Here is a 56,854-nt window from a genome sequence, read left to right as displayed (position 1 = left end):
CGTTCTCGGGCTTCATGTCCCGGTGCACGAACCCCGCCCGGTGCGCGGCGCCGAGCGCGGCGAGCACCGGCTCCAGGATGTCCAGCGCGGCCCGCGGCTGCACGGCGCCCCGCTCCCGCAGCACGTCCCGCAGGGTGCAGCCGGCGATGTACTCCATCGCCAGGTAGACGTACGACCCGTCGGTCCCCTGGTCGAAGACCTGGACCACATTGGGGTGGTCGAGCCGGGCGACGGACTTCGCCTCGCGGATGAACCGCTCGACGAAGGCCCCGTCGGCCGCGAGCGTCGGGTGCATCACCTTCAGCGCGAGCACGCGGTCCAGGCGGGTGTCCAGGGCCCGGTAGACCGTGGCCATCCCGCCGGCCGCGATCCGCGCGTCGACGCGATACCGGCCGTCGAGCAGCTGCCCGACGAGGGGGTCCTGAAGGGTCGTATCCACGAGAGGGGAGTCTACGAGGGCCCACCGACACCACGACCGCGTCCACCGGCATCGGAGCAGTACTGAAGCCGACCTGTAACGCGCCACACCCCGGCCCCCGGCCGCCCGCGGTCGCCCGCACGGTTCCGCGGTCGCCCGCACAACCCGCGGTCGCCCGCACGGCCCCGCGGTCGCCGACGGCGAGACGCCCCACGGGAGAGTCCCGCCCTCCAGTCGGCGGTAACGGGCGGTGCGCGGGTGGGAGAGCGACCCGTCAGAACGCCGGGCGCTCGGGATCGAGTCTGGCCAGACCCTCCGTAGGAGAGGACGCCTCCGCGAGATACCGCCGGGGAATCCGCCCCGCCAACCGAGCCAGCCGACCCGCCTCCACGGCATGCCTCATCGCCGCGGCCATCAGCTCCGGTTCCTGCGCCCGCGTCACCGCGGAGGCGAGCATCACCCCCGCGCACCCCAGCTCCATCGCCAGCGCCACGTCGGACGCCGTACCGGCCCCCGCGTCGAGGATCACCGGTACGCGCGCCTGCTCCACGATCAGCTGGAAGTTGTGCGGATTGCGGATGCCGAGCCCGGAGCCGATCGGCGAGCCGAGCGGCATGACCGCCGCACAGCCGACGTCCTCCAGCTTCCGCGCGAGCACCGGGTCGTCGTTCGTGTACGGCAGCACCGTGAACCCGTCGTCGACGAGCGTCTCCGCCGCCTCCAGCAGCTCCACCGGATCCGGCAGCAGCGTCCGCTCGTCGGCGATGACCTCCAGCTTGATCAGGTCCGTGCCGAGCGCCTCCCGGGCCAGCCGGGCGGTCAGCACGGCCTCGCCGGCGGTGAAACAGCCCGCCGTGTTCGGCAGCACCCGGATGCCGAGCTTCTCCAGCACCGACAGCACCGAGCCGTGCACGGACGGGTCCACCCGGCGCATCGCGACCGTCGTCAGTTCCGTACCGGAGGCGACCAGTGCCCGCTGAAGCACCTCCAGGCTGGGCGCCCCGCCCGTGCCCATGATCAGCCGCGACGAGAACGTCAGCCCGCCGAGGACCAGGGGATCGTCTGCCATGGCTCAGCCTCCCTGCACGGCGGTGAGGACTTCGACCCGGTCGCCCTCGGCGAGGGCGGTCGTCGCCCACTGCGCGCGCGGGACGACGGTCTCGTTGAGGGCGGCGGCCACCCCGCGCGGCGCCGCGGTGAGGGTCTCCACCAGCGCGTCCAGCGCGGTACCCGGCGCGACCTCGCGGGGCTCGCCGTTGACGGAGATGGTCAGGGAGAGGTTCATGCGGGCTGCTCCAGCTTTTCCAGCCCCGCGCCGCCGAACCGCCGCGGGGTGAACGGACGTGCCTCCTCCGGGAGTTCCCCGGTGGCCAGGGCATGCCCCAGCACGTCCCCGGTGACCGGCGTGAGCAGCACCCCGTTGCGGTAGTGCCCGGTGGCCAGCAGCAGCCCGGCCAGGCCGGACGGGCCGAGCAGCGGCGCGTTGTCGGGGGAGCCGGGGCGCAGCCCGGCCCGGGTCTCGGTGAGCGGCAGCTCGGTGATGCCGGGCACCAGCTCGTGGGCGTCGCGCAGCAGTTCGTACACGCCCCCGGCGGTGACCGTCGTGTCCCAGCCCAGCTCCTCGCTGGTGGCGCCGACGACCAGTTCGCCGTTCTCGCGGGGCACCAGGTAGACGTGGCTGCCGCGCACCACGGCCCGCACGGTCCGGCTCAGGAACGGCGCGTACCGGCGCGGCACGGTCAGCCGCAGCACCTGCCCCTTGACCGGCCGCACCGGCGGCAGCAGCTCCAGCGGCACCCCCGCGAGCCGCCCGCTCAGGCTGCCGGCGGCGAGCACCACCTGCTCCGCGCGCAGCCCGGTGCCGTCGGCCGTGGTGACCCCGGCGGCCCGCTCCCGTACCACGTCCAGCCGCTCCGCCCAGGCGCGGTGGAACACCACGCCGGCCCGCTCGCAGGCGCTCAGCAGGGCCGCCGCCAGCCGGCGCGGGTCGATCTGGTGGTCGCCGTCCACCCGCAGCCCGCCGCGCACCCCCGGCGCGAGCATCGGCTCCAGGCGCCGGCACTCCCGCCCGGACATCCATTCCGACCGGAGGCCCGAGCGCTGCTGGAGCGCGTGCAGATCGCGCAGATGGGCACGGTCGTCGGCGTCCAGCGCGACGGCGAGGGTGCCGCAGCGGCGGTAGCCGAGGTCGTGGCCGGTCAGCTCGGTCAGCTCGGCCGTGAAGTCCGGATAACGGCGGGCCGATTCCAGGTTCAGGGCGAGCAGGGTCTCCTCGCCGTAGTGCAGTTCGGTGACCGCGGCCAGCATCCCGGCCGCGACCCGCGCGGCCCCGCCCCCGGGCTCGGGGTCCACCACGGCCGTGGCGAGCCCGCGCTGCGCCGCGCGCCAGGCCGTGACCAAGCCGATGATTCCGCCCCCGATGACGAGGACGTCGGACGTACGTGACGACATGGGCGTCCAGCCCCTCCCTTCGCCGGCATGACCCGGATCAGGTTCGTACGGTCGGAGGCCGCCAGCCTCCCTCTCAGCCCGGTGCGTCCGGGCTCCCGCGAGTGCTTGTACGGTGGCCACCCTAGCCCGCCGACCTCCTCACTCGTAAGGGAGCCCCGTCTCATGGCCCGCTCGCTCGACGGACTGATCCTCGCCCCCGTGGCGGACCAAGCCCCAGGTCAGGTGGGCACCCGCACCCGGTTCGCCTATCACGAGAAGGACGGCGAGATCTGGGCCGAGTACGCGGGCGGCGACGTCGTACGCGGCCATCTGATCGGCACCCGCGAGGGCGACCGGCTGGACTTCCGGTACGTGCAGCTGAAGACCGACGGGACGACCGCCTCGGGGCACTGTGTCTCCACGGTCGTGGAGCTGCCGGACGGCCGGGTGCGGCTGGAGGAGACCTGGGAGTGGGAGTCCCGCGCGGGCTCCGGCACGAGTGTTGTGGAGCAGGTCACCGAGCACGCCCCCTGACTGACGGATCGTCAATTGTCTATGGTGATCGGGTGAGCGAGCAGACAGCGGAAGAGGGCACGTCGCAGGGGCGGCGCGTGGTCGTCGTCGGCGCGGGCATGGCCGGGGTGCAGACCGCGGTCGCCCTGCGCGAACAGGGCTTCCGGGGACGGGTGACCGTCATCGGCGCCGAGCCGCACCAGCCGTACGACCGGCCGCCGCTGTCGAAGGCCGTGCTGCTCGGCAAGGCGGAGGACTCCGCCTTCGACGTGGACTTCGAGTCCCTCGGCGTCGAGCTCAGGCTCGGCTGCGAGGTGCTGGGCCTGCGCCCTGCCGACCACGAGCTGGACACCGAGGCGGGGCCCGTCCCGTACGACGTCCTGGTGCTGGCCACCGGCGCCGTACCGGTCACGCTGCCCGGCACCGAGGGCGTGCCCGGGGTGCATCTGCTGCGCACTCTGGACGACGCCGCCCGGCTGCGCCCGGTGCTCGCCCGGCAGCACGACATCGTGGTCGTGGGCGCCGGCTGGATCGGCGCCGAGTTCGCCACGGCCGCCCGCGAGGCCGGCTGCGCGGTGACCGTCGTGGAGGCCGCCGACCGGCCGCTCGCCGGCGCCCTGCCCGCCGAGGTGGCCGCGCCGATGACCGCCTGGTACGCCGACAGCGGTACGGAACTGCGCACCCGCGCGCGCGTGGAGCGCGTCGAGTCCGGCGCGGTGGTGCTCGCCGACGGCACGCGGCTGCCCGCGGGCGCCGTCGTCGTCGGCATCGGTGCCCGCCCCGCCACCGCCTGGCTGGCGGGCTCCGGCATCGAGCTGGGCGCGCACGGCGACGTCCTCGCCGACGACCACCTGCGCACCTCCCTGCCGGACGTGTACGCCGTCGGCGACTGCGCTTCCTTCCCCTCGGCCCGCTACGGCGAGCGGCTCCTCGTCCACCACTGGGACAACGCCCTCCAGGGCCCGCGTACGGTCGCCGCGAACATCCTCGGCGAGACCACCGCGGTCTACGACCCGGTGCCGTACTTCTGGTCGGAGCAGTTCGGCCGGTTCGTGCAGTACGCCGGTCACCACGCCGCGGCCGACCGCCTGGTGTGGCGCGGCGACCCGGCGGGCCCGTCCTGGACGGTGTGCTGGCTGCGCGAGAACCGCCTGGCGGCCCTTCTGGCGGTGGGGCGCCCCCGCGATCTGGCCCAGGGCCGCCGGCTGATCGAGGCGGGCCGCACCATGGATCCGGACGCCCTGCCCGACCCCGCCCGACCGCTGAAGGACACCACCGCGGACTAGGACATTCTCCCAGGTGGGGGTGCCTGACTTCCGACTGTCGGTGGGGGATGGCAGGCTAGATGCCGTGACCGAGATTGACGCAAAGATCGATGCTCTCGTCCCCGCCTGGCTCACCCTCCCCGACATCGCCGAACAGTTCGGTGTCGAGGTGACGCGTGTCCGGCAGCTGGTCAAGGACGGCCAGCTCATCGCCGTACGCCGAGGTGAGAACCGGGCGCTGCACGTCCCCGCCGCCTTCATCGACGGGGACAAGGTCGTCAAGGGCCTGTCCGGGACCCTGACGCTCCTGAGGGACGACGGCTTCACGGTCGAAGAGATGATCGAGTGGCTCTTCACCCCCGACCCGACCCTGCCCGGGACCCCCGCGCAGGCCCTGAGTGAGAATCGCGGCACGGAGGTGAAGCGCCGCGCCCAGGCGCTCGCCGTCTGAGCCGACCCACACCCAGGAGGTGGCGTGCGGGCCGGACGCCCGCACGCCACCGTCCAGAACCACAGGGACACCGACCCCGGGGGGACCCACGCATGTCCGACACCGCCCGCGCCGCGCTCGCCGACGCCCGCCTGTACCTCTGCACGGACGCCCGCAAGCGCCAGGGCGACCTGCCCGAGTTCCTGGACGCGGTCCTGGCCGGCGGTGTCGACATCGTGCAGTTGCGCGACAAGGGCATGGAGGCCGCCGAGGAGCTGGAGCACCTGGAGGTCTTCGCCGACGCCTGTGCCCGGCACGGCAAGCTGCTGGCGGTCAACGACCGGGCGGACGTCGCCCACGCCGCCCGCGCCGGCGTGCTGCATCTCGGCCAGGGTGACCTGCCGGTCCCCGCGGCCCGCGCGATCCTCGGCGACGGGGTGCTGATCGGCCGCTCCACGCACGCCGAGGGCGAGGCAGCCGCTGCCGCCGTCCAGGAGGGCGTGGACTACTTCTGCACCGGCCCCTGCTGGCCCACCCCCACCAAGCCCGGCCGCCACGCACCCGGCCTCGACCTGGTCCGGTACACGGCGGGCCTCGGCACCGACCGCCCCTGGTTCGCCATCGGCGGCATCGACCTCGGCACGCTGGACCAGGTGCTGGACGCGGGCGCCCGCCGGGTGGTCGTGGTCCGCGCGATCACCGAGGCGGACGACCCGGGCGCGGCGGCGAGGGAGTTCGCGAAGCGCCTCCACCAGGGCTGAGTTGTCCAAGGGGTGGACAGGAAGTCGACAATTCGGGCAAATTTCCGAGGTTTGGTTGGGGGACCGCCCACCCCTGGCTAACCTGCCCATATGGCCCTTGGAACCGCATCGACCAGGACTGATCGCGCACGCACCGTGCGTGACATCCTCGCCGCCGGCAAGACGACATACTCGTTCGAGTTCTCTGCGCCGAAGACGCCCAAGGGCGAGCGGAACCTGTGGAGCGCGCTCCGGAGGGTCGAGGCGGTCGCTCCCGACTTCGTCTCCGTGACCTACGGCGCCGGCGGCTCCACGCGTGCGGGCACGGTCAAGGAGACCCAGCAGATCGTCGCCGACACCACGCTCACCCCGGTCGCCCACCTCACGGCGGTCGACCACTCCATCGCGGAACTGCGCAACATCATCGGCCAGTACGCGGACGCCGGCATCCGCAACATGCTCGCCGTGCGCGGCGACCCGCCCGGCGACCCCATGGGCGAGTGGGTGCCACACCCCCGGGGCGTGACCTACGCGGCCGAACTCGTCCGGCTCATCAAGGAGTCGGGCGACTTCTGCGTGGGCGTCGCCGCGTTCCCGGAGATGCACCCGCGCTCCACGGACTGGGACACCGACGTCCGGCACTTCGTCGACAAGTGCCGCGCCGGCGCCGACTACGCCATCACACAGATGTTCTTCCAGCCGGAGTCGTATCTCCGGCTGCGCGACCGCGTGGTGGCCGCGGGCTGTGACACCCCGGTGATCCCGGAGGTCATGCCGGTCACCAGCGTGAAGATGCTGGAACGGTTGCCCAAGCTCAGCAACGCCCACTTCCCGGACGCCCTGAAAGAGCGGATCCTCACAGCGAAGGACGATCCGGCGGCGGTACGCTCCATCGGTATCGACTTCGCCACGGAGTTCTGCGCACGGCTGCTGGCCGAGGGAGTGCCCGGACTGCACTTCATCACGCTCAACAACTCCACGGCGACCCTGGAAATCTACGAGAACCTGGGCCTGCATCACCCCCCGCAGGCCTAGACCGGCCGCACCGCGATACGACACACTGCGTAGCGGTCATTGGGAGAGGGGCGTACATGGGCTGGACGGTCCTCTACATCGCGTTCGGCGTCGTCGCGCTGTGGTTGCTCGGCGAAGTGCTGCTTCAGTACAAGGCACGGCTGCGCTGGCGGCTCCTCGCCTTCACCGGCTTCCTCGGCGTCGTACTGGGTGTGCTGATGCCGTCCGTCATCGTGATCGGGCTGGGCGCGATCGCCTTCGCGGTCGGCCAGACCTACGTCACGCTGTCGTTCCGCCGCGGCTTCGCCGCCGGCTGGGCGGTCAAGCGGCCCGGCCCCGAGGCCGGCGCCACCAAGCGCCGCCGCGGCAAGGCGGACCGGCACGACGCGCACACCGAGGACGCAGCCCCCGAGTCCGCCGGGACCGCCGATAACAGGGACACCGGCCATGGCGGCTACGGCCAGGAACACGCCGGCCACGGCGACCCCGGCGACCCCGGCGACTACGGCGACTACGGCGACTACGACCGCGACGACGTCTTCACCCCGGCTCCCTCCCGCGCGGCCGAGCCCACCGCCGCCGTGTACGAGCCGCAGCCCCTCCCCGAGGACACCGGCAACTACGGCGTCTACGGCGACACCGCCTACGCGAACACCGCCCAGCCCCCCAACGCCGCCCAGCAGAGCTACGCCTACGACTACTCCGGCTACCCCCAGCAGGGCTACGGCTACGACAGCGCGGGCCAGCAGGGCTACGCCAACTACTCCGACCCGTACATCGGCAGCCAGCCCTACGGCTCCTACGACCAGGGATACGGCCAGCAGTACCCGCAGGGGTACGGCCAGGAGACGTACGGCGGCGGCTACGGCGAGACCCCGGCCGGCGGGGTGTGGGTGCCGCAGCAGCGCACCGACGAGTCCTACGGCGGCGAACTCCCGCAGGAGCAGCCGTACCCGCACCAGGCCGGTGGGCAGCAGCCGCGGCCCGGCGCCGGGTACGACGAGCAGTACCGCTTCTGAGCCCCCGGGCTGCGGCCCGGCCGCCCCCGGGGAACCCGCTCACCGCGAGCCGCGGAACTCCGGCCCCTCCACGATCAGTCCGGCCACCAGCGCGCCCGACATGCCGGCGTGCGGGAGCCCGCCGCCGGGGTGGGACCAGCCGCCGACGCAGAACAGACCCGGCATCGCCGTGGTGTTGGCCGGGTGCAGCACGCCCTCCGGCGCGGCCAGCGCGGGCGGCGGAACGGCGCCGCCCGCGGCGCCCGTCTCCCGCTCGGTGTGCACAGGTGTCCGCACCTCGCGCCACAGCACCCGCTCGCGCAGCCCCGGCACGGCACGCTCGGCGGCGGCGACCATGCGGTCCGCGAAGGCGTCGGCGGCCCCCGGCGCGGCCCAGTCGTACTCCGTCGCCGACGGCACCGTCGCCGTCACCACCACGGACTCGTGCCCCTCGTCGGGACGCAGGGCCGGGTCGTCCGGCCGGTCCACCACCACCTGCGGCAGGTCGGGCACCACCCCGTGCCGGAGCGTGTCCAGATCGCCCTCGGGGTCGGCTGCGTGCACCACCGTGCGGTGCACGGCACCCGGCTCCCGCGCGCCGCGCAGCGCCAGGCACATCACCACCCGGCCCGGGTGGCGGTCCTCGGGCTTCGCCGGTACCCCCTGCGCGCCGTACAGCTCGCGGCCCGCCACCAGGCCGCCCAGCCGCCACGGCCCGGTGCCGACGACGAAGTCCGCCTCGGCCACCGTACGGTCGGCCAACTCCACCCCCGCCGCCCGGCCGTCCTTCTCCAGAACCCGGGTGACCTCGGCGCCGAAGACGAACTCGACCCGCCGCTGCAGACAGCGCTCGTACACCGCGCGCGCCAACTCGCGGACTCCGCCGCGCACATACCAGGTGCCGAAGGCGTGCTCCATGTACGGCAGCACGGCCGCGCTCGCCGGGGCGGTCCCGGGATCGACGCCGTAGGCGAGCGCGTAGCCGTCCAGCAGCTCTGCCAGCCGGGGGTCGCGCAGCTCCCAGCGGCCGATCTCGCCGAGCCTGACCGCGCGCCGCGTGCGCAGCAGCCGCTTCTGCGGGACCGCCGGATACGGCTCCTGCTCGGCCAGCACCTGCCAGTTGGGCCACAACGGCTCTTCCAGCAGCGGCCGGCGAGTGCGGTCCCAGGCTTCCCGGGCCCGCACCAGGAACTCGCCCCAGCGCTCGCCCGCCCCCGCGCCCAGCGCCTCGTCCAGGGCCGCGACGACGCCCGCGCGCGAGGCGTTCGGCAGGCAGACCTCGCTGCCGTCCGCGAAGACGTGCCGCGCCGACGGGTCGACCTGGACCAGCTCGACGCAGTCCTCCAGCGGTTCCTTGCCGGTCTTGACGAACAGATCGCGGTACACGGCCGGCAGCGTCAGCAGGCCCGGGCCCGTGTCGAAGCGGAACCCGTCCCGCTCGAACCGGCGCACCGCACCGCCGTACGTCTCCGTGCGCTCGTACACCACCACCCGGTGGCCCGCGACGGCCAGCCGGGCGGCAGCCGCCATCGCGCCCATCCCGGCGCCGATCACCACAATCCGTGCCATGCCCGCGACTTTATCGAGCGCCACCGACAGTCCGGCCGCCGGGCGGCCGCGGCGCAGCTCAGGGGGCGCGAGGCGGAACGCCTGGGCACGCGTGCGGAGGGCTGAGTACGCGTACTCAGAGCGCCAGATGAGTACCTGCGCGGATGGGATGCGGGCCGCCGGAACGAGAGAGTGGAGGCACGGCAGGGGGCGTGGCGCAGCACCGCCGACACGGGGCGGCGGAACGGCGCCCGCCCACCGGCCGCTCCTTCCGCCGATCCGTCGGCGGAAGCGAGACACGGGGGCCTCGGGGAAACGACCGGCCACGGGGGTCCGCACGGGGGAACCCGTACGGGGGAGTACGGGACGGAAGTACGGGGGAACGGGGGAACGGGGGGAGGAAGGCGCCGGTCCAGGACGGACCGGCGCCTTCCTCGTGCGCGCTCAGGCCTTGCCGCTGACCCGCCCCTGGAGCAGCCGGGACAGGGCCGCGTGCACGTCGTCCAGGGAGCGCTCCGGCTGGAACGCCTTCCAGTCCAGCGCCGCCACCAGGACCATGCCGACCAGCGCGGCCGCCGTCAGCTGGATGTCGATCTCGTCGCTGAACTCGCCGGCCGCCACACCCTCGCGCAGCACCCCCTCGACCACCGCGACCGCCTCCTGCCGCACCACCATCAGCGTGGACTGCCAGGCCCGGTTGGTGCGCCACAGCTCGGCGACGTACAGCTGGGTGAAGGCCGGGTAGCGGTCGATGAAGACCAGGCCCGCCCGGATCATCGCGTCGAGCGCGTCCACCCTGCCGCCGCCCTCGTGCGCCGTCCGGTCGGCCGCCTCCTTCAGGGAGGCGGTGAGCAGGCCGACACCGTGCCGGAGCAGCTCCTCGAAGAGAACGGACTTGCTCGCGAAGTTGTAGTAGACCGTGCCCTTCGCGACCCCGGCCCGCTCGGCGATCTCGTCCACCGTGGTCGCGGAGAAGCCCTGCTCGGCGATGAGCGTGACGGCCGCCTCGTAGAGCTTCTGCCGGGTGGCCTCGCGGCGCGTGCTGCCCCCGGACCTGGCGCTGCTGCTTTCCATGGACCTGATTCTCACAGGTACGCGCGCGTGCGGGCGCTGCCCGGGGATCACAGGGTCAGCTCCGGGTGCAGCCGGTCCAGCGTCCACACCTGGCGGCGCCGGGCCGCGAGCGCGGTCAGCGCGAGAGCGCCGGCGGTGAACGCGGCGAGCACCCCGCACGCCTGCCACACCGGGCCGAGCCCGCCGCCCGTGATCAGCCGGCGCAGCGCCTCCACGATGTAGCTCATCGGCAGGAACGGGTGGATCGCGTTGAAGAAGCCCGGACTGGTCTGCACGGGATAGGTGCCGCCCGCCGACGTCAGCTGGAGCATCAGCAGCGCGAGCACCAGGATCCGGCCCGCCGCGCCGAAACGTGCGTTCAGCCACTGCACCAACGCGGCGAAACAGGCCGTGACCAGGCACAGGAAGCCGACGGTGCCGGCCGCCCGGACCATCTGAAGGCCGACCGCCCAGTGCAGCACGGCCATCAGCGCGGCCACCTGGAGCACGCCCACGGCCACCACCGGCAGCCATCCGGCGAGCGCGATCCGCCAGGCGGAGGAGCCGGCCGCCAGGGCGCGCCGGTTGAGCGGCGGGATCAGCATGTAGGCCACCATCGCGCCGACCCACAGGGACAGCGGGATGAAATAGGGCGCGAAACCGGTGCCGTAGTTCGGCGCCTTGTGCAGGTCGTGGGAGGCGAGCTGGACCGGGTCGGCCATCACGTCGGTGCGCCGGTCGCGGTCGTGCTTGTCGTAGTCCGGGATCTTCCTGGCACCGGAGTGCAGCCCGCCGGCGAGCTTGCCGGAGCCGTCGGACAGCTTGTAGAGGCCGCCGTGCAGGGTTTCGGCGCCCGTCTTGGCCGTGCCGATGCCCTTGTCCAGCGCGACCGCGCCGGTCCGGGCGGTGCCGAGGCCGGTGTGCAGCTTCTCGGCACCGGTGGCGACCTTGTGCGCGCCGGTGTTCAGCTTGTTGATCTTCTTGACGGCGTCCTCGACGTCCTCCGAGAGGTGCGGTGCGCGCGCGGCGAGGGCCGTGGCCTGCTTCCGCAGCGTGCCCAGGTTGTCCCGCATCGTCTTCAGGTCGCCGTCCTGGTCCGCGATCAGCGTGTTGAGGTCGTCGGCGACGGTGGCCACCTCGGCGGCGGCGGTCTTGGCCTTCTTCAGCTGCGGACAGGCCGGGTCGGGGACGACCGGGGTCTCGCAGCGCGCCTTGTACACCTCGTCCAGGACGGCGGAGGACGCGTGGGCGGTCTTGGCGGCGCCCGGCGCCAGCTTCACCAGCACGTCGAGGTTGTCCTTGACCGCCTTGGCCGAGTCGGCGACCAGCTTGGCGGTGTCCCCGATGGTCTTCTCGTTGCTCTTCAGGAACGGGCCCGCGTCGGCGTAGACGCCGTTGACCTTGTCGGCGAGGGCCTGGGTGCCGTCGGCGACCTGGCGCGACCCCTTCTTGAGGTCGGCGGAGCCGGTGTCGAGCTTCTTCAGGCCCTTGGCCAGCTTGCCGCTGCCGCCCTTGGCCTCCTTCAGCCCGTCGGCGAGGTCCTTGGAGCCCTTCTCCGCCTTCCCGATGCCGCTGTTCAGCTTGTCGGCGCCCCGGGCCGCCGTGACGGTCTTGTCGTGGATGTCGGAGAAGGACACGAAGATCTTGTCCAGGAAGGTCCGGGAGGTCTTCGTGGACGCGGCCGAGCGCACCTCGTTGAAGACGGTGCGGGAGATCTGGCCGACGATGTAGTTGTTCGCGTCGTTGGTACGCACCCGGAGGGCGCCGGTCTCGGGGGAGTCGCCCGAGCTGGAGGCGATCCGGCGGCTGAAGTCGGCCGGCATGGTCAGCGACAGGTAGAAGGTGCCGTCCTCGACGCCCCGGCGGGCCTCGTCGTCGCTCACCTCGTGCCACTCGAAGGTCCGGCTGTCGCGCAGCCCGTCGACGATGTCGTCACCGGCGGTGATCTTCTTCCCGCCCGCCGTGGCGCCCTTGTCGTCGTTCACGAGGGCCACCGGGATACGGTCCAGACGGCCGTACGGGTCCCAGAAGGACCACAGGTACAGGGCGCCGTAGAGCAGGGGCAGCACGAGCAGCGCGACCAGGGCGGCGCGCGGCAGCTTCCCGCGCCCGAAGCGCCTCAGCTCAAGCGCGGCCAGCCTCGGCGAGCGCATCGGCCTCCTCCTTCCGGTCGCTCTCGTCGTCCTTGTGGTCGCTCTCGTCGTCGCTTCGCCGGGTGGACACCGGTACGCAGTCCTCGGGAGCGGTGCGGCACACCGCCACGACCGTCGTTCCCGCGCGCGTGAGGGACCGCAACAGGTTCCAGACCTCGGCGCGCTCGGAGTCCGAGAGCTTCACGTCGATGTCGTCGACACCGAGCAGCCGGGGCCGGCCGAGCAGCGCCAGCGCGAGGGAGAGGCGCAGCTCCTCGGGCCGTTCCAGGTCGCGCACCGCCGTTCGGGAGCCCTTCGGGAGGGTCTCCGGATCGAGTCCGGCGGCGGCCAGCGCCGCGTCGACGCGCAGCCGGGCCTGGTGGACGCGGTCCGCGCGGGGCCGCAGCAGCTCGTGCAGCGGATTGCCGAACCTGCCCGCCAGCAGGGCCGCCTCGCGCAGGTGCTCGCCCACGGTCAGGGCCGGCTCCAGGTCGGTCACGCCGGCCACGTTGGCCACCGCGCTGACGCGGCGTAGGGCCGCCATGTGCCGGGGAAGTTTGAATCCGCCGACAGCGGCCACCCCTTCGGTGGGTTTCATCCGTCCCGTGAGCGACAGCAGCAGGCACGTACGGCCGGAGCCGGACGGTCCTTCGATCGCGATCAGCGAGCCGGGCTCCGCGTCGAGGGTGATGCCACGGAAGGCCCACCCCCGTGGCCCCTGGAGCCCGAGGCCTTCGGCCGTGACGTCCGCTCCGTCCACTGGCCCCCCTGGGCAGTAATTGAACTGACTGGTCAGTGCAAAAATACGCCCGAACCCACGATCGAGGCAAAGGCCCAGGTCAGGACGGATTGTCAGTGCCATACCTCACGATGGGCACATACGGCATTCGTGCCGTCACCCAGACGACAGGAGGTTCGTCATGGCCCACTCGTCCGCAGCCGCCGCCCGCCGGCGCCGCGCCACCGGCCCTGCCCCCTCACTGACCGGCCCGGCGAGCGATGTGCACCCCGTGCTCCGCCGGGCCACGGCCCCGCCCGCAGCCCTCGACCTGCTCGCCCAGGCCCGTGCCGGGCTGGAGGAGGCCACCGTCCTGGACGCGCCGAACGAGCGCTATGCGACGGCCCACCTCGCCGCCCTGCGCACCGCCGCCGCCGTGCTCGCCGCCCGGGGCCGGCCCGAGACCTCGCCGCGCCGCCGGGCCCGGATCCGCAGCGCCTGGGAGGTGCTGCCCGAGATCGCGCCCGAGCTGACCGAGTGGAGCGCGCTGTTCGCCTCCGGCGCCGCGCGCCGCGCCCGCGCCGAGGCGGGCATCCAGGGAGCGGCCCGGCAGCGGGACGCCGACGACCTGATACGCGACGTGGCCATGTTCCTGCGCATCGTGGAGCGGATGCTGGTCCTCCAGCCGGTCCTGCCCCAGCCCCGCCAGGACCCCGGTGCCGGCGACGGCGACGCGGGACGGGGAGGCGGCCTCCCGGACGCGGGCTGACCGGACCGCCCGTCGGCCGTGCCCCGGCGGGTTCGGTGGGCGAGACGCACACGGTCGGACACGGCCGCGGTGACCAGGCACGGTGTGAAGGCAATAGGGTGGAGGTCGCCTGAAAGCGTTCCGCCCTGCCGAGGAGTCAACTGCCGTGTCGGACCCGACTCGACCCCGCGCCTCTCTCCGTACCGCCGTGGTCTGGGAGGTCCTCCAGGACGCCCTCGACCGCCGGGTCAAGGCCACGGGCCGGGACTCGCTGGACGTCCTCGACACCGGAGGCGGCAGCGGCAACTTCGCCGTGCCCGTCGCCCGCCTCGGCCACCGCGTCACCGTGGTCGACCCCAGCCCCAACGCACTGTTCGCGCTGGAGCGCCGCGCCGCCGAGGCCGGAGTCGCCGACCGGGTCAAGGGCGTCCAGGGCGACGCCCACGGCCTGTTCGACGTGGTCGAGCGCGGTGGCTACGACGCCGTCCTGTGCCACGGCGTCCTGGAGTACGTGGACGACCCGGCCGAGGGCCTGCGCAACGCGGTCGCCGCGCTGCGCCCCGAAGGCGTCCTCAGCGTGCTCGCCGCCGGCCTCGGCGGAGCCGTGCTGGCCCGTGCCCTCGCCGGCCACTTCAGCGAGGCCCGGCAGGCGCTCCAGGACCCCGAGGGCCGCTGGGGCACCGGCGACCCGATGCCCCGCCGCTTCACCGCCGAGCAGCTCACCGCGCTGGTCGAGGGCGCCGGGCTGCGGGTGGGCGCGGTGCACGGCGTGCGCGTCTTCGCCGACCTCGTGCCCGGCGTCCTGGTGGACACCGAGCCCGGCGCTCTCGACGCGCTGCTGAAGCTGGAGGCCGCAGCGGCCGAGCTGCCCGCGTTCCACTCCGTCGCCACCCAGCTCCATGTGCTCGGTGAGACGGCGGGTGCGGCGGAGGTCTGAGCGCACAGGGTGCACCGAGCGCATCGAGTGCACTGTGCGCATTGCCGGGACGAGCCGCTGATCAGCGGCTCGGCAGCAGATGGAGTACGCCACAAGCCGCCCGGACGAGGGGTTTGCGCCGTATGATCGAGGTACACCACCCGGCATGACGGGTCGGCCGCCGGGGAATGGAAGCCTCAGCGAGCCGGACGTCCATGACGGACTCCGGTTGGCCAATTGGCGTAGAGGGGCGGGTTTCACGGGGGCGATTCCCTGCCTATCCTGAAGGGACCCCCCGGGTCGCCCCGGCGACTGCACGATGAGGAGGACTCCGTGCCGCTCTCGGAGCACGAGCAGCGCATGCTCGAGCAGATGGAGCGAGCGCTGTACGCCGAAGATCCCAAGTTCGCGTCAGCGCTTGAGGGAAACGGGCTGCGGACGTACACCCGGCGGCGGGTCTACCAGGCGGTTGCCGGTTTCCTCGTGGGTATCGCGCTCCTCATGGCCGGAATGGTCGCCCAGCTGATCTGGGTCAGCGTGGTGGGTTTCCTCGTCATGCTGGGCTGTGCCGTGCTCGCCGTCACCGGCTGGCGCAAGGCCCCCAAACCGGGCGAGCAGCCCCCGGGCGCCGTCCGCCGCCAGGTCCGGCCGAAGCGCTCCATGATGGACCGGATCGAACAGCGCTGGCAGCGCCGCCGGGACGAACAGGGTCACTGATGCTCCGCGCCTCAGGCGCCGACCACAGCAGACATCCGTGAGGGGCGGCCACCATCCGGTGGCCGCCCCTCACGCGTGTGCTCAGCCCCGCTGCCCGGACGGCCGGCGCAGGGCCGGCCGGGCCGCCGCGACCCGGTTCCTGAGCGCAGCCCAGCGGGCCGCCACGGCCCACAGCACCCGGACCGACGAGCGGGGCAGGAACAGCGCCCGCAGCCGCGCCCCGGCACTCACCGCGGCCCGCAGCCCCTCGATCACCCGGCGCACGTCCTGCGCCGCGCCCGCCGCCGGGCGGGGCCGGGGCGCGTACAGCACCTGCTCGACCGCGTCCGCCACCCGGTGCACCGCGGCCCCGGCGGCCGGATCCAGCTGCCCGAGCCGGACGATCCGGGCGGCGGCCTTGCGCGGGGTCAGCGAATCGTCCGGCGGAACCCCGTGGTCCCAGGCGCTGTCCGTCAGCTCCTGCCAGGCGGCCAGGGTGTGGGCGGCCGCGGCTTCCGGCGTCCGGGCGTGCCCGCCCAGCCGGACCGCGCGCACCCGCCTCCGCCACAGCAGCGGCGCCAGCGGAACCAGCAGGACCAGCAGCACGCCCAGCCCGACCGGTAGCCACCACCACGGGGCCGTGCCGTCACCGCCGGAATGCGGGGCCGCCGCCGCGGACGGGCTGCCGCAGGCGTCGAGCTTGCGCAGCTCGCCGGCGCAGCTCTCGCTCGGCGAGGCCGCCGCCGACGGCGCCGAGGACGCGCCCTTGGACGGCAGCGCCTGCTCCGGCAGCGAGGTGCCGGGCGTGTCCGGCTGGGTGTACGACGGTGTGGTGCCGCGGGTGGGAGTCGGCTCGAAGCGGGTCCAGCCCACGCCCTCGAAGTACAGCTCGGGCCAGGCGTGCGCGTCCCTCTGGTTCACCGCGACCGTGCCGTCGGCCTGCGGGGTGCCGGGCGCGAAGCCCACCGCGACCCGGGCCGGAATGCCGAGGGTGCGGGCCATCGCCGCCATCGCGAAGGAGAAGTGGACGCAGAAGCCCTCCTTCTTCTTCAGGAAGTTCGCTATCGCTCCCGGACCGCGGCCGACCTCGACCTGCGTGTCGTACTGGAAGCCCCCGGTGACCGCGAACCAGTCCTGGAGCTTGACGGCCTCCTCGTAGTGGCTCCGCGCGCCCGCGGTGATCTCCTTGGCGGTGCCGGCCACCACCTTCGGCAGCGAGGACGGCACCCTGGTGTACTCGCGCTTCAGGGCGGCCGGCGGCTGTGGCGCGGAGGCCAGCTGCGCCGCGGTCGGCCGCACGTCCAGGCTGGTCACCTGGTAGGTCTCGCCCCGCGTGGTCTGGCCGCGGTCGCCGACGAGGGTCATCCCGACCGGCTCGTACCGCCACCGGCCGCTGACCTTCACATCGCTCGGCGGATAGGGCATCGGCAGCCAGTCCTGGGCGTAGGAGTCCGCGGCGGAGACCAACGTCCGCACCTTGCTGCGCTTGACGTCCCCGGCCAGGCCGATCGGTGTGGGGAGGGCGTCCGGCACGCCCACGACGTGCCGCTGCGTCGGCTTCCAGGTGGTGCCGTCGAAGTCGTCCAGCGAGACGATCCGCAGATACAGGTCGGAAATGTCGTTCGTGCTGGTGCGCAGGGACAGCACCTGGCGGTCGTCGTTCGTGTTCAGGTTGTCCCGCAGCGAGACCAGCAGATTGACCGCGGAGCCCCCGCCTCCGCGGCCGGTGCCCACCCCCGCACCCGTGCCGGCGCGGCCCAGCAGCCCGCCCTGCATCGCGGGCAGGGCGAGCGGTACCAGCAGGGCCACGCCGAGCGCGACCGCGCCGATCCGGCGTCCGGTGCGGACCGGCGCCACGGCGTTGCCGTCCGCGGCGCCCGGAGCGCGGGGCGCGCCACCGAAGACCCGGCCCCACTGGGCGAGCCGGTCCCGGCCCTCGGCGAGCAGCAGCATCAGATAGCCGGCCGCCGCCACCAGGAACCACAGCCAGTCGGCGCCGCCGTCGGACAGGCCCGCGGCCACCGAGTACAGCGCGAGCAGCGGCAGCCCGGCCGGGGCCGCGCTGCGGAAGGTCACCGCCAGCGTGTCCACCAGCAGCCCGATCAGCAGCACGCCGCCGATCAGCATCAGCTTGATGCCGTCGGTGAGCGGCGCCGGTATCGCGTACTGGTTGACGTCGTCGGAGCCCTGCCGGAGCAAGGCGGCGAGGTACCGGAAGGTGTCCGGGCCCGGGATCAGCCCGGCGATCGCGTGCTGCCGGGCGAAGACCAGGGTCAGCAGCACCAGGGTGACCAGGGCCTGTGCCGCCACGGTCAGCGTCCGGCCCAGCGGCACCCGCCGGGCCGCCGCGCCCACCCCGGTCTGCACGGCCACCAGCGGGACCAGCTGGAGCAGCCAGGTCGGTTCGGCGACCAGCGGCAGCAGTGCGCAGGAGGCCATCAGCGTGGCCGCCGCCGCGGACAGCGCCAGTCGTGCCCGCCCGCTCATCCCCGTGCCTCCCCGCTCAACGAGGCCAGGCCGGAGCGCTCCCGGTCCGCCTGCCGCCACAGTTCGTCCAGTGAGGTGCCGCGCGGCACGCTCAGCGCCGTCCAGCCCGCCTCGCGCAGCAGCCGCAGCCGCTCCGCGTGCCGGTCGCCCGGGCCGGGCACGTCGGTCGCCTCCCGCCCCCAGGTGCCGGGGTCCAGTACGAAGGCGACGGCGCCGCCGCTGCGCCGGCTCATCTTCGCGACCGTCGTGGCCTGCTCCTCGTCCAGGTCACCGAGGAAGGCGAGCAGCAGGCCCTCGTTGCCGCCGCGCAGCACGTCGTAGGCCCGGGACAGTCCCGTGCCGTCGGAGTGGTCGATCACCGCGAGGGTGTCCAGCATCAGCCCGGCCGCCTCCGCCGTCTCCTGCCCGCTGCCCGCGAAGCCGTCGGCGGTCTCGCCGGGCACCGCGCTGCCGCTGTCGGTCAGCAGCCGTACCGAGAAGCCGCGTTCCAGCATGTGCACCAGCACCGAGGCGGCACCGGAGACGGCCCACTCGAAGGCCGAGTCCGGGCCCGCGCCCTCGTAGGCGCCGCCCCGGGTGTCCAGGAGCACCGTGCACCGGGAGCGCCGGGGCTGCTCCTCACGGCGCACCATCAGCTCGCCGTAGCGCGCGGTGGACCGCCAGTGCACCCGCCGCAGGTCGTCGCCGTAGCGGTACCCGCGCGGGATCACGTCGTCCTCGCCCGCGAGGGCCAGCGAGCGCTGCCGCCCGTCGCCGTACCCCTGGGCCTCGCCGCCGAAGCGGACCGGGGCCAGCGGCTCCACGCGCGGGATCACCGTCAGGGTGTCGTACGTCGCGAAGGAGCGGGTCAGCTCGCACATGCCGAACGGGTCCGTGAGCCGCAGCTGGAGCGGGCCCAGCGGATACCGGCCCCGCAGGTCCGAGCGGACCCGGTAGGACACCTCGCGGCGGCCGCCCGGCTCCACCCGGTCCAGCACGAACCGGGGCCGCGGACCGAGGACGTAGGGCACCCGGTCCTGGAGCATCAGCAGACCGGTGGGCAGCCGGGAGACGTTGTCCATGCGCAGATGCACCCGGGCCTCGCTGCCGGCCGGCACCCGCGCGGGGGACAGGTGACGGCTCGCCGCCACCCGGTAGCGCGTGCGGTACAGCACGGTCGCGCAGATCAGGGGCAGCACGGCGAGCAGCAGGCCGACCCGCAGCAGATCGCTCAGGCCCAGCACGAACGCGCAGACCGCGGCGGCGATGCCGGCCGCGAAGAAGGAGCGGCCACGGGTGGTGAGACCCGCCAGGGCCGTACGGACCCCGCCCGCCTCCCCGCGGGCGGCCTCCGCCGGTCCGGTCCCCCCGGAACTCATCACAGACTCCGCGGGGGCTGCTGGGGATAGGCCGGGACGGTGCGGCCCAGGCCGCCGAAGCCGGCCTGCCGGCCCGGGGCCGCGGGTACCGGGGTGTGCTGGAGGATCTCCAGCACCACCTGCTCGGCCGTACGGCGGTTGAGCTGGGCCTGGGCGGTGGGCAGCAGCCGGTGGGCGAGGACGGCGACGGCGAGTGCCTGGATGTCGTCCGGCAGCGCGTACTCCCGGCCGGCCAGGGCCGCGGACGCCTTCGCGGCGCGCAGCAGGTGCAGCGTCGCGCGCGGGGAGGCGCCGAGTCTCAGGTCGGGGTGGGTGCGGGTGGCGGCGACCAGCTCGACCGCGTAGCGCCGGACCGGCTCGGCGACGTGCACCCCGCGCACCGCCTCGACCAGCTTCACGATCTCGTGCGCGTGCGCCACCGGCTGGAGGTCCTCCAGCGGGCTGACCCCGCCGTGGATGTCGAGCATCTGCAGCTCGGCCTCCACACTCGGGTAGCCGACGGAGACGCGGGCCATGAAGCGGTCGCGCTGGGCCTCGGGCAGCGGGTACGTGCCCTCCATCTCGACCGGGTTCTGGGTGGCCACCACCATGAAAGGGCTGGGCAGTTCGTACGACTTCCCGTCGATGGTGACCTGCCGCTCCTCCATGGACTCCAGCAGCGCGGACTGGGTCTTGGGCGAGGCGCGGTTGATCTCGTCGCCGATCACGATCTGCGCGAAGATGGCGCCCGGCTTGAACTCGAAGTCCCGGCGCTGCTGGTCCCAGATGGGCACGCCCGTGATGTCCGAGGGCAGCAGGTCCGGTGTGAACTGGATGCGCCGCACGGAGCAGTCGATGGACCGCGCCAGCGCCTTGGCGAGCATCGTCTTGCCCACCCCGGGGACGTCCTCGATCAGCAGGTGGCCCTCGGCGAGCAGCACGGTCAGCGCCAGCCGTACGACCTCGGGCTTGCCCTCGATCACGCCTTCCACCGAACCGCGCACCCGTTCCACCGTGGCGGTCAGATCAGTGAGGCTCGCTCGATCGTCATAGGTCGTCACCCGGCCCTCCTCGGCCCGTTCATTACGGGCCGACGCTCTCGATGCGAAACCGGCCCACCCCGAAACACGGACACCACGCGGGAAAAGTTCCGCGTGATGCCACACCCGCATTCTTGCCGCCGTTACCGATTCGTGTCACTCGCCTGTGGACAACTGCCCGTGCAATGTCGGTCTTACGGCTTTTCCGACCGTTCTTTCGATGCGGGGCGGCGGGATGCGTTCCGGGGTGGCCGGCCGGTACGTCCGGGTCAGGCCGGGTCGACCTCGCGCAGCAGACCGGTGCGCACGTCGAAGACGAAACCGCGCACGTCGTCGGTGTGCAGCAGGAAGGGCGAGGTGCGCACCCGCTGCATGGACTGTCGCACGTCCTGGTCCACGTCCCGGAAGGACTCCACCGCCCACGCCGGCCGCTGCCCGACCTCCATCTCCAGCTCCGAGCGGAAGTCCTCGGTGAGGGCTTCCAGGCCGCAGCCGGTGTGGTGGATCAGGACGATGCTGCGCGTACCGAGCTTGCGCTGGCTGATGGTGAGGGACCGGATGACGTCGTCGGTGACCACACCGCCCGCGTTGCGGATGGTGTGGCAGTCGCCGAGCTGCAGGCCGAGGGCCTTGTGCAGGTCGAGGCGGGCGTCCATACACGCGACAACGGCGACATGCAGAACGGGACGGGCGTCCATGCCGGGGTCCGTGAATGCCTCGGCATAGTGCCGGTTGGCCTCCACGAGACGGTCGGTCACATTGTCGCCGGCGGTTATGGCGCCTTCGGATCCAGTGGGCACTGCTGCGGAAGTCGTCATACCGAAGACGTTACTGGTCACGTGCCGGCCCGGCCTGCTGTGAGAGGGGACAAAGAACGTCATCGTGGCTTGTTGTGAGCTAACCCACTGGGTGGGCAAACCTGGGCCGAACGGGTGGCACGGCGCGAATCGATGTTCCCCCTGTGTCGCGGTGCACGACGCGCAGGCCGGTTGATTGACCCTGGGACGGCGTGGACTAAAGTTGCGCGAAAGCGGGAGACGAGTCTCTCCCCGCTGGTGAAACCCCCGGAGACCCCGGCAGCGCCCGGATCCGTCTCCCCGCGCGCGCGGCGCGTACGTACGGCTCGGGGGACCGACGGTGCGTACGGCCCGCCGGAACTGAGAGGCCCCCTTGAGCCAGAGTCGACACGTCCCGGTGATGCTCCAGCGGTGCCTGGATCTGCTGGCGCCCGCCCTGGAGCGGCCCGGAGCGGTGGTCGTCGACTGCACCCTCGGCCTCGGCGGGCACAGCGAGGCGCTGCTGGCCCGCTTTCCCGAGGCGCGGCTGATCGGCCTCGACCGGGACAAGGAGGCGCTGCGCCTGTCCGGCGAGCGGCTGGCACCGTACGGCGAGCGCGCCACCCTCGTGCACGCCGTGTACGACGAGCTGCCCGAGGTACTGCACCGGCTCGGCCTCGCGCGCGTGCAGGGCGTGCTGTTCGACCTCGGGGTCTCCTCCATGCAGCTGGACGAGGCCGACCGCGGCTTCGCCTACGCCCAGGACGCGCCCCTGGACATGCGCATGGACCAGACGACCGGCATCAGCGCGGCCGAGGTCCTCAACACCTATCCCGCGGGCGAACTCGTGCGCATCCTGCGCGCGTACGGCGAGGAGAAGCAGGCCAAGCGGATCGTCGCCGCGATCGTCCGGGAACGGGAGAAGGAGCGCTTCAGCAACAGCGCGCGGCTCGTGGAGCTCATCCGCGACGCGCTGCCGCAGGCCGCCAAGCGGACCGGCGGCAACCCGGCCAAGCGCACCTTCCAGGCGCTGCGCATCGAGGTCAACGGCGAACTGTCCGTCCTGGAGCGGGCGATCCCGGCCGCCGTGAAGGCCCTCGACGTCGGCGGGCGGATCGCCGTGCTGTCGTACCACTCGCTCGAAGACCGGCTCGTGAAGCAGGTGTTCGCGGCCGGGGCGACCTCCACCGCGCCGCCCGGGCTGCCGGTCGTGCCCGAGCGGTACCAGCCGCGACTCAAGCTGCTCACCCGTGGTGCCGAACTTCCCACCGAGGAAGAGATCGCCGAGAACCGCCGGGCCGCACCGGCCAGGCTGCGCGGTGCCGAGCGCATCAGGGAGGACGTCGAGTGAGCCAGACGGGTCGGAAGGCTTCCCCCGCGCGCCGGGGGAGCGGTTCCCGCTGCGCACCGGGGGAGCAGTGAGCAGGAAACCCGAGCTGAAGGGGAGGGCCGCCCGGCTCGCCCGGCTCTTGCCGGCCGGCCGCGCCCGGGCGGCCCGCACCCCGTTCGTCCTCCTCGTCGTGGTGCTGCTCGGTGGCGGACTCATCGGACTGCTGGTGCTGAACTCCGCGCTCAGCGAAGGCTCCTTCCGGCTCGCCGACCTCCAGAAGCAGACGAAGAACCTCACCGACGAGGAACAGGCCCTCCAGCGGGACATCGACGCCTACTCGTCCCCCGACGCCCTCCAGCGCCGCGCCCGCGAACTCGGCATGGTCCCCGGCGGCGACCCGGCCTTCCTCGGCCCCGACGGCACCGTCAAGGGCGTCCCCGGCGCCGCCCCCGAGCCCGCGGTGCTCTCCGGCCCGGTCGCCCCCGAGGCGATGGACCCGGCCGCCGGCCTCTCGGCCGCCCCGAACCCCACCGCCCCGACCCCCACCGTGGCGCCCCCCACCGCGCCGGCCCAGCCGCCGGGAGCCCCCACGGCCTCCGCCCCGGCAGCCACCCCCCAGCCCGCCTCCCCCCCGACCCCCGGCAGGTGACGGAAGTGACCGACAGGGAACCGCCGCGCCGCCGCGTGCCCGGGCCGGCCAAGCCTCCGCGGCCGCGGGGTGCCGTTCGGCGGCAGCCCGGGCCCGGTGCCCGACCGGTCCGCCGCTCCGGCGGAGCCCGGCCCATGCCCCCGCGCCCGCTCCGGCTCGGCAGCCCCCGGCCCCGGCTGCGCCTGGTCAGCCTCGCCCTGACGCTGGTGCTGCTCACCTTCGTCGTACGGCTGCTCCAGGTGCAGGCCGTCGACGCGAGCGCCTACGCGGCGCGGGCCGAGCAGAACCGCTATGTGGTGCACACCCTGGCCGCCGAGCGCGGCGAGATCACCGATCGCAACGGCGTCGCCCTCGCCGTCAGCGAGGACGCGTACGACATCACGGCCGACCCGACCATGTTCGGCGCCAAGCAGCTGAAGATCGGCGACGGCCCGGAACGGGCCGCCGCGCTGCTCGCCCCGATCCTCGGCCAGGACCAGGCCACGATCGTCGGGAAGCTGCGGCCCGAGAACAAGAACTCCCGCTACACCCGGCTCGCCGCCCGGCAGACCCCCCAGGTCTGGAAGCAGATCAAGGACCTGAAGGCCGCGCTCACCAAGAAGGCCGAGACGGACCACACCACCGTCAACGTGCTCGCCGGCGTCTTCGCGGACCCCAGCAGCCAGCGCGTGTACCCGAACGGCGACCTCGCCGCCGGGATACTGGGCTGGGTCAACGCCGACGGCCAGGGCGGCGGCGGCATCGAGCAGGAGCTGAACAAGCAGCTGACCGGCAAGGACGGCAAGATCCGGTACGCCCAGTCCGGTGGGCGCGAGGTGCCGACGGCCGGGTCCGCCGAGACGCCCGCCGTACCCGGTGCCGACGTCGAGCTGACCATCGACCGCGACATCCAGTGGGCCGCGCAGAACGCGATCACCGAGCAGGTGAAGAAGTCCAAGGCGGACCGCGGTTACGTCATCGTCCAGGACACCCGCACCGGTCAGATCCTGGCCATGGCCAACTCGCCCGGCTTCGACCCGAACGACCTGTCGAAGGCCGACGGCGAGGCCATGGGCAACGCGGCCGTCCAGGACGCCTACGAGCCCGGCTCCACCGCGAAGGTGATGTCCATGGCGGCCGTGCTGGAGCAGAACGCGGCGACCCCGCTCACCCACGTCGTCGTCCCCAACCGGCTGCACCGCGGCGACCGGCTCTTCCAGGACGACATCGACCACGCCACCTGGTACCTCACGCTCAACGGCGTGCTCGCCAAGTCCAGCAACATCGGCACCATCCTGGCCACCGGCGAACTCGGCAAGAGCCAGCCCGAGGCCAACAAGGTCCTCCACTCGTACCTGCGCAAGTTCGGCATCGGCAGCTACACCGGCCTCGGCTTCCCCGGCGAGACCCCCGGCATCCTCGCGCCGCCCCGGAAGTGGTCCACCTCGCAGCAGTACACGATTCCTTTCGGCCAGGGCTTCTCCATCAACGCCATGCAGGCCGCCTCCGTGTACTCGACCATCGCCAACGGCGGCGTCCGGGTCGAGCCGACCCTGGTCCGCGGCACCAAGGGCGCCGACGGCCGCTTCGCCCCGGCGCCGAAGCCCGAGCAGACCCGGGTCGTCAGCGAGAAGACCGCCAGGAGCCTCGCCCAGATGCTGGAGTCCGTCGTGGACGACGAACAGGGCACCGGCGTCAAGGCCCGCATTCCCGGGTACCGGGTCGCGGGCAAGACCGGCACGGCCAACCGAGTGGATCCGGCCACCGGCCGCTACCGCGGCTACACCTCGTCCTTCGCCGGTTTCGCCCCCGCGGACAAGCCCCGTATCACCGTCTACTGCGCCATCCAGAACGCCACCGCGGGCAGCTACTTCGGCGGCCAGATCTGCGGCCCCATCTACAAGCAGGTGATGGAGTTCGCTCTGAAGACCCTCCAGATCCCGCCGACCGGGGCCAGGGCCGCCAACCTGCCCGTCGACTACAAGCCCTGATCAGCACCACGGAAACACCAGGAACGAGCTCGTGACAACGATCACCCCGGACCCCGGGAACAACCGGGCCGAGAACCCCTCACTTCGCTCCGGAGCGGGTGCGCCCGGTACGCTCACCGCCGTGCCACACGCTGATCAGTCCCAAACCACCCAGAAGGGCGCTTCCGTGACATATCCGGGACCGCCGCGACCGGTTCAGGTCTCCGCCACACCCCTCGCGGAGCTGGCCGATCAGCTGGGTGCCGCCGCTCCGGCCGGCTCCGCCGATGTCACGGGGATCACCCACGACTCGCGCGCCGTCCGCCCCGGCGACCTGTACGCCGCCCTGCCGGGCGCCCGCCTGCACGGCGCCGACTTCGCCAACCAGGCCGCGAGCCTCGGCGCCGTCGCCGTGCTCACCGACCCGAGCGGCGCCGAGCGCGCCGCCGTCACCGGTCTGCCCGTGCTGGTCGTGGACGACCCGCGCGCGCGGATGGGTGAACTGGCGGCGACGATCTACGGCCGGCCGGGCCGTGACCTGCTCCAGATCGGCATCACCGGCACCTCCGGCAAGACCACCACCGCCTACCTGGTGGAAGGCGGCCTGAAGACCGCCCGCACCACCGGGCTCATCGGCACCGTCGAGATGCGCATCGGCGACGAACGCATCAAGTCCGAGCGCACCACCCCCGAAGCCACCGACCTCCAGGCGCTCTTCGCCGTCATGCGGGAGCGCGCTGTCGAGGCGGTCGCCATGGAGGTCTCCAGCCACGCCCTGGTCCTCGGCCGGGTCGACGGCTGCGTCTTCGACATCGCCGTCTTCACCAACCTCAGCCCGGAACACATGGAGTTCCACTCCGACATGGAGGACTACTTCCGGGCCAAAGCACAGCTCTTCACGCCGGAACGCAGCAAACTCGGCGTGCTCAACGCCGACGACGAGTACGGGCGCCGGCTCGCGCGGGAGGCGACTGTGCCGGTCGTCACCTTCTCCGCCGAGGGCCACCCCGACGCCGACTGGCGCGCCCAGGACGTCCAGGTCGGCCCGATGGACTCGACGTTCACCGTCCTCGGCCCGAACGGCGAGTGCGTGCACGCCAAGTCCCCGCTGCCGGGCCCGTTCAACGTGGCGAACACCCTCGCCGCCATCGTCGCCCTCGCCGTGGCCGGCCTCGACCCGCAGGCCGCCGCCGACGGCATCGCCGCCGTACCGGGCGTGCCCGGCCGCCTGGAGCGCGTCGACGCCGGGCAGCCCTACCTCGCGGTCGTCGACTACGCCCACAAGACCGACGCGGTCGAGTCGGTGCTGAAGGCCCTGCGCAAGGTCACCAAGGGCCGGTTGCACGTCGTCCTCGGCTGCGGCGGCGACCGCGACCAGACCAAGCGCGCCCCGATGGGCGCCGCCGCGGCCCGGCTCGCCGACACGGCCGTACTGACCTCCGACAACCCCCGCTCCGAGGACCCGCTCGCGATCCTCGCGGCCATGCTCCAGGGCGCGGCCTCCGTGCCCGCGCACGAGCGCGGCGAGGTGGTCCTCTTCGAGGACCGGGCCGCCGCCATCGCCGCCGCCGTGGGCCGCGCCCAGGCCGGCGACACCGTGCTGGTCGCGGGCAAGGGCCACGAGCAGGGCCAGGACATCGCCGGCGTGGTCCGTCCCTTCGACGACCGCCAGGTGCTTCGCGAAGCTATCCAGAAGACCCAGGGATGAACTTGTGATCGCCCTCTCCCTCGCCGAGATCGCAGCAGTCGTCGGCGGGCAGACGCACGACATACCGGATCCGTCCGTGCAGATCACGGGACCGGTCGTCCGGGACTCCCGCGAGGTGGTGCCGGGCAGCCTGTTCGCCGCCTTCGTCGGCGAGCGCGTGGACGGCCACGACTACGCGTCGCAGGTCGTCGCGGCCGGAGCGGTCGCCGTCCTGGCGTCCCGCCCGGTCGGCGTCCCCGCGATCGTCGTGGACGACGTGCAGACCGCCCTCGGTGCCCTCGCCCGGCACGTCGTACGCCGGCTCGGCGCGACCCTCGTCGCCCTGACCGGCTCCGCGGGCAAGACCAGCACCAAGGACCTCATCGCCCAGGTACTGCGGCGCAAGGCGCCGACCGTGTTCACGCCCGGCTCGCTCAACAACGAGATCGGGCTGCCGCTGACCGCCCTGTCCGCCACCGAGGAGACCAGGTTCCTCGTGCTGGAGATGGGTGCCCGCGGCATCGGGCACATCCGCTACCTCGCCGGTCTCACCCCGCCGAAGATCGGCCTGGTGCTCAACGTGGGCACCGCCCACATCGGCGAGTTCGGCGGCCGCGAGCAGATCGCCCAGGCGAAGGGCGAGCTGGTCGAGGCGCTTCCCCCGGCGAGTGACGGCGGTGCCGCCATCCTCAACGCCGACGACCCGTTGGTCCGGGCCATGACCTCCCGTACCAAGGCGAAGGTGGTCCTTTTCGGAGAGTCGGCCGAAGCGGACGTACGCGCCGAGAACGTACGACTCACGGACAGCGGACAGCCCTCCTTCAGGCTTCACACACCCTCCGGTGCAAGTGATGTGACGATGCGCCTGTACGGTGAGCACCACGTGTCGAACGCGCTCGCCGCGGCCGCCGTCGCCCATGAGCTGGGCATGTCCGCGGAAGAGATCGCCACCGCGCTCTCCGAGGCGGGCTCCCTCTCCCGCTGGCGCATGGAGGTCACCGAGCGCCCGGACGGCGTGACCATCGTCAACGACGCCTACAACGCCAACCCCGAGTCCATGCGGGCCGCCCTCAGGGCGCTCGCGGCCATGGGCACGGGGCGCCGCACGTGGGCGGTGCTCGGCAAGATGGCCGAGCTGGGGGACGAGGCGCTCGCCGAGCACGACGCCGTCGGACGGCTCGCCGTCCGGCTCAACGTCAGCAAGCTCGTCGCCGTCGGGGGGATTGAGGCCTCCTGGCTGCAACTGGGCGCATATAACGAGGGTTCGTGGGGTGAGGAGTCGGTGCACGTGTCCGACGCACAGGCGGCGATCGACCTGTTGCGCAGCGAGTTGCGCCCGGGGGACGTCGTCCTCGTGAAGGCGTCCCGTTCGGTGGGGCTCGAGAGCGTTGCCCAGGCGCTCGTCGAGGCCGGTGCCGAGCGTGGGGTTGATGCCCGATGATGAAGCAGATCCTGTTCTCGGGCGTCATCGGCCTCTTCCTGACGCTGATCGGCACTCCGCTGCTGATCAAGCTTCTCGCCCGCAAGGGCTACGGCCAGTACATCCGTGACGACGGCCCGCGCGAGCACGCCAGCAAGCGCGGTACGCCGACCATGGGCGGTATCGCCTTCATCCTGGCGACGATCGCCGCGTACTTCCTGTCCAAGGTGATCACCGGCCAGACGCCGACGTACTCGGGCGTGCTGGTCCTCGGCCTGATGTTCGGCATGGGCCTGGTCGGCTTCCTCGACGACTACATCAAGATCGTCAAGCGGCGTTCGCTGGGTCTGCGGGCCAAGGCCAAGATGGCTGGCCAGCTGATCGTCGGCATCGCCTTCGCGGTGCTGTCGCTCCAGTTCTCCGACGCGCGCGGCAACACCCCCGCCTCCACGAAGCTGTCGTTCATCACCGACTTCGGCTGGTCGATCGGCCCGGTGCTGTTCGTCGTCTGGGCGCTGTTCATGATCCTCGCGATGTCGAACGGCGTGAACCTGACCGACGGTCTGGACGGCCTCGCCACCGGAGCCTCGGTCCTCGTCTTCGGTGCCTACACCTTCATCGGCGTCTGGCAGTTCCAGGAGTCCTGCGCCAACGCGCAGACCCTCACCAACCCGGGCGCCTGCTACGAGGTCCGCGACCCGCTCGACCTCGCCGTGGTCGCCTCCGCGCTGATGGGTGCCTGCCTGGGCTTCCTGTGGTGGAACACCTCGCCGGCGAAGATCTTCATGGGTGACACCGGTTCGCTCGCGCTCGGCGGTGTCCTCACCGGTCTGGCCATCCTCTCCCGCACGGAGCTGCTGGTGGCCATCATGGGCGGCCTGTTCGTCCTCATCACCATGTCGGTCGTCATCCAGGTCGGCTCCTTCCGGCTCACCGGCAAGCGCGTCTTCCGGATGGCGCCGCTCCAGCATCACTTCGAACTCAAGGGCTGGTCCGAGGTCCTGGTGGTGGTCCGATTCTGGATCATCCAGGGCATCTGTGTGATCGTCGGACTGGGCCTCTTCTACGCGGGATGGGCAGCGGACAAGTGACCTCCACCTCGGAGCTCTTCGACTTCCAGGGCAAGCACGTCACCGTCGCCGGGCTCGGCGTCTCCGGCGTCCCGGCGGCGAAAGTGCTGCACGCGCGCGGGGCCGTCGTCACGGTCGTCAACGACGGCGACGACGCACGCGCGCGTGAGCAGGCCGCGGAGCTGGAGGCGCTCGGCATCACCGTGCGCCTCGGTGACGGGGCCACCCTGCCGGAGGGCACCGAGCTGATCGTCACCGCGCCCGGCTGGAAGCCGGACAAGCCGCTGTTCCTGGCGGCCGAGAAGGCGGGCGTGCCGGTCTGGGGCGACGTCGAGCTGGCCTGGCGGCTGCGGGGCCCCGACGCGGCCCCCTGGCTGGCCGTGACGGGCACCAACGGCAAGACCACCACCGTCCAGATGCTCGCCTCGATCCTGACGGCCGCGGGCCTGCGCACGGCGGCCGTCGGCAACATCGGCGTCTCCCTGCTGGACGCGGTCCTCGGCGAGGAGCGCTACGACGTGCTCGCCGTGGAGCTGTCCAGCTACCAGCTGCACTGGGCGCCCTCCCTGCGCGCCCACTCGGCGGCCGTTCTCAACCTGGCGCCCGACCACCTCGACTGGCACGGCTCCATGGAGGCGTACGCGCGCGACAAGGGCCGCATCTACGAGGGCAATCAGGTCGCCTGCGTCTACAACGTCGCGGACAAGGCCACCGAGGACCTCGTGCGCGAGGCCGACGTCGAAGAGGGCTGCCGGGCCATCGGGTTCACGCTCGGCACCCCCGGCCCCTCCCAACTCGGCGTCGTCGAGGGCATCCTGGTCGACCGCGCCTTCGTGGAGAACCGGCAGAAGAACGCCCAGGAGCTGGCCGAGGTCTCCGACGTCGACCCGCCGGCCCCGCACAACATCGCCAACGCCCTTGCCGCAGCGGCCCTCGCGCGCGCCTTCGGGGTGCCCGCCAAGGCCGTACGGGACGGTCTGCGGGCCTTCCGCCCGGACGCCCACCGCATCGCGCACGTGGCCGACATCGACGGGGTCGCGTACGTGGACGACTCCAAGGCGACCAACACCCACGCCGCGGAAGCGTCGTTGGCGGCATATGAGCCGATCGTATGGATTGCGGGCGGTCTGGCGAAGGGCGCGACCTTCGACGAACTGGTCACCAGGTCGGCGAAGCGGCTTCGCGGTGTGGTCCTGATCGGCGCCGATCGTGCCCTGATCCGCGACGCCCTCACGCGACACGCCCCGGAAGTACCCGTGGTCGACCTCGACCGGACCGACACTGGGGCGATGCTCCAGGCGGTGACGGAGGCCAAGCGGCTGGCTCGGCGCGGTGACACGGTGCTGCTGGCCCCGGCCTGTGCCTCCATGGACATGTTCACCAACTACAACCAGCGCGGCGACGCGTTCGCGGCGGCGGTCCGCGAACTCGAAGCCTGACCCCGGCCGCCCGCCGGGCGGACCTTGGGAGGGACGCGTGGGACGGTCGACGTTCAGTGGAGGCGCCGATGCCCAGTAGCCGTACCGGAAAGCCGCCCGTGCAGCGGGCGTCCCGGCGCCCGCGTCCCGCCGTCCCCCGGTCCCCGCGCGAGAACCCGGTCCAGCGGCTCTCCACGCGCGCGCGAAGGGCCTGGGACCGGCCGCTGACCGCCTACTACCTGATCGTCGGCGGCAGCGTGCTGATCACCGTGCTGGGCCTGGTGATGGTCTACTCGGCCTCCCAGATCACCGCGCTCCAGCTGTCGCTGCCCGGGTCGTACTTCTTCCGCAAGCAGTTCCTCGCGGCGCTCATCGGCGGCGCACTGCTGTTCGTCGCCTCCCGCATGCCGGTGAAGCTGCACCGCGCGCTGGCCTACCCGATCCTGGCCGGTGCCGTCTTCCTGATGGCCCTGGTGCAGGTGCCCGGGATAGGGATGGCGGTCAACGGCAACCAGAACTGGATCTCCCTCGGCGGCTCCTTCCAGATCCAGCCCAGCGAGTTCGGCAAGCTCGCCCTGGTGCTGTGGGGCGCGGACCTGATCGCCCGCAAGCAGGAGCGGAAGCTGCTGACCCAGTGGAAGCACATGCTGGTGCCGCTGGTTCCGGTCGCCTTCCTGCTGCTCGGGCTGATCATGCTCGGCGGTGACATGGGCACCGCGATCATTCTCACGGCGATCCTTTTCGGCCTGCTCTGGCTCGCGGGCGCGCCGACCCGGCTGTTCGTGGGCGTGCTGTCCGTCGCCGCCCTGATCGGTGTGGTCCTGATCAAGACCAGCCCCAACCGGATGGCCCGCCTCGCCTGCATCGGCGCCACCGAGCCCAGGACCGGGGTCGCCGACTGCTGGCAGGCCGTGCACGGCATCTACGCCCTCGCCTCCGGCGGACTCTTCGGCTCCGGGCTCGGTGCGAGTGTGGAAAAATGGGGGCAACTGCCGGAAGCCCACACCGACTTCATCTTCGCCGTCACCGGTGAGGAACTGGGCCTCTCGGGGACGCTGTCGGTGCTCGCCCTGTTCGCGGCTCTAGGCTATGCGGGTATCCGCGTGGCCGGACGCACGGAGGACCCCTTCGTGAGGTATGCCGCGGGAGGCGTGACGACCTGGATCACCGCGCAGGCGGTGATCAACATCGGTGCGGTGCTCGGCCTGCTGCCGATCGCCGGCGTCCCCCTCCCGCTGTTCTCCTACGGGGGATCCGCCCTGCTGCCGACCATGTTCGCCATCGGGTTGCTGATCGCCTTCGCGCGCGACGAGCCCGCTGCGCGGGCAGCGCTTGCGACGCGGCAACCTCGCTTTGGTAGAAAGCGGGCGGGAGGCTCCGGTGTCGAGCGGGGGCCTCGGAGATGGAACACGATGCGACGGCGTGCCTCGGCGGCGCGTTCGTCCGGAGAGCGGTGAATTTCGGTGCATGTCGTACTCGCCGGTGGGGGGACCGCCGGCCACATCGAGCCCGCGCTCGCCCTCGCGGACGCCCTGCGCAGGCAGGACCCGACCGTGGGGATCACGGCCCTGGGCACGGAGCGCGGCCTGGAGACCCGGCTCGTCCCGGAGCGCGGCTACGAGCTGGCGCTGATCCCGGCGGTGCCGCTGCCCCGCAAGCCCACGCCCGAGCTGATCACCGTCCCGGGCCGGCTGCGCGGCACGATCAAGGCCGCCGAGCAGATCCTCGAGCGCACCAAGGCGGACGTCGTGGTCGGCTTCGGCGGCTACGTCGCCCTGCCCGGCTATCTGGCCGCCAAGCGCCTCGGCGTGCCGATCGTGATCCACGAGGCCAACGCGCGCCCGGGTCTGGCCAACAAGATCGGCTCGCGGTACGCCGCCCAGGTCGCCGTCTCCACCCCGGACAGCAAGCTGCGCAACTCCCGCTACATCGGCATCCCGCTGCGCCGCTCCATCGCCACCCTGGACCGCGCCGCCGTCCGCCCGGAGGCCCGCGCCCGCTTCGGTCTCGACCCGAACCTGCCCACGCTGCTCGTCTCCGGCGGCTCGCAGGGCGCCCGGCGGCTCAACGAGATCACGCAGACGGTCGCTCCCTGGCTTCAGCAGGCCGGCATCCAGATCCTGCACGCGGTCGGCCCGAAGAACGAACTGCCGCAGGTGCACCAGATGCCGGGGATGCCCCCCTACATCCCGGTAAGTTATCTGGACCGGATGGACCTCGCGTACGCCGCGGCCGACATGATGCTCTGCCGCGCGGGCGCGATGACCGTCGCCGAACTCTCCGCCGTCGGGCTCCCGGCCGCCTACGTCCCGCTGCCCATCGGCAACGGCGAACAGCGGCTGAACGCCCAGCCGGTGGTCAAGGCCGGCGGCGGGCTCCTCGTCGACGACGCGGAACTCACGCCCGAGTGGGTGCAGCAGAACGTGCTGCCCGTGCTCGCCGACCCGCACCGGCTGTACGAGATGTCCCGCGCGGCGAGCGAGTTCGGCCGCCGGGACGCCGACGAGCTGCTCGTCGGCATGGTGTACGAGGCGATCGCCTCGCGCCGTCACTAACATCGGCGAGTGAGCCGAAGGGGCGCGCCGGGGGCGCGAGACCGAACGTGCGGAGGCGCGCAGCGCTGAGCACGTTCGGTCTCGCGGCGCCGGCTCAGGCGCCCCGGTGGGGGTGCCCCCGGCCGAAGGCTGGGGGAGAACCGAGCCTTGAAAGGAACGCGGGTGGCCGGACCGACTACCGCCGAGCGCGGGGAACGCCAGCAGGAGTCGTCCGGCCCGCCCTCCGTCCGCCGGTTCACAGCACGGCTTCGTGTGATCATCATTCTGGCCGTGGTCGCCGTGCTCCTGGGGGCCGGTGGGACGTGGGTGTTGTACGGCTCGCAGTGGCTGCGCGTCCGGCACGTCTCGGTCTCGGGCACGCTCGTGCTGGACCCCGCGGAGGTCCGCGAGGCCGCGGCCGTGCCCGTCGGTGATCCGATGATTTCCGTCGACACGGAGGCCATCGAAGCCCGACTTCGCCGGAAATTGCCCCGAATTGACACCGTAGATGTGGTTCGTTCCTGGCCGAAGGGAATCGGCCTGAAAGTGATCGAGCGCACTCCGGTTCTGCTTGTCCGAAAGGGCGGGAACTTCGTCGAAGTCGATGACGAAGGTGTCCGTTTCGCCACGGTTCCGCGGGCGCCGAAAGACGTGCCGCTGCTGGAATTGTCCGCCTCCCGGACGGGTGCGGGCGCCGCGAGCTTCCGGCGCTTCGGCACCGGCCGGCTGGTGCGCGAGGCCGTCCAGGTCGCCGGTGACCTGCCCGCCGCCGTGGCGAAGGCCACCCGGGCCGTCCAGGTGCGCTCCTACGACGCCATCTCGCTGGAGTTGGGCGACGGCCGCACGGTGGCATGGGGCAGCGGTGAGAACGGCCGTGCCAAGGCACGGGCCCTCACGGCTCTCATGAAAGCAGCTCCCGGCGCGCGGCACTTCGACGTCAGCGTTCCCACCGCCCCTGCGTCATCGGGGAGTTGACGCACATCAGCGCAGGCCAGCACCCTGGTTGGGCACTGCTACGGCTGATCACATAGGGTGAAAAGAAAAACGGGAGGTTCGGCGTGTTCGTTGAACGGGCGCCACTTGTCGACTTAGTGTCCTGTTCAGAAGACTCCAGGGAACAGACACACTGGTAACCCTAAACTTCAGGGTTAGGGTTCGGGTCGGCGCTACGGACCGTCCCATTCGGCATCCGTCGTCCCGGCGCGGGGCACCGCACGGCGGCGACAACGTAATTCGAGGCGAGAGGCCTTCGACGTGGCAGCACCGCAGAACTACCTCGCAGTCATCAAGGTCATCGGTGTCGGCGGCGGTGGTGTCAATGCCATCAACCGGATGATCGAGGTCGGTCTCAAGGGCGTCGAGTTCATCGCCATCAACACCGACGCACAGGCGCTGTTGATGAGCGACGCCGACGTCAAGCTCGACGTCGGCCGCGAACTCACCCGCGGACTCGGCGCCGGAGCCAACCCGGCCGTCGGCCGCAAGGCCGCCGAGGACCACCGCGAGGAGATCGAGGAGGTCCTCAAGGGGGCCGACATGGTCTTCGTGACGGCCGGTGAAGGCGGCGGCACCGGCACCGGCGGGGCGCCGGTCGTGGCCAACATCGCGCGCTCGCTGGGCGCCCTCACCATCGGCGTGGTCACGCGCCCGTTCACCTTCGAGGGACGGCGGCGCGCGAACCAGGCCGAGGACGGCATCGCCGAACTGCGCGAAGAGGTCGACACCCTCATCGTCATCCCGAACGACCGGCTGCTGTCCATCTCGGACCGCCAGGTCTCGGTCCTGGACGCCTTCAAGTCCGCCGACCAGGTCCTGCTCTCCGGCGTTCAGGGCATCACCGACCTCATCACCACCCCCGGCCTGATCAACCTGGACTTCGCCGACGTCAAGTCGGTCATGTCCGAGGCCGGTTCGGCCCTCATGGGCATCGGCTCGGCCCGCGGCGACGACCGCGCGGTGGCCGCGGCCGAGATGGCGATCTCCTCGCCGCTGCTGGAGGCGTCCATCGACGGCGCCCGGGGCGTGCTGCTCTCCATCTCCGGCGGGTCCGACCTCGGCCTGTTCGAGATCAACGAGGCCGCCCAGCTGGTCAGCGAGGCCGCCCACCCCGAGGCCAACATCATCTTCGGCGCGGTCATCGACGACGCCCTCGGCGACGAGGTCCGGGTCACCGTGATCGCGGCCGGCTTCGACGGCGGCCAGCCGCCGGCCCGCCGGGACAACGTCCTCGGTGCGGCCTCCGGCTCGGGCCCCGCCCGCCGGGAGGAGCCCGCTCCGGCCCGGCCGAGCGAGCCCAGCCGTCCGTCCTTCGGCTCACTGGGCAGCGTCAAGCCGAAGGAGGAGCCGGAGCCGGCGCCCGAGCCGGTCGCCGAGATCCCGGTCACCCCGCCGGTGACCCCGTCGCCCCGGACCTACTCGGACAGCGCGGCCGAGGAACTGGACGTCCCGGACTTCCTCAAGTGATAGGACAGCGCGAGAGCGTGAGCGGCGCGCACTTCGCCTTCACCGACCGGTGGGGCGGGGTGAGCGCCGCTCCGTATGAGGAGCTGAACCTAGGCGGCCGCGTCGGCGACACGCCCGAGGCGGTACGGGGCAACCGGGAGCTGGCGGCCAAGTCGCTGGGCCTGGACCCGGACCGGGTCGTCTGGATGAACCAGGTGCACGGGGCCGAGGTCGCCGTGGTGGACGAGCCGTGGGGCACGGGGGTCCCCCCGCTCGAGCGAAGCCGGGAGTGGGGGAGCCCGGTGCCGGAGGTCGACGCGATCGTCACCGCCCGCCGCGGACTCGCCCTCGCGGTCCTCACCGCCGACTGCGTGCCGGTGCTGCTGGCCGACCCGGTCGCCGGGATCGCCGCCGCGGCCCACGCGGGCCGGCCCGGGATGGTCAAGGGCGTCGTCCCCGCCGCCGTACGGGCCATGGTCGAGCTCGGCGCCGTACCGGAGCGGATCGTCGCCCGGACCGGACCGGCCGTGTGCGGCCGGTGCTACGAGGTGCCGGAGCCGATGCGTGCCGAAGTGGCAGCCGTCGAGCCGGCGGCGCACGCCGAAACCAGCTGGGGCACGCCGGCGGTCGACGTGGGCGCCGGCGTGCACGCGCAGCTCGACCGGCTCGGGGTGTGCGACCGGGCGCAGTCGCCGGTGTGCACGCTGGAGTCGGGCGACCACTTCTCGTACCGCCGCGACCGCACCACCGGGCGGCTCGCAGGCTATGTGTGGCTGGACTGATAGGGCATGACGGACCGTAAGACCGAACTCGCCGCAAATCTGGCGAAGGTGGAGGAGCGCATCACCGCCGCGTGCATGGCGGCCGGGCGCAAGCGGGAGGAGGTGACCCTGATCGTGGTCACCAAGACCTACCCGGCGAGCGATGTGCGGTTCCTGTCGGAACTCGGCGTGCGCCATGTCGCCGAGAACCGCGACCAGGACGCGGCCCCGAAGGCCGCCGCCTGTGCGGATCTTCCCCTGAAGTGGCACTTTGTCGGTCAGTTGCAGACCAACAAGGTGCGTTCCGTGGTCGGTTACGCCGATGTCGTGCAGTCCGTCGACCGCTCCCGGCTCGTCACCGCCCTGTCGAAGGAGGCGGTGCGCGTCGGGCGTGAGGTGGGCTGCCTGATCCAGGTCGCCCTGGACGCCGGCGAGAGCGAGCGGGGCGAGCGCGGTGGCGTGGCGCCCGGCGGAATCGAAGAGTTGGCCGACCTCGTCGCCGACGCGCCCGGACTGCGGCTCGACGGGCTGATGACCGTCGCTCCGCTCACCGGGGAGTACGCGGGACGCGAACAGGCGGCGTTCGAGCGCCTCATGGATTTGTCGACTGACCTGCGCCGAGCTCATCCGGCTGCAACCATGGTGTCCGCAGGGATGAGCGCGGACCTCGAACAGGCCGTGGCCGCCGGGGCGACACATGTGCGCGTCGGCACCGCGGTACTCGGAGTCCGCCCCAGGCTCGGGTAACGTCGCCAGGAAGTCGGACCACAGCAGAAAATATGGTCAATGCGCGCCAAGGCGGGCGCAACGACCACGTGGATCGCGGGCACTTGGCAGTCGTCAGTCGATCCACCACAGAGCGGAGGACTCAGAGCATGGCCGGCGCGATGCGCAAGATGGCGGTCTACCTCGGCCTCGTGGAGGACGATGGGTACGACGGCCGCGGATTCGACCCCGACGACGACTTCGAGCCCGAGTTGGACCCGGAGCCGGAGCGGGACCACCGACGGCATGAACCGTCACACCAGTCGCACGGCGCACACCAGTCCCAAAGGGACGAAGAGGTGCGAATCGTGCAACCGCCCGCGCCGCGCGAACCGGTGGCCCGTTCGACTTCGCTCGCCGCGGAATCCGGACGTCCGGCGCGCATCGCGCCCGTGGCATCCATCACACAAGAACGTCAGTCCCTGGAGAAGAACGCACCGGTGATCATGCCCAAGGTCGTGTCCGAACGAGAGCCGTACCGGATCACCACGCTTCACCCGCGAACCTACAACGAGGCCCGTACCATCGGGGAACACTTCCGTGAAGGCACCCCGGTGATCATGAATCTGACTGAGATGGATGACACAGACGCGAAGCGACTTGTCGACTTTGCGGCCGGTTTGGTGTTTGGTCTTCACGGCAGCATCGAGCGGGTGACGCAGAAGGTGTTCCTGTTGTCTCCTGCTAACGTCGATGTCACGGCGGAGGACAAGGCCCGCATCGCAGAGGGCGGGTTCTTCAACCAGAGCTGAGACGCACGACCGGATCGAAGCACGGAAGAGCACGGAACAGGGGAGAGGGAACCACAGGCCATGAGCGTGTTCGCGCAGGTGATCTACATCGCGCTGATGGTGTTCCTCGTCGTGCTCATCTTCCGGCTGGTCATGGACTACGTCTTCCAGTTCGCCCGCTCGTGGCAACCCGGCAAGGCGATGGTGGTCGTACTGGAGGCCACCTACACTGTCACCGATCCACCGCTGAAGCTTCTGCGGCGGTTCATCCCGCCGCTGCGTCTCGGGGGCGTGGCGCTCGACCTGTCCTTCTTCGTACTGATGATCATCGTCTACATTCTCATCTCTGTCGCGCAGAGCTTCGTGAGATGAGGGTGGGGACGATCCGGTCTTGCCGACTGCCGATGACTACGTTGAGGTGAAGAGATGCCGTTGACCCCCGAGGACGTGCGGAACAAGCAGTTCACGACCGTCCGCCTCCGAGAAGGCTATGACGAGGACGAGGTCGATGCCTTCCTCGACGAGGTCGAAGCCGAACTGACCCGTCTGCTCCGCGAGAACGAGGACCTGCGCGCCAAGCTGGCCGCGGCCACGCGCGCTGCTGCCCAGAACCAGCAGAACATGCGCAAGCCCCCGGAGCAGGACCAGCAGCATCCTCAGCAGCAGGGCATGCGAGGTCCCGGCCAGCCGGTGCCCGCCGGCATATCGGGTCCGCCGCAGCAGCAGATGGGCGGCCCCATGGGTGGCCCGCCCCAGCTGCCGAGCGGTGCCCCGCAGCTGCCCGCCGGTCCCGGCGGCCAGGGCGGCCCGCAGGGCCCCGGTCCGATGGGCCAGGGTCCGATGGGTCAGGGCCCGATGGGTGGTCAGCCGCCCATGCAGCAGCAGATGGGCGGTCCGATGGGCGGCCCCATGGGCGGTCCGATGGGCGGCCCCGGTCAGGGCCCCGGTGGCGACAGCGCCGCCCGTGTCCTCTCGCTGGCCCAGCAGACCGCCGACCAGGCGATCGCCGAGGCCCGCTCCGAGGCCAACAAGATCGTCGGCGAGGCCCGCAGCCGCGCCGAGGGTCTGGAGCGTGACGCCCGTGCCAAGGCCGACGCCCTGGAGCGGGACGCGCAGGAGAAGCACCGCGTCGCCATGGGCTCCCTGGAGTCCGCGCGCGCCACGCTGGAGCGCAAGGTCGAGGACCTGCGCGGCTTCGAGCGCGAGTACCGCACGCGTCTGAAGTCGTACCTCGAGTCGCAGCTGCGTCAGCTGGAGACCCAGGCCGACGACTCCCTGGCCCCGCCGCGCACCCCGGCCACCGCGTCTCTGCCGCCGTCCCCGGCGCCTTCCATGGCCCCGGCCGGCGCGAGCGCTCCGTCCTACGGCGGCAACCAGACGATGGGCGGCTCGCCCGCTCCGTCCGCCCCGTCGTACGGCGGTCAGCAGCAGATGACCCCGGCGATGACCCAGCCCATGGCCCCGGTCCGTCCGCAGGGTCCGTCCCCGATGGGCCAGGCTCCCTCGCCGATGCGTGGGTTCCTGATCGACGAGGACGACAACTGACGGGGCACTGAGACCGGTACGACAACGGCGTCGGCAGCGTCTGATAGGGCGGGCTCCCTGGACTTCGGTCCCGGGAGCCCGCCCTTTTTACGCGGGTTGCGCTGTCAGCGCCGGGTCGGTACCCCAGGGACGCAGGGGAAGTGCTGCGAGCCGCACTCACGAGAAGGGCGCCCTGCTCCCGGAAACGCGGTGGAGCTCTGATGATCGACCCGTGTAGCGTTGTCCGTGCGCCGGGGCGCGTAGCGCAGAGGGTCGTCGCGCCTCGATGGCATCTAGGAGGACGCCGGTTCGAATCCGGCCCGCCCCGGCGCGCCCAGTCGTTCTTCCGTGAGACTCGTTCTCGCGTGACGCTTGTTCTCGCGTGACGCCGAAAGGCCCGGCCCCCGCATCAGGGGGCCGGGCCTTTCGGATGTCCGGTGGTTACGCCTTGCGCAGGCGGAACGTGAGCGACAGACCCTCGTCGGTGAAGGGCTCGCCGAAGGTGTCGTCCGCCTCGCCCTGGGCGAAGTCGGTCGCGAGGACCTCGTCGGCGATCAGCCCCGCGTGCTCGCCGAGGCCCGCCACGACCGCCGGGTCGGTGGAGGTCCAGCGCAGCGCGATCCGGTCGGCGACGTCCAGGCCGCTGTTCTTGCGTGCCTCCTGGATCAGCCGGATCGCGTCACGGGCCAGGCCCGCCTGCCGCAGCTTCTCCGTGATCTCCAGGTCCAGCGCCACCGTGGCACCGGAGTCGGAGGCCACCGACCAGCCCTCGCGCGGGGTCTCCGTGATGATCACCTCGTCCGGGGCGAGGGCGACCGTCTCACCGTCGACCTCCACGGACGCCGTGCCCTCACGCAGCGCGAGCGACAGGGCCGCCGCGTCGGCACCAGTGATGGCCTTCGCCACATCCTGGACACGCTTGCCGAACCGCTTGCCGAGCGCCCGGAAGTTGGCCTTGGCCGTCGTGTCGACCAGGCTGCCGCCGACCTCGCTCAGCGACGCCAGCGCCTCGACGTTCAACTCCTCGGTGATCTGCGTGTGCAGCTCCGGGTCCAGGGACTCGAAGCCGGTGGCGGCGATCAGCGCACGCGACAGCGGCTGGCGGGTCTTGACGCCCGACTCCGCGCGCGTGGCGCGGCCCAGCTCCACCAGCCGGCGGACCAGGACCATCTGCTTCGACAGCTCCGGGTCGATCGCCGACAGGTCCGCCTCCGGCCAGGCGGCCAGGTGCACGGACTCCGGTGCGCCCGGGCTGACCGGAACGACCAGGTCCTGCCACACGCGCTCGGTGATGAACGGGGTGATCGGCGCCAGCAGCTTGGTGACCGTCTCCAGCACCTCGTGCAGCGTGCGCAACGCGGCCTTGTCGCCCTGCCAGAACCGGCGGCGCGAGCGGCGGACGTACCAGTTGGACAGGTCGTCGACGAACGCGGACAGCAGCTTGCCGGCGCGCTGGGTGTCGTACGCCTCCAGAGCCTGGGTCACCTGATCGGTCAGCGCGTGCAGCTCGGACAGCAGCCAGCGGTCCAGCACCGGGCGCTCGGCCGGGGCCGGGTCCGCCGCGGACGGCGCCCACTGCGACGTACGGGCGTACAGCGCCTGGAAGGCGACCGTGTTCCAGTACGTCAGCAGCGTCTTGCGGACGACCTCCTGGATGGTGCCGTGGCCGACCCGGCGCGCGGCCCAGGGGGAGCCGCCGGCTGCCATGAACCAGCGCACCGCGTCCGCGCCGTGCTGGTCCATGAGCGGGATCGGCTGGAGGATGTTGCCCAGGTGCTTGGACATCTTGCGGCCGTCCTCGGCCAGGATGTGGCCCAGGCAGACGACGTTCTCGTACGACGACTTGTCGAAGACGAGCGTGCCGACGGCCATCAGCGTGTAGAACCAGCCACGGGTCTGGTCGATCGCCTCGGAGATGAACTGCGCCGGGTACCGGCTCTCGAACAGCTCCTTGTTCTTGTACGGGTAGCCCCACTGCGCGAACGGCATCGAACCCGAGTCGTACCAGGCGTCGATGACCTCCGGCACGCGCGTGGCCGTCTTGCCGCACGCCTCGTGACGGCAGGCGAAGGTGACCTCGTCGATGAACGGGCGGTGCGGGTCGAGGCCCGACTGGTCGGTGCCGGTCAGCTCGGTCAGCTCCGCGCGGGAGCCGACGCACGTGAGGTGGTCGTCCTCGCAGCGCCAGATCGGCAGCGGGGTGCCCCAGTAGCGGTTGCGGGACAGCGCCCAGTCGATGTTGTTGTTCAGCCAGTCGCCGAAGCGGCCGTGCTTGACCGTCTCGGGGAACCAGTTGGTCTTCTCGTTCTCCTGGATCAGCCGGTCCTTGACCGCCGTCGTGCGGATGTACCAGGAGGGCTGTGCGTAGTAGAGCAGCGCGGTGTGGCAGCGCCAGCAGTGCGGGTAGCTGTGTTCGTACGGCAGGTGCTTGAAGAGGAGGCCGCGCTGCTTCAGGTCCTCGGTGAGGTTTTCGTCCGCCTTCTTGAAGAAGATGCCACCGACCAGCGGGACGTCTTCGTCGAAGGTGCCGTCCGGGCGGACCGGGTTGACCACGGGCAGGCCGTAGGAGCGGCAGACCTTGAGGTCGTCCTCACCGAAGGCGGGGGACTGGTGGACCAGACCCGTACCGTCCTCGGTGGTCACGTAGTCGGCGTTGACCACATAGTGCGCCGGCTCCGGGAACTCCACGAGCTCGAACGGACGTTGATACGTCCAGCGCTCCATCTCCGCGCCGGTGAAGGTCTGGCCTGTGGTCTCCCAGCCCTCGCCGAGCGCCTTGGCGACGAGTGGCTCGGCGACGACGAGCTTCTCCTCGCCGTCGGTCGCGACGACGTAGGTGACCTCCGGGTGCGCGGCGACCGCCGTGTTGGACACCAGGGTCCAGGGGGTCGTCGTCCACACCAGGAGCGCGGCCTCGCCGGCGAGCGGACCGGAGGTGAGCGGGAAACGGACGTACACGGACGGGTCGATCACCGTCTCGTAGCCCTGCGCCAGCTCGTGGTCGGACAGGCCGGTGCCGCAGCGCGGGCACCAGGGGGCGACACGGTGGTCCTGGACCAGCAGGCCCTTGTTGAAGATCTCCTTCAGCGACCACCAGACGGACTCGATGTACGCGGGGTCCATCGTGACGTAGGCGTCGCCCAGGTCGACCCAGTAGCCCATGCGGGTCGTCAGCTCTTCGAAGGCGTCGGTGTGGCGCAGTACGGACTCGCGGCACTTGGCGTTGAACTCGGCGATGCCGTACGCCTCGATGTCCTTCTTGCCGCTGAAGCCGAGCTCCTTCTCCACCGTGAGCTCCACGGGGAGGCCATGGCAGTCCCAGCCGGCCTTGCGGGCCACGTGGTAGCCGCGCATGGTGCGGAAGCGGGGGAAGACGTCCTTGAAGACGCGCGCCTCGATGTGGTGGGCGCCGGGCATGCCGTTGGCGGTGGGTGGGCCCTCGTAGAACACCCACTCCGGGCGGCCCTCGGACTGCTCCAGGCTCTTGGCGAAGATCTTCTGCTCGCGCCAGAAATCGAGCACGGCGTGCTCAAGAGCGGGCAGGTCGACCTGTGCGGGCACCTGGCGGTACGTCGGCGCTGTCATCTGCGAGCATCCTCCAACGGACTTGCTGCCTTCCGTCGGAGGGACGAGAGCCTTCGTTCCTGTCTACGCCGTGTGCGGCGCGCTCCCGCGGTACCACCCTCCTTGGCCCCCCGCCACGCCGTACGCGCCGGTGAGCCCCCTCATTGGGGTCGCGAAGCCGGTTCTACTCGCCGTGGCTCCTCCACGGCTTTCTTCCGGCGGCTCCGGGGTGATCTTCACGTCGCGCTCGCCCCCGGGCTCACACCGTCCCCGGGTCGCTCTGGGCTGCGTACGCCGCTACTCGTCCCCATCCACGCTTCTCGCTGCGCCCAGTGTACGGCGCCGCGCGGACGGCGGCGGACCGGTTTTCCGCGTGGCGGGCGCGGCCGCCGCCCGACCGGGCCGGATGACCCGAATGGCGAGGGGGCCTCGGCCCGGGTCCGCGTGGGCCGGGCCCGGCGGATTACCAGGCGGGGAGCTGGGCACAACGGATGCAGGTCCGTGGCTCGGGGGGCACGGGCGGGCGAATCGGGCGGTGTGCCCCGTTGCCGCGGGACTCAAGTCGATTTATCGTCCCAGCACGATTCGCGAGCAACATCACAATATGTGAAGGGGTCGCGGCCATGGTGGCGAAGAAGACCGCCGTACAGCAGCCGGCGACCGGGAAGACCGGCGCGCTGCCTGCCACCAAGAAGACGGCCCCGGACAAGACGGCCGCCGGGAGGACGGCTGCGAACAACACGGCCGTCAAGAAGACGGCTGCCGAGAAGTCGGCCGCCAAGAAGACGGCTGCCGAGAAGCCGGTCGCCAAGAAGGCGGCCGCCGGTAAGACAGCCGCCGGTAAGACAGCCGTCAAGGCGACGGTGGCCGGGAAAGCGGTTGCCGAGGGGACGGCCGCGACGAAGACGGCTGCCGAGGGGACGACCACGAAGAAGACGGCCACGACGAAGACGACCACGAAGAAGACGGCCACGACGAAGACGGCCACGAAGAAGACGGCCACGACGAAGACGGCCACGAAGAAGTCGGCAACGAAGAAGACGGCGGCTGGGGAATCGGCCGGCAAGAAGACCGTCGCCAAGAAGACCGCCACCGGGAAGGCCGCTGCCGAGAAGGCCGCGGTCGGGGAGGCGGCCGAGAACAGTACGGCCAAGGAAGCGGGCGCGGCGCGGGCCGCGAAGCAGACGGGAGCCACGACGGTGGTTGCGAAGAAGACTCCTGGCACGGCCACGGCGGCCGAGACCGCCGTTCCCAAGGCGCGGGTCGCCGCGGCGGAGCCCGGCGAGCTGGCGGTGCGCCCCGGCGAGGACCCCTGGACCCCGGAAGAGGTCGCCGAGGCCCGCGCGGAGCTCCAGTCCGAGGCGGAGCGGCTCCAGGAGGAGATCAGCTCGTCCGAGGCGTCCCTCGTCGGCCTGATGCGGGACTCCGGGGACGGCGCCGGCGACGACCAGGCCGACACCGGCACCAAGAACATCACGCGCGAGCACGAGCTGGCGCTGGCCGCCAACGCGCGCGAGATGCTGATCCAGACCGAACGCGCCCTGGAACGGCTCGACGCGGGCACCTACGGCCTGTGCGAGAACTGCGGCAACCCCATCGGAAAGGCCCGTATGCAGGCGTTCCCGCGAGCCACCCTGTGTGTGGAGTGCAAGCAGAAGCAGGAACGTCGCTCCTGAGCGTGAGGGGCCCTCGGGGCGTGCCGTAGTCTCGTCCTCAGTCAGGCACCTAAATCGAGGGACTCACGTGGCAGAGGCGGAGCGGATCATCGGTACGCCGGACACCCCGGACGACAGCGGCGAGCAGCCGGCGGCGGCCGGCGCGGCGGAGCGGCAGGCTCCGGCGCCGCAGCGGACCGGCCGCGGGCGCCGGATCGCCGTGCTGTTCGCGGTGGCCGCGTTCGCGTACGCCATCGACCTGATCAGCAAGATGCTCGTGGTCTCCCGGCTGGAGGGCCACGCGCCGATCCGGGTCGTCGGGGACCTGCTGGAGCTGCACGCCATCCGCAACCCGGGCGCCGCCTTCGGCTTCGGCGCGGCCTTCACGATCATCTTCACGCTGATCGCCGCGGCCGTGATCGTGGTCATCATCCGCCTGGCCCGCAAGCTCTACAGCTTCCCCTGGGCGGTCGCGCTCGGCCTGCTGCTCGGCGGCGCGCTCGGCAACCTCACCGACCGGATCTTCCGGTCGCCGGGCGTCTTCGAGGGCGAGGTGGTGGACTTCATCGCGCCCAAGGGATTCGCGGTCTTCAACCTCGCCGACTCGGCGATCGTGTGCGGCGGCATCCTGATCGTGCTGCTGTCCTTCCGCGGCCTGGACCCGGACGGCACCGTCCACAAGGACTGAGGCGGGCACGTTCCGCCGGGGCCGCCGGGGAGTTGTCCACAGGCCCGTGCGGGGCCGTCCGGTCCGTCCGGCATACTCGACGGGTGAGCACGATTCCCGAGATCCGTACCCTGCCCGTGCCCGACGGCCTGGAGGGCGAGCGTGTCGACGCCGCCATCTCCCGCATGTTCGGCTTCTCCCGCACCAAGGCGGCGGAGCTGGCCGCGGCCGGCAAGGTCCAGGTCGACGGCGCGGTGGTCGGCAAGTCAGAGCGGGTGAGCGGCGGCGCCTGGCTCGAGGTCGAGATGCCGCAGGCGCCCGCGCCGGTGCAGGTGGTCGCCGAGCCGGTCGAGGGCATGGAGATCGTGCACGACGACGATGACGTGGTCGTGATCGTCAAGCCGGTCGGCGTGGCCGCGCACCCGTCGCCGGGCTGGTCCGGCCCGACCGTCATCGGCGGTCTCGCCGCCGCCGGGTACCGGATCTCCACCTCCGGCGCCGCCGAGCGCCAGGGCATCGTGCACCGACTGGACGTCGGCACCTCCGGCCTGATGGTGGTCGCCAAGTCCGAGTACGCGTACACGTCGCTCAAGCGCCAGTTCAAGGAGCGCACGGTCGACAAGCGCTACCACACCCTGGTCCAGGGCCACCCGGACCCGACGAGCGGCACCATCGACGCCCCGATCGGCCGCCACCCGAACCACGACTACAAGTGGGCGGTCACGGCCGAGGGCAAGCCGTCCGTGACCCACTACGACCTCGTCGAGGCGTTCCGCGCCGCGTCCCTGCTGGACGTGAAGCTGGAGACGGGCCGCACCCACCAGATCCGCGTCCACATGGCCGCCCACCGCCACCCGTGCGTCGGCGACCTCACCTACGGCGCCGACCCGACCCTCGCCAAGCGGCTGCACCTGACCCGCCAGTGGCTGCACGCCGTGCGCCTCGGTTTCGAGCACCCCGGCGACGGCAGCTGGGTGGAGTTCGCGAGCGACTACCCCGAGGACCTCCAGAAGGCCCTCGACCAGGTCCGGGAGGAGACGTACGCGTGAGCCTGCCGTACACCGTCCGGGTCGCCGAGGACCCTGCCGACCACGAGGCGTGCTTCGCGGTCCGCAAGGAGGTCTTCGTGGGCGAACAGGGTGTGGCCGAGGACATCGAGTACGACGCCTACGACGCCGTGGCCGTGCATGTGCTGGCGGTCCGCGAGGACGGGGAGCCGCTGGGCACCGGGCGGCTGCTGTACGGCGAGGCGGCGGCCGCGAAGACCGGCGGGGACCCGGCGGTGGGCTCGCTGGGCCGGCTCGCCGTCTCCCGCGAGGCGCGCGGGCTCGGCGTCGGCGCGGCTCTGGTGCGCGCCATCGAGGAGGCGGCCCGCACGCGTGGTCTGTCGGCGGTGGACCTGCACGCGCAGACCCACGCCCTGGGCTTCTACGAGCGGCTCGGCTACGCGGCGTACGGCCCGGAGTTCCCGGACGCCGGCATACCGCACCGGGCGATGCGCCGGTCCCTCTAGCCGTCCGTAACTCCAGCCGCCGGTCCCAGCCGCCGGGGTCCGCACCGGAGGCCGTCCGGGCCGGTAGGCGTCGGAACGGCTCGTGCGGGGGCGTCATGGCAGGCTGGAGACCTGCCGTGTGATCGTCGACCCCCGGAGCGCCGTGGATCAGCTGGCTCTGTTGTTCGTACTACTGCTCGGGGCCCTGGTGAGCGTCCCGCTGGGAGACCGGTTCGGGGTGCCGGCGCCGGTGCTGATGACCCTGTTCGGCGGGGCCCTGGCCGTGGCCGAGTTCGTGCCGAACGTGGACATCCCGCCCGACCTGATCCTGCCCGCGCTGCTGCCGCCGCTGCTCTACGCCGCCGTACGCCGGACCTCCTGGCGGCAGTTCGCGGCCAACGTCCGCCCGATCTTCCTGCTGGCCGTCGCCCTGGTGTTCGTGACGACGGTCTGCGTGGCGCTCGTCGCCAACGCGATCGTGCCCGGGCTGCCGATCGCCGCCGCCATCGCGCTCGGTGCCCTGATCGCGCCGCCCGACCCGGTCGCCGCTACCAGCGTCGCCGGCCGGCTCGGGCTGCCGCGCCGCCTGGTGTCGATCCTGGAGGGCGAGGGGCTCTTCAACGACGTCACGGCCATCGTGCTGTACCACGTGGCGATCGGGGCCGCCGTGAGCGGCACCTTCTCCGCCTGGCAGGCGGGGGTGGACCTGGTGCTCTCCGCCGTCGTCGCGGTGGCTGTCGGGCTGGTGCTGGGCTGGGGCGCGAACAAGCTGATGGACCTGCTGGGCGACCCGACCCTCCAGATCGGCATGACCCTGCTGGTGCCGTACGCCTCCTACGTGCTCGCCGAGAAGCTGCACGGCTCCGGGGTGCTCGCCGTGCTGACCACGGCCCTCTTCCTCGCCGAATACGCCACCGACGCCGACGACGTGATGACCCGGCTGGCCGGGCACACCTTCTGGGACATCATCGACACCCTCGTGACGGGCGTCGCCTTCGGGCTGATCGGGCTGGAGCTGCACAACGCGATCCGCACGGCCCAGGGGCGGTGGGGCGAGATGCTCGGCTGGGCCGCCGCCGTGGTGGCCGTGGTGGTCGTCGTACGGCTGCTGTGGCTGCTGCCGGCGACCTGGCTGACCAAGCGGCTGCACGCCCGCCGGGACTACGACGAGGAGATCCCGGTGAGCTGGCGGGAGACCGTCGTCATGTGGTGGTCCGGGATGCGCGGGGTGGCCTCGGTGGCGCTGGCGCTGGCCGTGCCGCTCCGGACCGAGGACGGGTCTGCGTTCCCCGACCGGGGCGAGATCATCTTCATCGCGTTCGGGGTGATCATCGCCACGCTGGTGGTGCAGGGGCTGACGCTGCCCTGGCTGGTGAGGCGGCTGGGGGTGCGGGCCGACTCCGAGCGGGAGAAGGAGTTCGAGAAGGAGCTGGCGGTGCGGGCGGCCAAGGCGGCCAAGCGCCGGCTGCGGGAGATCGAGCAGGTGGAGGAGCTGCCCGAGGACCTGTCCGAGCAGATGCTGCGGCGCGCCTTCGACATCGGGATCCGGATCAGTCCGGACATGGGGGAGGAGGAGCGGCGGGAGGCGCAGCACCAGCGGGCCAAGCGGATCAGGCGGGTGCGGCACATCCAGAACGAGATGCTGAGCGCCGCCCGGCACGAGGTGCTGGCGGCGCGGAGCGAGCCCGGGGCGGATCCGGAGATCGTCGACCGGGTGCTGCGCCATCTCGACGTGCGCAGCCTGCGCTGAGCGGCCCCTCCCGGTGTCCCCGGGCACACAAGGTGCCCCCCGGCCCGTCATACGAAAGTGCCGGCGCGGTGGACGAGTTGCGACGGCCCCGGCCGCGCGTCCCTGGTCGCGGATCATGACTCGCACGATCGTGACCAGTGAGCGCGGCCGAGCCCCGGCCCGGCCCCGGCCCAGGCAGGTCAGCCCCGGCCCTGCCCCGGCAGGTCAGCCGCGGCCGGCGCGCGGGAAGTCGTAGGCCCTGCGCAGAGCGGCGCCGTCGGGGGAGGGGATCTGGTGCGGCGGGAGCACCGCATCCGCGGTGTTCACCCGGGGCAGCGCATAGGGGTGCTCCGTGCACAGCCAGGTCATCATCTGCTCGCGGACCGTGACCCGCACCGTCCAGATGTCGTCGGCGTCCTTCGCCGTCACCAGCGCGCGCACCTGGATGGTGTTCGGCGTGGTGTCCGTCACCTGAAGGGTGCAGGCGCGGCCGTCCCAGGCCGGGCACTCGCGCAGGATGTCCCGAAGCTTCTCGCGCATCGCCTCGACCGGCGCGCTGTGGTCGAGGTGCCAGAAGACGATCCCGGTCATCTGCGGGGTGCCGCGGGACCAGTTCTCGAAGGGCTTGGAGGTGAAGTACGACACCGGCATGGTGATCCGGCGCTCGTCCCAGGTGCGTACGGTCAGAAAGGTCAGGGTGATCTCCTCGACCGTGCCCCACTCGCCGTCCACGACGACCGTGTCGCCGAGCCGGACCATGTCGCCGAAGGCGATCTGAAGCCCGGCGAACAAGTTCGACAGCGTGGACTGGGCCGCGACACCGGCCACGATGCCGAGTACCCCGGCGGAGGCCAGCAGGGACGCGCCGGCCGCGCGCATCGCCGGGAAGGTCAGCAGCATGGCGGCCACGGCGACCACCCCGACGATCGCCGCCACCACGCGCATGATCAGCGTCACCTGGGTGCGCACCCGCCGGACCCGGGCGGGGTCGTGATGGGCGCGCGCGTAGCGGCTGTACGACGTCTCGACCACGGCTGCCGCGATCCGGATCACCAGCCAGGCCGCCGCCCCGATCAGCACCAGGGTCAGCGTCCGCCCGACTCCGGTGCGGTGCTCCTCCAGCAGGTCGGCCTCGTCGTAGGTGCCTCTGAGCAGGGCGGCGCACAGCACCATCTGGTACGGCACGCGGCCACGCCGCAGCAGGTCCCACAGCGGGGTCTCGTTGTGGCGCTGGTCGGCCTTGCGCAGCAGCACGTCCGTGGCCCAGCCGATGAGCACGGTCAGGACCACGGCGGTGCCGATGACGATCACGGGGCGGAGTACGGTCTCCATGCCTCCGAACCTAACCGGCTTCGGCGGAGCATGAACATGTGACTTCGGCGCGCGTGTGGGTACGGGCGCGGTACGGCCCCGGTGGGCCCGGCTGGCACCATGGCCTCATGAACATCATGCTCTTTCACTCGACCTACGGGCTCAGGCCCGCGGTGCGCGAGGCCGCGGACCGGCTGCGCGCGGCGGGCCACGAGGTGTGGACGCCGGACCTCTTCGAGGGGCGCACGTTCGACACGGTCGAGGAGGGCATGGAGTTCAAGGAGCAGGTCGGCAAGGAGGAACTGCTGAAACGGGCCGTGCTGGCGGCGGCGCCGTACTCGGACCGGGGGCTGGTGTACGCCGGGTTCTCCCTCGGCGCCTCCGTCGCCCAGACCCTGGCCCTCGGCGACGACAAGGCGCGCGGGCTGCTGCTTCTGCACGGCACGTCGGACATCGCGCCGAACGCGCACGTGGACGAGCTGCCGGTGCAGCTGCACGTGGCCGAGCCGGACCCGTTCGAGACGGACGACTGGCTGAGCGCCTGGTATCTCCAGATGGGCCGGGCGGGCGCCGACGTGGAGGTCTACCGGTACGCCGGCGCGGGTCACCTCTACACCGACCCCGAGCTGCCGGACTACGACGCCGAGGCCGCCGAGGCCACCTGGCGGGTGGCGCTCGGCTTCCTCGACAGCCTCTAGCCGGCGGCTACACCGGGTCGTACGTCCGCTCGACCTTCTGCGTACCGCTGCGGGTGCGGTACGAGCGCGCCCAGCTGGAGGTGGCGTTCGCGTCGGCGCGGTCGGACAGGACGTAGTAGTCCATCTGCGCGCGGTCGGCGGTGATGTCCAGGACGCCGTAGCCGTGGCGGTCGGTGTCCACCCAGTGGACGTGCCGGTTGGCGGCCTTGATGACCGGCGAGGTGACCGCGGAGACCGTGCCCTCGGGCACCTTCACGATGTCGTCCAGGTTGTCGGAGGTCACCGAGGTCACCACGAACTCGGTGGCCGCCGACGCCGACAGCGGGTAGGTGCCCGCGTCCACCGGCACGTCGTTGGCCCACGCCATGTGGATGTCACCGGTCAGGAAGACGGTGTTGCCGATGGCGTTGGAGCGCAGGTGGGACAGCAGTTCGCGGCGGTCGTCGGTGTAGCCGTCCCACTGGTCGGTGTTGGCGGCGATGCCCTCCTGCGGCAGACCGAGCAGCTTGGCGAGCGGTTTGAACAGGTCGGCGGAGAGCGAGCCGAAGGAGAACGGCGAGATCATCACCGAGTTGCCGACCAGCCGCCACTTGGTGTCGGAGGCCTTCAGGCCGGCCTTCAGCCAGTCGAGCTGGGCGCGGCCGGTGAGCGTGCGGTCCGGGTCGTCCACCGAGCCGCTCGCCGTGGATGCCTGCTGGGAGCGGAAGGAGCGCAGGTCCAGCAGGGACAGGTCGGCGAGCTTGCCGAAGCGCAGACGCCGGTAGGTGGTGCCGGCGATGGCCGGGCGGACCGGCATCCACTCGAAGTAGGCCTGCTTGGCGGCGGCCTGACGGGCCGCCCAGGTGCCCTCGGCGCCCTCGGTGTGGTTGACCGCGCCGCCCGACCAGGCGTTGTCGGCGAACTCGTGGTCGTCCCAGATGGCGATGACCGGCGCCTTCAGGTGCAGGGCCTGGAGGTCGGGGTCGGTCTTGTACTTCGCGTGCCGGATCCGGTAGTCGGCGAGGGTGAGGATCTCGCCCGCGGGCGCGTGCGGGCGGACGACCTTGCCCCGGGTGCCGTACTCGCCGGACTTGTACTCGTAGATGTAGTCGCCGAGATGCAGCCAGGCGTCCAGGTCGTTGCGGGCCGCGAGGTGGCGGTAGGCCGAGAAGTAGCCGGCCTCCCAGTTGGCGCAGGAGACCACGCCGAAGCGCAGGCCGGACACGTCCGCGTCCGCCGCCGGCGCGGTGCGGGTGCGCGCCACCGGGGAGTCGTTGCCGCCGGCCGAGAAGCGGAACCAGTAGTCGGTGGCCGGCTCCAGGCCGCGGATGTCGGCCTTCACGGTGTGGTCGGAGGCGGCCGTCGCGGTGGTGGAGCCCTTGGCGACGATGCTGGTGAACGACTTGTCCCGGGCGACGACCCAGCTGACCTCGGTGTCCGGTCCGAGCCCGGAGCCGGGTATCGCCTCCGGGGCCGGGGTCACCCGGGTCCACAGCAGCACACCGTCGGGCAGCGGGTCACCGGAGGCGACACCGTGCAGGAATGCGGGGGCGTCCGTGGCGGCGCGAGCCGGCAGAGCGGCGGCCAGCGGGCCGGCCAGGACAGCGGTCGCCGCCGCGGCCTTGACGACCGTACGGCGGCGGGGCGAAAGCGAGTCGAGGCCGCGGACGGCCTCGGATGATCTGTATCGACTGGTCACGGACGATCAGGTTACTGATCGGTACGCGTCAGGGCGGGCGAACTCGCAAAAGTTCGCCCGCAATTCGACGCAAGGCCGGGCTCAGCCCTTCAGGGCCGCCTCCAGCGCGGTGTTGAACTCGGCGGCGGACATCGGCGCGTGCTCGCCGTCGGCGCCCGTCAGGGTCTTGTCGCCCATCTTCAGGGTCGGCGTGGCCTCGATGCCGTCCTTGCCGAAGAGCTTGGACTCCTCCAGCGCCCACCGGTCGTAGGTGCCGTCCTTCACGGCCTTCCGGAAGGCCGCGTTGCCCTTCAGGGCGGGGACCGTGTCGGCGATCTTGATCAGGTAGGCGTCGTCCTTGAACTCGTCGGTGGTCTCCGCGGGGTGCCACTTCTTCGAGTACATCGCGGACTTGTACTCGAGGAACGCCTCGGGGCTGACGTCGAGCGCGGCGCCCAGGGCGCTCAGCGCGTTCTTGGAGCCCTCGCCGGTCAGGCCCTTGTCGAGGAAGGTGGCACCGACGTACTGGATCTTGAACTTGCCGGCGTCCAGGTCCTTCTTGACCGTGGGGCCGACCGCCTGCTCGAAGGTCGCGCAGACCGGGCAGCGCGGGTCCTCGTACATGACCAGGGTCTTCTCGGCGCTGCTCTTGCCGAGGACGATCGTCGTGCCGTCCTTGCCCGTGGTGTTGGCCGGCTTGACGAGCTTGTCGTCCTTCGCGGCCTCCCAGTAGCCGGGCTTGTTCATCTGCACGACGGCGTAGCCGATGCCGCCGGCCGCGGCCAGGACGCCGACCACCGAGGCGGCCACGATCAGCTGGCGCCTGATCTTGTCGCGCTTGGCCTGCCGCTCGCGCTCCTGGCGCAGCCGCTCCCGGGCCGCCGTCTTCGCCGCCTGGCTGTTCCGCTTGCTCATGGTGGTGATCTCCATAGGGGACGCGCACACGTCGTACGCGGGATACGTGTGGGGGACTGATCGTGCTCAGGTGCCGTCGCCGTGTGGGAGCGGTCGTCGCTCAGGTGAAGCGGACATCGCTCCGGCGGGAGCGGGTGTCGCTCAGCCGAGGGCGGCGGCGGGGGAGCACGGCGGTCCACGCCGTCCCAGGGAGTGCACGAGGAGCCGGTCGCGGGCGGCGGCACGGCGGGGGGCCGGGCGGGGCAGCCGGCCGACCCGGACCGGGCGTACGGCGACCGCGGCCACCGCCAGCAGCAGCGGCCGGAAGGTGGTGGCGGCGACCGCGCGCAGCAGCTGGGTCAGCGCCCGCTCGCCCCGGCGCAGCCAGGCGGCGGCGAGCAGGCCCACACCGATGTGCGCGGCCAGCAGCAGCCAGGCGGCGGCCGGGCCGGCGTCGGCGAAGAGCGCTCCGGCGCGGTCGGCACCGCCGGTGACCTGGGCCAGCGGGGTGCCCACCCGGCCCTCGCACAGCACGTCCAGGCCCACCGCGCGCAGCGGACCGGCGACCGGGCCGCCCGCCCGGCCGTAACAGGTGTGCTGGCCGGTGGTGAACACCGTGTCGGCGGCCAGCTCCAGCGGGACCAGCAGAGCCGCGATCCGGCCGAAGCCACGCTCGCGGCCCGCCAGCGCGTACGCGGTGACGAACACCCCGGCGGCGACCGCGCCCACGGTCGCCAGCGGCAGCGGAGCACGGGACAGCAGGACGTGCGACGCGGTGCTGAGCGTCACGACGAAGGCCGTGAACAGCGCCGCGCGCACGGCTTTGAGCTGGGTCCCGGATATGTCCATAGCGAGAGAAGAGTGTGTCACGTACGCGAGTAAGGCACCCCTAAAGAGTGCCTGTGAATCCGCGGAGGCTAAAGCCCCGGAATCCGGCCGTTGCGGAACAGGTCGACGAAGATCTGGTGGTCGGCACGCGCGCGTGCGCCGTAGGCGTGCGCGAAGTCCACCAGCAGGGGCGCGAAGCCCTCCTCGTCGGCCGCGAGGGCCGCGTCGATGGCCCGCTCGGTGGAGAACGGCACCAGGGACTCGCCGGAGGTGTCGTCCGCCGCCGCGTGCATCGTGGCCGTGGCCCGGCCGAGATCGGCGACGACGGCCGCGATCTCCTCCGGGTCGTCGATGTCGTCCCAGTCCAGGTCCACGGCGTACGGCGAGACCTCGGCGACCAGCTGGCCCGCGCCGTCCAGCTCGGTCCAGCCGAGCCACGGGTCGGAGTGCGCCTGCAGGGCCCGCTGGGAGATCACCGTGCGGTGGCCCTCGTGCTGGAAGTACTCCGCGATGGCCGGATCGGTGATGTGCCGGGAGACGGCCGGGGTCTGGGCCTGCTTGATGTAGATCACGACATCGTTCTCCAGGGCGTCGCTGTGGCCCTCCAGGAGGATGTTGTACGACGGCAGGCCCGCCGAACCGATGCCGATGCCCCGGCGGCCCACGACGTCCTTCACCCGGTAGGAGTCCGGGCGGGCCAGGGAGGAGTCCGGGAGCGTCTCCAGATAGCCGTCGAAGGCCGCCAGGACCTTGTAGCGGGTGGCCGCGTCCAGCTCGATGGAGCCGCCGCCCGGGGCGAAGCGGCGCTCGAAGTCGCGGATCTCGGTCATCGACTCCAGCAGCCCGAAGCGGGTCAGCGAGCGGGCGTCACGCAGCGCGTCCAGCAGCGGTCCCTGCGCGGTGTCCAGCGTGAACGGCGGCACCTCGTCCCGCTTGGCGCCGGCGGCCAGGGCGTGGATGCGCTCGCGGTAGGCGGCGGCGTAGACCGTCACCAGCTCGGTGATCTGCTCGTCACTGAGCGCCTTCGCGTACCCGACGAGCGCGACGGACGCCGCGAAGCGCTTGAGGTCCCAGGTGAAGGGGCCGACGTAGGCCTCGTCGAAGTCGTTGACGTTGAAGACCAGGCGGCCGTTGGAGTCCATGTACGTGCCGAAGTTCTCCGCGTGCAGATCGCCGTGGATCCACACGCGCGAGGTGCGCTCGTCCAGGTACGGGCCGCCCCGCTTCTCCGCGTCGAGGTCGTGATAGAAGAGGCACGCCGTGCCTCGGTAGAACGCGAAGGCCGAGGCCGCCATCTTCCGGAATTTCACCCGGAACGCGGCCGGGTCGGCGGCCAGGAGCCGGCCGAAGGCGGTGTCGAAGACGGCGAGGATCTCCTCGCCGCGCTGCTCCTCGTCGAGCTGGGGGACCGACATCGCGGGGTGCCTCCTGGTGCAGTGCCTGTACGACAGCGTTTCTGCCGTCTCCAACGCACGAAGGTACGCGGGAGTGCCCACCCGTCACCCGACCGCCGCCCCTCATCGAGACGCTTCGCGCCGCGGTAATCATCTCGGGTGTCAGTCCCGGGGCATAGACTTCGACGCTGTCCCCCAGAGTGTCCGCCCACCCGTCGCCGAGTGTTTCCGTTGGAGGCCAAACCGTGTCGAAGCCGCCGTTCACGCACCTGCACGTCCACACCCAGTACTCGCTGCTGGACGGTGCCGCGCGGCTCAAGGACATGTTCAACGCGTGCAACGAGATGGGCATGACGCACATCGCCATGTCCGACCACGGCAACCTCCACGGGGCGTACGACTTCTTCCACTCCGCGAAGAAGGCCGGAATCACCCCGATCATCGGGATCGAGGCGTATGTCGCCCCCGAGTCCCGGCGCAACAAGCGCAAGATCCTCTGGGGCCAGCCGCACCAGAAGCGGGACGACATCTCCGGTTCGGGTGGTTACACGCACAAGACGATGTGGGCCGTGAACAGGACCGGCCTGCACAACCTCTTCCGCCTCTCCTCCGACGCCTACGCCGAGGGCTGGCTCCAGAAGTGGCCCCGGATGGACAAGGAGACCATCGCCCGGTGGTCCGAGGGCATCGTCGCCTCCACCGGCTGCCCCTCCGGCGAGGTGCAGACCCGGCTGCGCCTCGGCCACTTCGACGAGGCCCTGAAGGCCGCCGCCGACTACCAGGACATCTTCGGCAAGGACCGGTACTTCCTGGAGCTGATGGACCACGGCATCGAGATCGAGCGCCGGGTCCGGGACGGCCTGCTGGAGATCGGCAAGAAGCTCGGCATCCCCCCGCTGGTCACCAACGACTCGCACTACACGTACGCGCACGAGGCGGGCGCCCACGACGCCCTGCTGTGCATCCAGACCGGCAAGAACCTCTCCGACCCGGACCGCTTCAAGTTCGACGGCACGGGCTACTACCTGAAGTCCACGGAGGAGATGTACGCCATCGACTCCTCGGACGCCTGGCAGGAGGGCTGCGCCAACACGCTCCTCATCGCCGAGATGGTCGACACCACCGGCATGTTCGAGAAGCGCGACCTCATGCCCAAGTTCGACATCCCGGAGGGCTACACCGAGGTCACCTGGTTCAAGGAGGAGGTCCGCCGCGGCATGGAGCGCCGCTACCCGGACGGCATCCCCGAGGACCGCCAGAAGCAGGCCGACTACGAGATGGACACCATCATCTCGATGGGCTTCCCCGGCTACTTCCTCGTCGTCGCCGACTTCATCATGTGGGCCAAGAAGCAGGGCATCGCGGTCGGCCCCGGCCGAGGCTCCGCGGCCGGCTCGATCGTCGCCTACGCCATGGGCATCACCGA

At 71.8% G+C, this 56,854-nt stretch carries 50 protein-coding genes, 1 tRNA gene and 1 riboswitch (1 of these 52 cut by a window edge); of the genes, 33 read left to right on the top strand and 18 right to left on the bottom strand.

What is annotated here, in order from left to right; genetic code table 11:
• The 4 genes from pknB to thiO all read right to left on the bottom strand — a co-directional run.
• Positions 1-439 carry the 5' portion of a Stk1 family PASTA domain-containing Ser/Thr kinase gene (pknB, locus tag ACZ7DL_RS33610; RefSeq protein ID WP_470780059.1) on the bottom strand. The gene continues 1,490 nt to the left of window position 1, outside the view, so only the first 439 of its 1,929 coding nucleotides appear in the window; its start codon is at positions 437-439; its stop codon lies beyond the left edge, outside the window.
• Between the two features lie 253 nt (positions 440-692).
• Positions 693-1,487 carry a thiazole synthase gene (locus ACZ7DL_RS33605; protein WP_470780057.1) on the bottom strand — a complete coding sequence of 265 codons (795 nt, stop codon included), beginning with the start codon at positions 1,485-1,487 and terminating at the stop codon, positions 693-695.
• A gap of 3 nt (positions 1,488-1,490) precedes the next feature.
• Positions 1,491-1,703, bottom strand: a complete 213-nt coding sequence (gene thiS, locus ACZ7DL_RS33600; RefSeq protein WP_470780056.1) for a sulfur carrier protein ThiS — start codon at positions 1,701-1,703, stop codon at positions 1,491-1,493.
• Positions 1,700-2,869 (bottom strand): glycine oxidase ThiO, encoded by a 1,170-nt coding sequence (thiO, locus tag ACZ7DL_RS33595; protein ID WP_470780055.1) that lies wholly within the window; start codon positions 2,867-2,869, stop codon positions 1,700-1,702. Before thiO ends, thiS begins: the two co-directional genes overlap by 4 nt.
• Positions 2,867-2,978, bottom strand: a riboswitch (TPP riboswitch). Its footprint overlaps the gene before it by 3 nt.
• 53 nt (positions 2,979-3,031) lie before the next feature.
• Between thiO and ACZ7DL_RS33590 the strand changes: the two genes are divergently transcribed.
• From ACZ7DL_RS33590 to ACZ7DL_RS33565, 6 genes are all read left to right on the top strand, one after another.
• Positions 3,032-3,382, top strand: a complete 351-nt coding sequence (locus tag ACZ7DL_RS33590) for an avidin-fold protein (RefSeq protein ID WP_470780053.1) — start codon at positions 3,032-3,034, stop codon at positions 3,380-3,382.
• Between the two features lie 32 nt (positions 3,383-3,414).
• Entirely contained in the window at positions 3,415-4,647 is a 1,233-nt protein-coding gene (locus ACZ7DL_RS33585) for an NAD(P)/FAD-dependent oxidoreductase (RefSeq protein ID WP_470780051.1), read from the top strand.
• A 64-nt stretch (positions 4,648-4,711) separates the two neighbouring features.
• Positions 4,712-5,077, top strand: a complete 366-nt coding sequence (locus ACZ7DL_RS33580) for an Rv2175c family DNA-binding protein (protein WP_031166547.1) — start codon at positions 4,712-4,714, stop codon at positions 5,075-5,077.
• Between the two features lie 92 nt (positions 5,078-5,169).
• Positions 5,170-5,817, top strand: a complete 648-nt coding sequence (thiE, locus tag ACZ7DL_RS33575; RefSeq protein WP_470780049.1) for a thiamine phosphate synthase — start codon at positions 5,170-5,172, stop codon at positions 5,815-5,817.
• 90 nt (positions 5,818-5,907) lie between these two features.
• Complete coding sequence (gene metF / locus ACZ7DL_RS33570) at positions 5,908-6,831, top strand: methylenetetrahydrofolate reductase [NAD(P)H] (RefSeq protein ID WP_470780047.1); 924 nt, start codon at positions 5,908-5,910, stop codon at positions 6,829-6,831.
• Between the two features lie 56 nt (positions 6,832-6,887).
• A complete protein-coding gene (locus ACZ7DL_RS33565) occupies positions 6,888-7,829 on the top strand; it encodes an SCO2102 family sporulation regulator (protein ID WP_470780046.1) in 942 nt (313 codons plus the stop codon).
• A gap of 39 nt (positions 7,830-7,868) precedes the next feature.
• Here the strand turns inward: ACZ7DL_RS33565 and ACZ7DL_RS33560 are convergent, their stop codons facing one another.
• The 4 genes from ACZ7DL_RS33560 to ACZ7DL_RS33545 form a co-directional block, all read right to left on the bottom strand.
• Positions 7,869-9,377 (bottom strand): phytoene desaturase family protein, encoded by a 1,509-nt coding sequence (locus ACZ7DL_RS33560; protein ID WP_470780044.1) that lies wholly within the window; start codon positions 9,375-9,377, stop codon positions 7,869-7,871.
• 423 nt (positions 9,378-9,800) lie between these two features.
• A complete protein-coding gene (locus ACZ7DL_RS33555) occupies positions 9,801-10,430 on the bottom strand; it encodes a TetR/AcrR family transcriptional regulator (RefSeq protein ID WP_470780042.1) in 630 nt (209 codons plus the stop codon).
• Between the two features lie 47 nt (positions 10,431-10,477).
• Complete coding sequence (locus ACZ7DL_RS33550; RefSeq protein ID WP_470780040.1) at positions 10,478-12,562, bottom strand: YhgE/Pip family protein; 2,085 nt, start codon at positions 12,560-12,562, stop codon at positions 10,478-10,480.
• Entirely contained in the window at positions 12,534-13,301 is a 768-nt protein-coding gene (locus ACZ7DL_RS33545) for an ATP-binding cassette domain-containing protein (RefSeq protein WP_470780039.1), read from the bottom strand. Before ACZ7DL_RS33545 ends, ACZ7DL_RS33550 begins: the two co-directional genes overlap by 29 nt.
• A 160-nt stretch (positions 13,302-13,461) precedes the next feature.
• On the opposite strand from ACZ7DL_RS33545, the gene ACZ7DL_RS33540 reads away from it, so the two are divergent.
• The 3 genes from ACZ7DL_RS33540 to ACZ7DL_RS33530 all read left to right on the top strand — a co-directional run bounded on the left by ACZ7DL_RS33540 (position 13,462) and on the right by ACZ7DL_RS33530 (position 15,640).
• The gene (locus ACZ7DL_RS33540; RefSeq protein WP_470780037.1) at positions 13,462-14,028 is read left to right on the top strand and encodes an SAV_6107 family HEPN domain-containing protein; all 567 of its coding nucleotides are present in this window, start codon (positions 13,462-13,464) and stop codon (positions 14,026-14,028) included.
• Positions 14,029-14,173: 145 nt separating this feature from the next.
• The gene (locus tag ACZ7DL_RS33535; RefSeq protein WP_470780035.1) at positions 14,174-14,944 is read left to right on the top strand and encodes a methyltransferase; all 771 of its coding nucleotides are present in this window, start codon (positions 14,174-14,176) and stop codon (positions 14,942-14,944) included.
• A 312-nt stretch (positions 14,945-15,256) separates the two neighbouring features.
• Positions 15,257-15,640, top strand: a complete 384-nt coding sequence (locus ACZ7DL_RS33530; RefSeq protein WP_470780033.1) for a DUF3040 domain-containing protein — start codon at positions 15,257-15,259, stop codon at positions 15,638-15,640.
• A gap of 81 nt (positions 15,641-15,721) precedes the next feature.
• On the opposite strand, the gene ACZ7DL_RS33525 is transcribed toward ACZ7DL_RS33530, so the two are convergent.
• From ACZ7DL_RS33525 to ACZ7DL_RS33510, 4 genes are all read right to left on the bottom strand, one after another.
• Positions 15,722-18,106, bottom strand: coding sequence for a transglutaminase TgpA family protein (locus tag ACZ7DL_RS33525; protein ID WP_470780031.1), 2,385 nt, complete (start codon positions 18,104-18,106; stop codon positions 15,722-15,724).
• On the bottom strand, positions 18,103-19,464 hold the full coding sequence (locus ACZ7DL_RS33520) for a DUF58 domain-containing protein (RefSeq protein ID WP_470780029.1): 1,362 nt from the start codon (positions 19,462-19,464) through the stop codon (positions 18,103-18,105). The genes ACZ7DL_RS33525 and ACZ7DL_RS33520 overlap by 4 nt, the downstream gene beginning before the upstream one ends.
• Positions 19,464-20,504, bottom strand: a complete 1,041-nt coding sequence (locus ACZ7DL_RS33515) for an AAA family ATPase (RefSeq protein ID WP_470780027.1) — start codon at positions 20,502-20,504, stop codon at positions 19,464-19,466. The genes ACZ7DL_RS33520 and ACZ7DL_RS33515 overlap by 1 nt, the downstream gene beginning before the upstream one ends.
• Positions 20,505-20,752: 248 nt before the next feature.
• Positions 20,753-21,364: a beta-class carbonic anhydrase gene (locus ACZ7DL_RS33510; protein ID WP_470780025.1), complete on the bottom strand. Its 612-nt coding sequence runs from the start codon at positions 21,362-21,364 to the stop codon at positions 20,753-20,755.
• A gap of 289 nt (positions 21,365-21,653) precedes the next feature.
• On the opposite strand from ACZ7DL_RS33510, the gene rsmH reads away from it, so the two are divergent.
• From rsmH to ACZ7DL_RS33425, 17 genes are all read left to right on the top strand, one after another.
• Positions 21,654-22,610: a 16S rRNA (cytosine(1402)-N(4))-methyltransferase RsmH gene (rsmH, locus tag ACZ7DL_RS33505; RefSeq protein WP_470780023.1), complete on the top strand. Its 957-nt coding sequence runs from the start codon at positions 21,654-21,656 to the stop codon at positions 22,608-22,610.
• A 67-nt stretch (positions 22,611-22,677) separates the two neighbouring features.
• Complete coding sequence (ftsL, locus tag ACZ7DL_RS33500) at positions 22,678-23,238, top strand: cell division protein FtsL (protein ID WP_470780021.1); 561 nt, start codon at positions 22,678-22,680, stop codon at positions 23,236-23,238.
• A gap of 5 nt (positions 23,239-23,243) precedes the next feature.
• Positions 23,244-25,208, top strand: a complete 1,965-nt coding sequence (locus ACZ7DL_RS33495; protein WP_470780019.1) for a peptidoglycan D,D-transpeptidase FtsI family protein — start codon at positions 23,244-23,246, stop codon at positions 25,206-25,208.
• Between the two features lie 31 nt (positions 25,209-25,239).
• Positions 25,240-26,895: a UDP-N-acetylmuramoyl-L-alanyl-D-glutamate--2,6-diaminopimelate ligase gene (locus ACZ7DL_RS33490; protein ID WP_470780017.1), complete on the top strand. Its 1,656-nt coding sequence runs from the start codon at positions 25,240-25,242 to the stop codon at positions 26,893-26,895.
• A 4-nt stretch (positions 26,896-26,899) separates the two neighbouring features.
• A complete protein-coding gene (locus ACZ7DL_RS33485) occupies positions 26,900-28,315 on the top strand; it encodes a UDP-N-acetylmuramoyl-tripeptide--D-alanyl-D-alanine ligase (protein WP_470780015.1) in 1,416 nt (471 codons plus the stop codon).
• Entirely contained in the window at positions 28,312-29,385 is a 1,074-nt protein-coding gene (mraY, locus tag ACZ7DL_RS33480) for a phospho-N-acetylmuramoyl-pentapeptide-transferase (RefSeq protein WP_201818126.1), read from the top strand. Before ACZ7DL_RS33485 ends, mraY begins: the two co-directional genes overlap by 4 nt.
• Entirely contained in the window at positions 29,367-30,803 is a 1,437-nt protein-coding gene (murD, locus tag ACZ7DL_RS33475) for a UDP-N-acetylmuramoyl-L-alanine--D-glutamate ligase (RefSeq protein ID WP_470780012.1), read from the top strand. The genes mraY and murD overlap by 19 nt, the downstream gene beginning before the upstream one ends.
• A gap of 68 nt (positions 30,804-30,871) precedes the next feature.
• Positions 30,872-32,239 carry a putative lipid II flippase FtsW gene (ftsW, locus tag ACZ7DL_RS33470; RefSeq protein WP_470780010.1) on the top strand — a complete coding sequence of 456 codons (1,368 nt, stop codon included), beginning with the start codon at positions 30,872-30,874 and terminating at the stop codon, positions 32,237-32,239.
• 6 nt (positions 32,240-32,245) lie between these two features.
• The gene (gene murG / locus ACZ7DL_RS33465; protein ID WP_470780008.1) at positions 32,246-33,337 is read left to right on the top strand and encodes an undecaprenyldiphospho-muramoylpentapeptide beta-N-acetylglucosaminyltransferase; all 1,092 of its coding nucleotides are present in this window, start codon (positions 32,246-32,248) and stop codon (positions 33,335-33,337) included.
• Positions 33,338-33,499: 162 nt separating this feature from the next.
• On the top strand, positions 33,500-34,291 hold the full coding sequence (locus tag ACZ7DL_RS33460; RefSeq protein WP_470780006.1) for a cell division protein FtsQ/DivIB: 792 nt from the start codon (positions 33,500-33,502) through the stop codon (positions 34,289-34,291).
• Between the two features lie 279 nt (positions 34,292-34,570).
• Complete coding sequence (gene ftsZ, locus ACZ7DL_RS33455) at positions 34,571-35,779, top strand: cell division protein FtsZ (protein ID WP_470780004.1); 1,209 nt, start codon at positions 34,571-34,573, stop codon at positions 35,777-35,779.
• Positions 35,776-36,540, top strand: coding sequence for a peptidoglycan editing factor PgeF (gene pgeF / locus ACZ7DL_RS33450; RefSeq protein WP_470780002.1), 765 nt, complete (start codon positions 35,776-35,778; stop codon positions 36,538-36,540). Before ftsZ ends, pgeF begins: the two co-directional genes overlap by 4 nt.
• A gap of 6 nt (positions 36,541-36,546) precedes the next feature.
• Positions 36,547-37,266, top strand: a complete 720-nt coding sequence (locus tag ACZ7DL_RS33445; RefSeq protein WP_470780000.1) for a YggS family pyridoxal phosphate-dependent enzyme — start codon at positions 36,547-36,549, stop codon at positions 37,264-37,266.
• A 128-nt stretch (positions 37,267-37,394) separates the two neighbouring features.
• Entirely contained in the window at positions 37,395-38,036 is a 642-nt protein-coding gene (locus ACZ7DL_RS33440) for a cell division protein SepF (protein ID WP_030642042.1), read from the top strand.
• Between the two features lie 60 nt (positions 38,037-38,096).
• Positions 38,097-38,387, top strand: a complete 291-nt coding sequence (locus ACZ7DL_RS33435) for a YggT family protein (protein WP_132783882.1) — start codon at positions 38,097-38,099, stop codon at positions 38,385-38,387.
• A 54-nt stretch (positions 38,388-38,441) separates the two neighbouring features.
• Entirely contained in the window at positions 38,442-39,560 is a 1,119-nt protein-coding gene (locus ACZ7DL_RS33430) for a DivIVA domain-containing protein (protein ID WP_189983800.1), read from the top strand.
• A gap of 232 nt (positions 39,561-39,792) precedes the next feature.
• Positions 39,793-39,867, top strand: a tRNA-Ala gene (locus ACZ7DL_RS33425).
• A 113-nt stretch (positions 39,868-39,980) separates the two neighbouring features.
• Here ACZ7DL_RS33425 and ileS read toward each other — a convergent pair.
• On the bottom strand, positions 39,981-43,124 hold the full coding sequence (gene ileS / locus ACZ7DL_RS33420) for an isoleucine--tRNA ligase (protein WP_470779992.1): 3,144 nt from the start codon (positions 43,122-43,124) through the stop codon (positions 39,981-39,983).
• Positions 43,125-43,726: 602 nt separating this feature from the next.
• Between ileS and ACZ7DL_RS33415 the strand changes: the two genes are divergently transcribed.
• From ACZ7DL_RS33415 to ACZ7DL_RS33395, 5 genes are all read left to right on the top strand, one after another.
• A complete protein-coding gene (locus tag ACZ7DL_RS33415) occupies positions 43,727-44,779 on the top strand; it encodes a TraR/DksA C4-type zinc finger protein (protein ID WP_470779990.1) in 1,053 nt (350 codons plus the stop codon).
• 67 nt (positions 44,780-44,846) lie between these two features.
• The gene (gene lspA, locus ACZ7DL_RS33410) at positions 44,847-45,446 is read left to right on the top strand and encodes a signal peptidase II (RefSeq protein ID WP_470779987.1); all 600 of its coding nucleotides are present in this window, start codon (positions 44,847-44,849) and stop codon (positions 45,444-45,446) included.
• Positions 45,447-45,529: 83 nt separating this feature from the next.
• Positions 45,530-46,474 carry an RluA family pseudouridine synthase gene (locus ACZ7DL_RS33405; RefSeq protein WP_470779986.1) on the top strand — a complete coding sequence of 315 codons (945 nt, stop codon included), beginning with the start codon at positions 45,530-45,532 and terminating at the stop codon, positions 46,472-46,474.
• Entirely contained in the window at positions 46,471-46,938 is a 468-nt protein-coding gene (locus tag ACZ7DL_RS33400; RefSeq protein WP_470779985.1) for a GNAT family N-acetyltransferase, read from the top strand. Before ACZ7DL_RS33405 ends, ACZ7DL_RS33400 begins: the two co-directional genes overlap by 4 nt.
• Positions 46,939-47,080: 142 nt before the next feature.
• Positions 47,081-48,667, top strand: a complete 1,587-nt coding sequence (locus tag ACZ7DL_RS33395) for a Na+/H+ antiporter (RefSeq protein WP_470779983.1) — start codon at positions 47,081-47,083, stop codon at positions 48,665-48,667.
• A gap of 204 nt (positions 48,668-48,871) precedes the next feature.
• Here the strand turns inward: ACZ7DL_RS33395 and ACZ7DL_RS33390 are convergent, their stop codons facing one another.
• On the bottom strand, positions 48,872-49,978 hold the full coding sequence (locus tag ACZ7DL_RS33390; RefSeq protein ID WP_470779981.1) for a mechanosensitive ion channel family protein: 1,107 nt from the start codon (positions 49,976-49,978) through the stop codon (positions 48,872-48,874).
• A gap of 107 nt (positions 49,979-50,085) precedes the next feature.
• On the opposite strand from ACZ7DL_RS33390, the gene ACZ7DL_RS33385 reads away from it, so the two are divergent.
• Complete coding sequence (locus ACZ7DL_RS33385) at positions 50,086-50,655, top strand: dienelactone hydrolase family protein (RefSeq protein ID WP_470779979.1); 570 nt, start codon at positions 50,086-50,088, stop codon at positions 50,653-50,655.
• A gap of 7 nt (positions 50,656-50,662) precedes the next feature.
• Here the strand turns inward: ACZ7DL_RS33385 and ACZ7DL_RS33380 are convergent, their stop codons facing one another.
• The 4 genes from ACZ7DL_RS33380 to ACZ7DL_RS33365 all read right to left on the bottom strand — a co-directional run bounded on the left by ACZ7DL_RS33380 (position 50,663) and on the right by ACZ7DL_RS33365 (position 55,449).
• Positions 50,663-52,333: an alkaline phosphatase D family protein gene (locus ACZ7DL_RS33380; RefSeq protein WP_470779977.1), complete on the bottom strand. Its 1,671-nt coding sequence runs from the start codon at positions 52,331-52,333 to the stop codon at positions 50,663-50,665.
• Between the two features lie 81 nt (positions 52,334-52,414).
• Positions 52,415-53,227 carry a thioredoxin domain-containing protein gene (locus ACZ7DL_RS33375; protein WP_470779975.1) on the bottom strand — a complete coding sequence of 271 codons (813 nt, stop codon included), beginning with the start codon at positions 53,225-53,227 and terminating at the stop codon, positions 52,415-52,417.
• 141 nt (positions 53,228-53,368) lie between these two features.
• Positions 53,369-54,055, bottom strand: coding sequence for a hypothetical protein (locus ACZ7DL_RS33370; RefSeq protein ID WP_470779974.1), 687 nt, complete (start codon positions 54,053-54,055; stop codon positions 53,369-53,371).
• Positions 54,056-54,123: 68 nt separating this feature from the next.
• On the bottom strand, positions 54,124-55,449 hold the full coding sequence (locus tag ACZ7DL_RS33365; protein ID WP_470779972.1) for a DUF2252 domain-containing protein: 1,326 nt from the start codon (positions 55,447-55,449) through the stop codon (positions 54,124-54,126).
• 224 nt (positions 55,450-55,673) lie between these two features.
• Here ACZ7DL_RS33365 and ACZ7DL_RS33360 point away from each other — a divergent pair.
• Positions 55,674-56,854, top strand: a 1,181-nt coding sequence (locus tag ACZ7DL_RS33360) for a PHP domain-containing protein (protein ID WP_470779970.1), incomplete at its 3' end; no start/stop codon positions are given.

Source organism: Streptomyces sp. NPDC036984 (genome assembly GCF_055607665.1).
Note: the sequence above shows the minus strand (reverse complement) of the source record. Positions and strands in the feature narration are given on the sequence as shown.

What these genes read in the sequence shown, in the direction of transcription:
- ACZ7DL_RS33605 (WP_470780057.1), bottom strand. Translation starts at nt 1,487, where the DNA reads ATGGCAGACGATCCCCTGGTCCTCGGCGGGCTGACGTTCTCGTCGCGG.
- thiS (WP_470780056.1), bottom strand. Translation starts at nt 1,703, where the DNA reads ATGAACCTCTCCCTGACCATCTCCGTCAACGGCGAGCCCCGCGAGGTC.
- thiO (WP_470780055.1), bottom strand. Translation starts at nt 2,869, where the DNA reads ATGTCGTCACGTACGTCCGACGTCCTCGTCATCGGGGGCGGAATCATC.
- ACZ7DL_RS33590 (WP_470780053.1), top strand. Translation starts at nt 3,032, where the DNA reads ATGGCCCGCTCGCTCGACGGACTGATCCTCGCCCCCGTGGCGGACCAA.
- thiE (WP_470780049.1), top strand. Translation starts at nt 5,170, where the DNA reads ATGTCCGACACCGCCCGCGCCGCGCTCGCCGACGCCCGCCTGTACCTC.
- metF (WP_470780047.1), top strand. Translation starts at nt 5,908, where the DNA reads ATGGCCCTTGGAACCGCATCGACCAGGACTGATCGCGCACGCACCGTG.
- ACZ7DL_RS33565 (WP_470780046.1), top strand. Translation starts at nt 6,888, where the DNA reads ATGGGCTGGACGGTCCTCTACATCGCGTTCGGCGTCGTCGCGCTGTGG.
- ACZ7DL_RS33560 (WP_470780044.1), bottom strand. Translation starts at nt 9,377, where the DNA reads ATGGCACGGATTGTGGTGATCGGCGCCGGGATGGGCGCGATGGCGGCT.
- ACZ7DL_RS33555 (WP_470780042.1), bottom strand. Translation starts at nt 10,430, where the DNA reads ATGGAAAGCAGCAGCGCCAGGTCCGGGGGCAGCACGCGCCGCGAGGCC.
- ACZ7DL_RS33550 (WP_470780040.1), bottom strand. Translation starts at nt 12,562, where the DNA reads ATGCGCTCGCCGAGGCTGGCCGCGCTTGAGCTGAGGCGCTTCGGGCGC.
- ACZ7DL_RS33540 (WP_470780037.1), top strand. Translation starts at nt 13,462, where the DNA reads ATGGCCCACTCGTCCGCAGCCGCCGCCCGCCGGCGCCGCGCCACCGGC.
- ACZ7DL_RS33525 (WP_470780031.1), bottom strand. Translation starts at nt 18,106, where the DNA reads ATGAGCGGGCGGGCACGACTGGCGCTGTCCGCGGCGGCGGCCACGCTG.
- ACZ7DL_RS33520 (WP_470780029.1), bottom strand. Translation starts at nt 19,464, where the DNA reads ATGAGTTCCGGGGGGACCGGACCGGCGGAGGCCGCCCGCGGGGAGGCG.
- ACZ7DL_RS33510 (WP_470780025.1), bottom strand. Translation starts at nt 21,364, where the DNA reads ATGACGTTCTTTGTCCCCTCTCACAGCAGGCCGGGCCGGCACGTGACC.
- mraY (WP_201818126.1), top strand. Translation starts at nt 28,312, where the DNA reads ATGATGAAGCAGATCCTGTTCTCGGGCGTCATCGGCCTCTTCCTGACG.
- murD (WP_470780012.1), top strand. Translation starts at nt 29,367, where the DNA reads ATGGGCAGCGGACAAGTGACCTCCACCTCGGAGCTCTTCGACTTCCAG.
- ftsW (WP_470780010.1), top strand. Translation starts at nt 30,872, where the DNA reads ATGCCCAGTAGCCGTACCGGAAAGCCGCCCGTGCAGCGGGCGTCCCGG.
- ACZ7DL_RS33445 (WP_470780000.1), top strand. Translation starts at nt 36,547, where the DNA reads ATGACGGACCGTAAGACCGAACTCGCCGCAAATCTGGCGAAGGTGGAG.
- ACZ7DL_RS33440 (WP_030642042.1), top strand. Translation starts at nt 37,395, where the DNA reads ATGGCCGGCGCGATGCGCAAGATGGCGGTCTACCTCGGCCTCGTGGAG.
- ACZ7DL_RS33435 (WP_132783882.1), top strand. Translation starts at nt 38,097, where the DNA reads ATGAGCGTGTTCGCGCAGGTGATCTACATCGCGCTGATGGTGTTCCTC.
- ACZ7DL_RS33430 (WP_189983800.1), top strand. Translation starts at nt 38,442, where the DNA reads ATGCCGTTGACCCCCGAGGACGTGCGGAACAAGCAGTTCACGACCGTC.
- ileS (WP_470779992.1), bottom strand. Translation starts at nt 43,124, where the DNA reads ATGACAGCGCCGACGTACCGCCAGGTGCCCGCACAGGTCGACCTGCCC.
- ACZ7DL_RS33415 (WP_470779990.1), top strand. Translation starts at nt 43,727, where the DNA reads ATGGTGGCGAAGAAGACCGCCGTACAGCAGCCGGCGACCGGGAAGACC.
- ACZ7DL_RS33390 (WP_470779981.1), bottom strand. Translation starts at nt 49,978, where the DNA reads ATGGAGACCGTACTCCGCCCCGTGATCGTCATCGGCACCGCCGTGGTC.
- ACZ7DL_RS33385 (WP_470779979.1), top strand. Translation starts at nt 50,086, where the DNA reads ATGAACATCATGCTCTTTCACTCGACCTACGGGCTCAGGCCCGCGGTG.
- ACZ7DL_RS33375 (WP_470779975.1), bottom strand. Translation starts at nt 53,227, where the DNA reads ATGAGCAAGCGGAACAGCCAGGCGGCGAAGACGGCGGCCCGGGAGCGG.
- ACZ7DL_RS33370 (WP_470779974.1), bottom strand. Translation starts at nt 54,055, where the DNA reads ATGGACATATCCGGGACCCAGCTCAAAGCCGTGCGCGCGGCGCTGTTC.
- ACZ7DL_RS33365 (WP_470779972.1), bottom strand. Translation starts at nt 55,449, where the DNA reads ATGTCGGTCCCCCAGCTCGACGAGGAGCAGCGCGGCGAGGAGATCCTC.